Source organism: Burkholderia sp. BE12, assembly GCF_002959955.1.
Taxonomy (GTDB): Bacteria; Pseudomonadota; Gammaproteobacteria; order Burkholderiales; family Burkholderiaceae; genus Burkholderia.
Genome location: NZ_PREY01000013.1, coordinates 1 through 57,671 on the forward strand (window position 1 = coordinate 1; position 57,671 = coordinate 57,671).

The window sequence follows — 57,671 nt, forward strand, 5'->3', positions numbered from 1 at the left end:
CGGCGGGACGGGCCGGCGGCCGCCGACCTGAGCGACCTATATGACCTACGCGACCTAAGCCGATTCGCCTGCCGCCGCCCGCTGCAGCGCGCCGAGATCGAGCTTCTTCATCGTCATCACCTGCGCCATCACGCGCTCGGCGCGGGCCGCGTCGCCCGTCATCAGTTCGGCCATCTGCACGGGCACGACCTGCCACGACACGCCGAAGCGGTCGCGCAGCCAGCCGCATTGCTGCGCGCGCTCGTCGCCGCCTTCGGACAGGCGCGCCCAGTAATGGTCGATCTCGTCCTGGTCGCGGCAATTGACGACGAACGACACGGCCGGCGTCATCTGGAACACGGGGCCGCCGTTCAGCGCGACGAACGCCTGCCCGTCGAGCTCGAACGCGACGGTCATCACCGCGCCCTCGGCGTTGCCGGACGCGTGCGCGCCGGCCTTGCCGTAGCGTGCGACGTGCACGATGCGCGCGTTGTCGAACACCGATACGTAGAAACCGGCCGCCGCCTCGGCGTCGCGGTCGAACCACAGGAACGGCGTGATGCGCTGGATACGCGAGTTCATGGCGCTGTCTCCTCGATGTCGTGCCGGCACCGTTGCCGGTCTTACATCGTAGGCGCTATGCCGGCGCCTGGCAGCGATCCGGTCCGTAGCGCCCGCCCGGCGCCGCGGCACAAAAAAAAGGGGGCGATCGCTCGCCCCCTCGTTCCTGCGTCCGGCCGTGCCGCGTCAGAACGCGACGAACGGCTGCCCGCCGCCGCTCGCGGTCTTGTCCATCCCGAAGTAGATCGTCTTGCCGTAGAAGTGCGGCATGCCGATGTCGAGCCAATTGGACGAGCCGAACGGGCCCGCGATGTCGTTGAACGCGAACGTCGACGAGTTCGAGAACAGCGCATCCGCGTTCGCGACCGGCATCGACACGGCGCCCGACGCGCCGTTCTGGCCGGTCAGCGTGGCCGAATAGGCAGTCGTGGCCGACGGGCAGTAGAACTCCGTATTCCTCGAGCAGACCGTCTGGGCCGAATCGTTGAAGAAATACGCGTTCGAGCCCGTATCGAAGAACGCGGTCACGTTGCGCCCCTGGAACGTCGCGCTGACGTCGCCGGTCGTGGTCGACGTCAGCACCGTCTTGCCGCTCAGGTTCGGCAGGCCGAACGTCAGCGTGCCGGTCGCGCTGCCCTGCCCACTGGACGAGATGTCGGGCATCTGCACGCTCACGCCGTCGTTGTTCGCGAACCGATGCACCGGGTTGGCCACCTGCTGCGCGAGCGGCACGAGCGCGACCGTGCAGCTCGCGTTGTCGCCGTTCGGGCACGCATAGTAGTTGTTGCTCGTCGACGTCGACGTCGCGCAGGTCGTGCCGCAGTCGTACGGCGCCGGCCCGATGCCGAGGATCCCGTTCGCGCCGAGCGCGCCGGTCGAGTTGGCCGACGCGCCGCCGTTCGTGCACGAGCTCGGCACGTTCGTCGTACCGAGGTCGCCGATGATCTGCACGGGCAGCGAGCCCGCCTGCTCGGTGCCGATCGACAGGTCGACGGTGCGCACCGACCCCCACGTGTAGCTCGACACGAACTTGCCGCATTCGGCGACCGGCGCGCCGCCGCTCGTCACCTGCGGCAGGCTGTCGTGCACGCCCGCCACCGCGCTGCCGACGAGCCGCAGCCCGTAGGACGCGGTATCGACGAGCACGTTGTTGACGATCTGGCAGTTCGACGTGCCGGGCACGCAGACCTTCACGCTGATGGTCGGGATGTTGATCACGTTCGCGGCGCCCGCGCCGACCGTGATGACGGCCGTGTTGCCGCTGTTGCCGTCGGACCCGCCCGAGCCGTTGCCGCCCGTGTTGCCGTTGTTGGCCGAACCGCCGCCGCCGCCATCGCCGCCGCCGCATGCGGTCACGAGCACGGCCGTTGCGGCCAGGAGGCCCAGCACGCCGAGCCAGCGCTTGAATGTACGAGGAATGCTCAAGATCGCTCTCCCGCTGTCACTGGATATCGGTGCCGGCCACGCCGGCAGGCAGCGCCGACGGCAGCCATGCCTGGCCGGAGAAGGCGCCCATGTGGCCGCCCGTCCGGATCACGAGGCCGCTCGTCTCGACGGCCACCGGCGCGCGCCAGCCGCGCGCCTGGTGCGCCGCCTGGACGCCGGCCGTGTACTGCGGGAAATAGCTGCCGAGCAGCGACGCGAGATCCGGCATCGTCGGCCCGTGCCACGCGAGGCCGAACACGCTGCCGGCGGCCGACGTGTATTCGTGGATGACGGTGCCCGATCCGAGCGTGATCTCGCGCACGGTATAGGCGGCCGTGCTCGGCTGCACGCCGTCCGCCGAGCGCATCGCGCGCTGCAGCGCGCGCACGGTGGCGGCCTGATCGTCCGCCGGCGGCGACATCGGCGCGCCGCCCAGTTCCGCGTGTGCGTGGACGGCCCACAGCACACCCATTGCAGCCGTCGCATGCGCGACGGTCCCGCCCAAGCGTTTCAGCTTCACGTTCCCCCCCATGGGACTGGCTTCGTTGCCGACGGCGCCGCCATCGGCCCGCGCCGCCTGCCAACTTATGAATCTTACGAATGACGCTACGTTGCTGCTGACGCGTAGTATGCCTGCGGAGTGTGGCGAAGTGTCAATTCGACGCAGGATCACGCCGCGCCGCGCAGGGGCGGCGCGCACGGGAAAACGAGGCGGGGACAGGGAATGCGCGCCTCGGGCGGCCCCGCGGAACGGGGCGCCCGGATGCGCCGCGGCAGGTCAGAAGCCGAGGCTCGCGAGCAGGTCGTCGACCTGCCCCTGGTCCTGAACGACGTCGGATTTGCCTTCCGGCGCGATCTGCGGGCCGTTCAGCAGCGATTCGGGGCTGCCGGTCGCGCTGATCTGCTCGGCCGCGAGCGCGGCCGCGGTGGCCGCGAACTGCTCGCGCCGCTCCGGCGCGATGTTCTCGACGAGCACGGTGAGGAGCTGCTGCTCGATCAGGTAGACCATGTCCATGATCTTCTTGATCACCTGCCCGGTCAGATCCTGGAAATCCTGCGCGAGCATGATCTCGAGCAGTTGCGCGCGGGTCGCCGACGTCGACCCCGGCAGCGTGCGCAGGAACGCGCGCGTATCGTCCATCAGCTCGCGCACTTCCGCGTGCTCGATCGGCGCCGCGTACCACTGCGCCCAGCGCGCGTCGAGCGCCTCGGCCTCGTTCTCGATGCGCTCCTGCATCGGCTTCGCGATCTCGATCGCATTCAGCACGCGCACCGCGGCCTGCTCGGTCATCGTCGCGACGTAGCGCAGCCGGTCGCGCGCATCGGGCACGGCTTCCGCCGCACGCTCGACATGCTTGTCGAGCCCGAGCTCGCGCATCGAATCGCGCAGCGTGCGCGTGACGTGGCCGATGCGCGCGAGAATGCGGTCGCTCGGGAAGTCGGCGCCTTCTGGGTGGCTGTCGGCGCTGAACCCCGCGCCGGCGAGCGCCGCATGGATCGGCTCGTTCACGTCAGCTCCCGGCCTTCGCCATCTTGTCGATGATCTTGTTCAGCTTCTCGTCGAGCGTCGCGGCCGTGAACGGTTTCACGACGTAGCCGCTCGCGCCGGCCTGCGCGGCCGCGATGATGTTCTCCTTCTTCGACTCGGCCGTGACCATCAGCACCGGCAGGTGCGTGAGCGTCGCGTCCGCGCGGATTTCCTTCAGCATCGCGAGGCCGTCGAGGTTCGGCATGTTCCAGTCCGAGATCACGAATTCGAAGCCGCCGCCGCGCAGCCGGGCGAGGCCGGCCGCGCCGTCCTCGGCTTCGTCGACGTTCGTGTAGCCCAGTTCCTTGAGCAGGTTGCGGACGATCCGGCGCATCGTCGGGAAATCGTCCACCACCAGGATTTTCATGCTCTTGTCCATCGTCGTTCCTTTCCAGATTCGTTTCGGTCGGGACGCGTATCGTGGCACGCGCCCCGTGACATTCCCTTCACACGCGCTGCACGCGGTCGCCCATCGTCGCCAGGCGCGCCATCACGCGGCGGCTCATGTCGGCGAGCGGCGCGATCTCGTCCGCGCCGCCGAGCGCGATCGCCTCGCGCGGCATCCCGAACACGATGCAGCTCGCTTCGTCCTGCGCGAACGTGTGAGCGCCCGCGCGTTTCATTTCCAGCAGCCCGGCCGCGCCGTCGCGGCCCATCCCGGTGAGGATCACGCCGATCGCGTTCTTGCCCGCGTGCGTCGCCGCCGAGCGGAACAGCACGTCGACCGACGGACGGTGCCGGTTCACCGGCGGCTCGTCCGACAACTGCGCAATATAGTTCGCGCCGCTTCTCGCGAGCAACAGGTGCGCGTGGCCCGGCGCGATGTACGCATGGCCCGGCAGCACGCGTTCGCCGTGCTCGGCTTCCTTCACCGCGATCCGGCACAGGCCGTTCAGCCGCTGCGCGAACGACTTCGTGAAGCCCGGCGGCATGTGCTGCGCGATCAGCACGGCCGGCGCATCGGGCGGCAGCGGCGTCAGCACTTCGCGGATCGCCTCGGTGCCGCCCGTCGACGCGCCGATGATGATCAGCTTCTCGGTACTGACGAGCGGGTTGTTGATCATCGGCGCGGCCGCGGCGCTGTCCGCCGCGCGCGCGGCGGCCTGCGGCTGCGGCGCCTGGCGCACGCGCGCGCGCGACGCCGCGCGGATCTTGTCGGCGAGCTTTTCCGCGTAGTCGAGCATCCCGTCGCGAATCCCGACGCGCGGCTTCGTGACGAAATCCACCGCGCCGAGTTCGAGCGCGCGCAGCGTGATTTCCGAGCCGCGCTCGGTCAACGACGACACCATCACGACCGGCATCGGCCGCAGGCGCATCAGCTTCTCGAGGAAGTCGAGCCCGTCCATGCGCGGCATTTCGACGTCGAGCGTGAGCACGTCGGGGTTGTGCTGCTTGATGAGATCGCGCGCGACGAGCGGATCGGGCGCGGTCGCGCACACCTCCATGTCGGGCTGGCTGTTGATGATCTCGGTCATCAGGCTGCGGATCAGCGCCGAATCGTCGACGCACAACACTTTGATCTTCTGCACTGCGGTCATGCCTCCTGCTTTCTTGATAGGGTCGCCGCGTACGGGGCGGCCGGGCTCCCGGCATGCGGGTTCGCCGTCCGCGCGCCGCCGGCGGCACCGGCGGCACCGGCCGCGCCGCCGCTGCCGGCCGGCGCGGCGCCGCGCGCACCGAACAGCTCGATGCGCGGGCGCGCCGGCTGCGGCGCCGCAGGCCGCTTCGCGGCGAACAGCTCGACGTGCGCGCGCGTGCGCGCCGCGCGGGCGCGATCGGCCTCGCGCGCGAGCGCGGCTTCGCGCTCGGTCACGCCCGGCACCTGCAGCCGCAGCTTCTTCACCATCGCGCGCCCGCTGTGCGGCATGAACGCGACCTTGCGCGGATGCACGCCCTGCAGGTCTTCCGCGGTGATGCGGATGCGCTCGAGCGCCAGATAGCGGCGCACGAAATCCGCGTTGCGATCGCCGATGTTGATCGTCGTCATCCCGGCCAGCACGGCCGCGCCGCCGAACACCTTCGCCTCGATGCGCTCGCGGCGCCCGCCGGCCTTGATCAGCTCGTTGATCAGCACTTCCATCGCATACGCGCCGTAGCGCATCGATTCCGACGCGGCCGCGCCCGGATCGGCGCCGTCGTCCGGCAGCATGAAGTGGTTCATCCCGCCGATGCCCGCGTACGGATCGTGCAGGCACGCGGCGACGCACGAGCCGAGCACGGTCATCAGCACCATGTCCTCGGACGTCGTGTAGAACTCGTTCGGCAACAGCTTCACGCCGGGGCGCTCAAAGTGGTTGTCGAAGTAGCGATTGGTCGCGATCGGCAGTGCGCTCATCCGCGCTCTCCATGGGCGGGCACGCCGCCCGCGGCCCGCGCGCGCACGGGCGACGGCATCGCGGCCGCCGGCGTGCCGCGCGGCCGTGCACCCTGCGCGGCGTCGCGCGTCAGTTCGTACACCGTCTGCCCGCGCAGCCGGAACGCCGGCGTCACATACGTGAAGTTCTCCGAATGGCCGGCGAACAGCAGGCCGCCCGGCTTCACGAGCGGCTCGAAGCGCGACAGCACCTGCCCCTGCGTCGGCTTGTCGAAATAGATCATCACGTTGCGGCAGAAGATCGCGTCGAACGGCTTCGGGATCCCGTAGTCCGCATCGGTCAGGTTCAGCTGCTCGAAGCGGATCATCGCGCGCAGCTCGGGGCGCACCTTCACGCGGCCGGCCTGCGCGCCCGTGCCCTTCAGGAAGAAGCGCTTCAGCCGCTCCGGCGACAGGTGCTTGACCTGGTCGTACGTGTAGATGCCGGCTTCGGCCTTCGCGAGCACCTGCGTGTCGAGATCGGTCGCGAGGATCGACGCGCTGCGCGCGGCCGTGTCGCCGAGCGCCTCGATCAGCGTGATCGCGATCGAGTACGGCTCCTCGCCGGTCGACGCCGCCGAACACCAGACCGATACCGGCGCCGGCCGCGATTTCACGAACTCCGACAGGATCGGGAAATGGTGCGACTCGCGGAAAAACGCCGTCAGGTTGGTCGTCAGCGCGTTGGTGAACGCTTCCCACTCGAGCGGATCGTCTTCCTGCTCGAGCAGGTCGAGGTAGTCGCGGAACGTGTCGAGGCCGCGCGCCCGCAGCCGTCGCGCGAGACGGCTGTAGGCCATGTCGCGCTTGTGCTCGGACAGCGAGATGCCCGCGCGTTGGTGAATCAGCGCACGGATGCGGGCGAAATCCGCGCCGGTGAACGCGAAGTCGCGCCCCGGCTCGCCCGCGCGAGGCGAGGCATCCGGTGCATCGGGTCGAAACGGCGCGCGCGCGTGCGACATGGTTTAGAAGGTCTCCCAGTCGTCATCGGACGCACCGGCGGCCGCCAGCGCCGGCTTCTCGCCGTTCAGCGCCGGGCGCACGAGCGCGGGCTTCGCGCCCGGCTTGTCCGCCGGTGCGGCCGTCTTCGCGAGACGCGGGCCGTAGCCGCCCGCGGCGGCACCGCCACGGGGAGCCGGTGCATCCTTCGGCGTACGCGCGGCGGCATCGGCCGCACGCTTCGGTTCGGGAGCGGCGCCCGCGGCAGCCGCGCGCGACGCCGGCGCGGCGCGCCGTGCCGCCGGTTGGGCCGCGGCCTGCGGCGCCGGCAGCGCGGCAACCGGCGCAGGGTGACGCGATTCCGACGGCAGCGCCGCCGGTTCGTGCGCGACCGGCCGCGCGGCGCCGCGCGCCGGCGCGAGCGCGATGCCGCCCGTGACGCGCCAGCCCGACACGATCGCCTTCATCTGGCGCGTCTGCTCCTCGAGCGACGCGGCCGCGGCGGCCGCCTGCTCGACGAGCGCCGCGTTCTGCTGCGTGACCGCATCCATCTGGCCGACCGCGCGGTTGACCTGCTCGATGCCGGTCGACTGCTCGTCGGACGCGGCGCTGATCTCGCCCATGATGTCGGTCACGCGGCGCACGGCCTGCACGATCTCGTCCATCGTCGAGCCGGCGCGCGCGACGAGCGCCGAGCCGCTGTCGACCTTCTCGGTCGAATCGCCGATCAACTGCTTGATTTCCTTCGCGGCGCTCGCGCTGCGCTGCGCGAGCGAGCGCACCTCGCCCGCGACCACCGCGAAGCCGCGGCCCTGCTCGCCCGCGCGCGCCGCTTCGACCGCCGCGTTCAGCGCGAGGATGTTGGTCTGGAACGCGATGCCTTCGATCGTGCCGATGATGTCGACGACCTTGCCCGAGCTCGCCGCGATGTCCTGCATCGTCGCCACGACCTGGCCGACCACGTCGCCGCCCTGCGTCGCGATGTCCGATGCGTTCACCGCGAGCTGGCTCGCCTGCCGCGCGTTTTCCGCGTTCTGCCGCACGGTGCCCGTCAGTTGCTCCATGCTCGACGCGGTTTCCTGCAGCGATGCGGCCTGCTCCTCGGTGCGCTGCGACAGGTCGGTGTTGCCGGTCGCGATCTCGCGCGCGCCGACGTCGATCGACTCGGTGCCGCGATGCACGGCCTGCACCATCGTCGTGACGGCGTCCTGCATCCGCTTGATGCCGCCGAACAGGCGGCCGATCTCGTTGGTGCTGAACACGCCCACCGGCTGCGTGAGATCGCCGCCGGCGATGCGCTCGAAGTGCGCGATCGCGTCTTCCAGCGGCTTGATGATCAGCCCGCGCAGCGCGAAGCGGATCGCGATCACGACGACGAACGCGATCGCGATGCCGGCCGCGATCAGCGCGATCATCATCGAGATCCGCGACTGCGTCTCGGCCTGACGTTCTTCCGCGCGCTTTTGCAGCGCCGCAATCACGGCCGCCGCCGTCTGGTCGAACGCGACGAACATCGGGCTGATCTTCGTGTCGGCGATCGCGTGGTACGCCGCCATGTCGCCCGCGCGCGCCGCGGCGAATTCGGGCTCGACGCCTTCCTTCACGATCGTCGTGTACCGTGCGGTGAGCTCGTCGACGAGCGCCTGCTCGATACCGGGCTTCGGCGTCGACTGGAACGCCTGCCAGTTCTGGTTCGACTTCGCATACAGCTCCTGCGCGCGGTCGAGCACCTTCGTCGCCTCGGCCGCATTGCCGGCTTCGGTCAGCGTACGGAAGCGATCGAGCGCCACGCGCGAGCGCAGCAGGTGCGCCGCCGTGTCGTCGAGCGTGTGGATCGCCGGCAAGTCGACGTGCGCGATCTCGTCGAGCGAGCGGCTCGCGTGATCGAGCGCGTAGAGGCCGAGCCCGCCGACCGCGGCGGTCAGGCACACGAGGATGAGTCCGACCGCCGTGAGCGTCGTGCGGATCGACCAGTTATGCAACATTGCAGATTCTCCCGAAATTGCTGCGCGCGCGGCGCGCTTACCCGCCGAGCGTCTCGATCAGCGCCATTTCACGGCTCGACATCAGCTTCTCGATGTCCATCAGGATCAGCATCCGGCCGTCGACCGTGCCGAGGCCCGTCAGGTACTCGGTCGTCAGCGTCGCGCCGAATTCCGGCGCCGGCATGATCTGGTCGGTCTGCAGCGTCAGCACGTCCGACACGCCGTCGACCACCATCCCGACCACGCGGTTCGACACGTTCAGGATGATCACGACGGTCTGGTGGTCGTACTCGACGCGGCCGAGATGGAACTTGATCCGCATGTCGACGATCGGCACGATGATCCCGCGCAGGTTGATCACGCCCTTGATGAACTCGGGCGCGTTCGCGATGCGCGTGACGCTGTCGTAGCCGCGGATTTCCTGCACTTTCAGGATGTCGATCCCGTATTCCTCGTCGCCGAGCGTGAACACGAGGAATTCCTGGCCCGTTGCGTCGCCGTGTTCCGCAGCGCGGCGGCTGGTTGCCGCGTTCGCCGCGGCCGGATTGATCATTTGGACTTCAGCAGACACGTTTGCCCCCAAATCGGTTGATGGCGAGAGTCAGAACATCGCGAGCTCGGCGCCGGCACGGGCGCCGTGCATCGCACGGGTTTCTCGGTTCAGCGCCGCGACGTCGACGATCAGTGCGACGCTGCCGTCGCCGAGGATGGTCGCCGCCGAGATGCCGTGCACCTTGCGGTAGTTGGTTTCGAGGTTCTTCACGACCACCTGCTGCTGGCCGACCAGCTCGTCGATCAGCATCGCGAAGCGGCGCCCCTCGGTTTCCATGATCGTGACGATCCCCTGCGTCGGGTCGGTGCGCGCTTCCTGGACCGAGAACACCTCGTGCAGCGCGACCAGCGGCAGGTATTCGCCGCGCACGCGCACCACGCGCTCGCCGTTGCCGACCGTGTAAATGTCGTCGTTCGACGGCTGCAGCGACTCCATCACGAAGTTCAGCGGCAGGATGAAGATCTCGCTGCCGACCTTGACCGACATCCCGTCGAGGATCGCGAGCGTGAGCGGCAGCACGATCCGCGTGGTCGTGCCGCGGCCCGCCAGCGACGTGATCTCGACGTGGCCGCCCATCGACTGGATGTTGCGCTTCACCACGTCCATCCCGACGCCGCGGCCCGACACGTCGGTCACCGTCTCGGCGGTCGAGAAGCCCGGCGCGAAGATCAGCTGCCACACTTCGTCGTCGCTGATGTTCTCGGAGATCTGCATGCCCTGCTTCGTGGCCTTCGCGAGGATCCGCTCGCGGTTCAGGCCCGCGCCGTCGTCGCTCACCTCGATCACGATGTTGCCGCCGTGATGCGCGGCCGACAGCACGAGCTGGCCGACCGCGTCCTTGCCGGCGGCGACGCGCCGGTCGACGGTTTCGATCCCGTGGTCGAGGCTGTTGCGCACCAGGTGCGTGAGCGGATCGATGATCCGTTCGATCAGGCTCTTGTCGAGCTCGGTCGCCTGGCCGAACGTGACCAGTTCGACCTGCTTGCCGAGCTTGCCGGCGAGGTCGCGCACGAGCCGGGGGAAGCGGCTGAACACGTAGTCCATCGGCATCATGCGGATCGACATCACCGCTTCCTGCAGGTCGCGCGCGTTGCGCTCGAGCTGCGCCATCCCGTTGAACAGGCGGTCGTGCAGCGCCGGATCGAACGCGGTCGCCGTCTCGGCCAGCATCGCCTGCGTGATCACCAGTTCGCCGACGAGGTTGATCAGCTGATCGACCTTCTCGACGCCGACGCGGATCGAGCTGCCTTCGGCGCCGGCCGCGGCCGCCGAGGCTGGGCGTGCGCGCTTGTCGTCGTGATGCGCGGCGACCGGCGCCGCGGGTTCGGCCGGTTGCGGTTGAGCGTGTTGTTGCGGCTGCGCCGCGACCGCGGGCGGCTCGGCCGGCGCCGGTGCCGGAGCAGCCGGTTGCGGTGCGGCAGCCGGCGGTGCGAATACCTCGACACGTGCGGGCTGCGGGGCGGCCGGCGCTTCAGCCGCGTCGGCAGCCACGGCGGGGGCACCCTGCGCGACGGCCGGTGCCGCCTGCGCGGCCGGCGCCGTGCCGCGCCCGACGCGAATCTGGCTTTCGTCGATCACGAAGCAGCACACCGCGACGATATCGTCGGACGGCACGTCCGATTCGACCCACAGCGACAGGTCGGCGCCCGCTTCCTCGCGTCCGACGATCCGGCCGAGGTTGCCGAGTTCTTCGGTGAGCAGCGCCTGATCCTTCGCGTCGACGCCGACCAGCGTGATCTTCAGGTGCGGGCCGCCGGCGTCGGCCGCCGGATGCGCGGCCGCGACGGCCTGCTCGACCACATGGTCGGGTGCGCGGTCGCCGCCGGCGGCGGGCTCGGCGGCCGGCGCCACGGCTGCGGCAACCGGAGCGGCCGGGGCAATCGGCGCCGGCTCGGCTGCGGCAGCAGGCGCGCCCGTACCGCTTTCGGCCTTCAGCCGTTCGAGCTTCGCGCAGATCGTCGCGGCGGCCGCCGCGTCGGGTTCGGCGCTCGCGCGGTAGTCGACGAGCTGGTCGGACAGCACGTCCTTGGTCTCGAGGAACGCGTCGACCATGTCCTTGGTCAGCGTCAGCTCATGGTTGCGTGCGCGGTCGAGCAGCGATTCGAGGATGTGCGTCGTATCGGTCAGCGCGGAAAAGCCGAACGTCGCCGCGCCGCCCTTGATCGAATGCGCGGCGCGGAAGATCGCCGCCAGATCCTCGGGATCGGGCGAATCGACGTCGAGATTCAGCAGCAACTGCTCCATCTGCGCGAGCAGCTCGTCCGCTTCGTCGAAAAAGGTCTGGTAGAACTGAGTGATGTCGAGAGTCATGCCCGGTCACCGGTTGAATTCGTCGCGTTCATGTCAGGAGGCAGCCGGCTCGGACAGCGTGGCGACCAGGTCGACCAGCACGCCCGGGTCGATCGGCTTTTCGATCCAGCCGGTCGCACCCGCGTCGCGTGCGGCGTCCTTGAACGCGTCGCTGCCCTCGGTCGTCAGGATGAGGATCGGCGTGTCCGCGTACGCGGTCAGCTTGCGCAGCGCGGCGATTACCTCGAGCCCGCTCTTGCGCGGCATGTTCTGGTCGGTCAGGACCAGGTCGTACGGCGCCGTCGCCGCCATGTCGAAGCCGGCTTCGCCGTCCGGCGCCACCGTCACGTCGTAGCCGGCCTGCGCCAGCGTGGCCTGCAGCAGCGCACGCATGGTCGCGGAGTCGTCGATGGCGAGAATGGTTCGGATCATGTCTGTCTCGGGAACGTCAGGGTTTCGGCGCCACGGCGACGGCGCTCGCCACGACCGGACGCACCGCCGGCGTCCGGCCGCCGAGCTGCTGCGCGAGCAGCTTCGAACCGGCCGCGTCGGCGGACAGCGTCGTCGTCGTCGCGTCGTCGCGCATCAGCGCTTCTTCGGATTTGCGATTCAGCACGATCACGCTGATCCGGCGGTTTTCCGGATCGAGCGGATCGGCCTTGTTCAGGTTCTGCGTCGACGCGAGGCCCAGCACGCGCAGCACTTTCGCCTCGTCCATGCCGCCGGAGATCAGCTCGCGGCGCGACGCGTTCGCGCGATCGGCCGACAGCTCCCAGTTGCTGTAGCCGCCCTCGCCGCCTGCGTACGGCACGGCGTCGGTGTGGCCCTGGACGATGATCCGGTTCGGCACATCGTTCAGCGTCTTGCCGATCTCGCGCAGGATGTCGCGCATGTACGGCTCGACGTGGTCGCTCGACATCGCGAACATCGGCCGCTTCTGCGTATCGACGATCTCGATGCGCAGCCCCATCAGCGTCGAATCGATGCGGATCTGCTGCTTGAACTGGCGCAGCGTCGGATTGGCCTCGATCGCGGCCATCAGCTTGATCTGCAGGTCGTGCAGGCGCGCCTGCTCGAGCCGCTCGAGCGCGCCCTGCGCCTGCGCTTGCGCATGCTCGTCGACCGGCTTCGCGACGCGCTCGGCGAGCGACGTCGTGCCGTCGGTGCGGCGCAGCGTGCCGGCGTCGACGCTCGACAGGTCGCGGCCGCCGCCGTTGATGATGCTCGAGTCCTGCGAGCTGCGGTCGCCGCTGCCGAGAATCGCGGCCTTCAGCGGCATGTTGAAGTATTCGGCGATCCCCTTCAGCTGCACCGGCGTGACCGAACTCAGCAGCCACATCAGCAGGAAGAACGCCATCATTGCGGTCATGAAGTCCGCGTACGCGAGCTTCCATGCGCCGCCGTGGTGGCCCTTCTTCGCCGGGGCCACCCGCTTGACGACGATCGCGCGATCCTTGCTCTTGCTCATCGGTTGCTCCGCGTCACTTCGCCTTCACGCGGCGCACATGTTCTTCGAGTTCGGAGAACGACGGGCGCTCGGTCGAGAACAGCACCTTGCGGCCGAACTCCACCGCGATCGCCGGCGCATAGCCGTTCAGCGTCGCGAGAATCGTCACCTTGATGCACTGGAACATCTTGGTCGACTCGGCGACGCGCTGCTCCGCGAGGCTCGCGAGCGGCCCGATCAACCCGTACGACAGCAGGATCCCGAGGAACGTGCCGACCAGCGCCTGCGCGATCATCGCGCCGAGCACCGCGGGCGGCTTGTCGGCCGACGCCATCGTGTGCACGACGCCCATCACCGCCGCGACGATGCCGAACGCCGGCATCGCGTCGCCGACGCGCATCAGCGCATGCGCCGGGCCTTCGCCTTCCGTGTGGTGCGTCTCGATCTCCTCGTCCATCAGGCTCTCGATCTCGAACGCGTTCATGTTGCCGCCCACCATCAGGCGCAGGTAGTCGGTCAGGAATTCGACGATGTGGTGATCGGCGAGGATCTTCGGGTATTGCGTGAAGATCGGGCTCTTTTGCGGATCGTCGATGTCGGCCTCGAGCGTCAGCGTGCCTTCCTTGCGTGCCTTCGCGAGCAGCACGTAAAGAAGCGCCATCAGCTCCATGTAGACGTCCTTCGTGTATTTCGAGCCCTTGAAGAGAGTCGGCAGCACGCGCAGCGTGGCCTTGATGGTCTTGCCGCCGTTGCCGAGGATGAACGCACCGACGCCCGCGCCCACGATCATCAGGATCTCGACCGGCTGGATCAAGGCGCCCAGATGCCCGCCTGCCAGCGCATAACCGCCGAAGACGGACAACAGCGTCACGAGTGTTCCCACGATAATCAGCACTGCCTGTCCCTCACGAAAGACCGGCGGGGAGACCGCCGTTAAACAGGTTTACGGCAGTCGGCAGGAAAACTTTCGCGGCCGCCCGGCGGCGGCCCGACGGTGTTTACCAGCAATGCGCGGACGATTCGCGCGGCCCGCGGGCGTCGCCCGTGCGGCGCTCGCGCCCCCTTCCGGCGCGGCGCTCAGGCCGCTGCGGCGGCCAGTTCGGCGCGCGCGGCGGCGGCCTTGCGGGTCTTGCCGGCTCGCGACGGCGGCTGGCAGAGACCGCACACGAAACCTTGATGCGGATCATGCGCATGCGCGACGAAATGGCCGCCGCAGCGCGTGCAGGGCGTCATCTGCAGCATCCCCGAATCGAAGAAGCGCACCAGCGTCCATGCCCGCGTGAGGCTCAGCGCGGCCTCGTCGCCGGACAGGTTCACGTGCTCCTGATAGAGCCGGTACGCCTTCACGATCGACTGGATCGGCTCGCAGCGACCGTGGTCCTGCATGAACCGGTAGATGTTGTAGAACAGCGACGAGTGGATGTTCGGCTGCCACGTCATGAACCAGTCGGTCGAGAACGGCAGCATCCCCTTCGGCGGCGACACGCCCTTCAGTTCCTTGTACAGCTTGATCAGACGGTCCCGCGACAGGCTCGTCTCCGCCTCCAGCAGCTGCAGCCGGGCGCCCAGTTCGATCAGTTCGATGGCGAGGGTGATTTCCTTCACCTCGATCACGACGCTTTTGCTTGCCATGGTGATAACCGTCCGCTTGACGTTACTCGAATGAATGGCCAATACGCTGCCGGCCGGCGGCACGCCGGGACAGACGCAAGGCAGGATGGATCAGCGGACGCCTTCGACCTGCTGCCCGGCCATCAGGATGGCCGAGTGGGCGTGCGCGACGATATCGCTGCGGCCCTTGTCGGCGAGCGACGACAGCAGCGCGTGATCATCGAAGCGGAAGCGGCACAGCATCTGGTTCGACGCGGCCAGCTTCACGGTCTGGGCGAGCGTGAGGTTGGCGAGCACGTCGGCGAGTTCCTGGGAAATGCCCATGCGGAACATGCCCATCGCCTTGTCCTCCCGCAGCAGTCGCTGCGCGAGGAGAAGGTACGACAGGTTGACCTCTTTGATCTCACTGAGCATTTCGCTGGTGGCGCTCATGATTCCCCCGTTAAAAAGCTTTGCTTTGGCCATACGTGTTATGACAACGTTTGCTCGATCAGTGCGCACTCGGCGCTCGGTCGGCTCGTTTATAGTCTTACAGGGCGAATTTTGGCCAAACGGGATTTATGTCGGTATCAGCGAAGTGGCGTATGCCGTGCAGGATTTGTCTGTAAACCGTGTAGGAATTTTTCCGACAAGGCGAATTGAAAGGGACAGTCGGAAAAACGGGTTGCAACGCGAATTCGGCTGCGAGGGGCCGATGGCCGCCGCGCGCGTGGCGCAAGGCTTGCCGGCAGGGATGCCGACAATCGGATCGGTAAAAATTATAGTGGTTTTTCACGATAGCGCAACAATAGTTATGGCTGTCGCGATTTACGATTCCCTGCCCTTTTTCTCGGGGTTTTCGCGTATTTCATCGTGTAACAAGCCTTAAGTGTTTGAAAAAACACTCGAACCCCGCAGGGCGATATCGATAATGGAATCCAATGGGCGGCGGCGCGAGCCGTGCCGGCCCGCCCCGCAGCTTGCCGACCGGCGCCCCGCGCACCCCGCCCAGGGCCCGGCCACGTACCGCGAACCGCGTGCGTCGGCAAGTTCCGCAACCTTGTACGGGATCCGCATCGGCGCCGTCGCCGTCGGATCGACACTGGAGATCACCCATGCGAATTGCCCAGATCGCGCCGCTTTACGAAGCCGTTCCGCCGAAACTCTACGGCGGCACCGAGCGGGTCGTGTCCTACCTCACCGAGGCGCTCGTCGAACTCGGCCACGACGTGACGCTGTTCGCCAGCGGTGACTCGGTCACGTCGGCGCGTCTCGAGGCGGCGTGGCCGCGTGCGCTGCGGCTCGACCCGTCGGTCCGCGATTCGATGGCGCCCCATATGCGGCTCCTCGAGCAGGTCGCCCGGGTCGCGCACGAATTCGACGTGCTGCACTTCCACCTCGACTACCTGCCGTTCCCGCTGATGTCGCGCCTCGACACGCCGTACGTGACGACGCTGCACGGCCGCCTCGACCTGCCGGAACTGCAGCCGGTGTTCGACGCGTTTCCGGATTCGCCGGTCGTGTCGATCTCGAACAACCAGCGCAAGCCGCTGCCGCAGGCCGCGTGGGCCGGCACCGTGTACCACGGGCTGCCCGAGACGCTGCTCACGCCGCAGCCGGACGTGAAGCCCGAATATCTCGCGTTCCTCGGTCGGATCTGTCCCGAAAAGCGTGTCGACACCGCGATCCGGATCGCCGCGCAAAGCGGGCTGCCGCTGAAGATTGCCGCGAAGGTCGACAAGGCCGACGCGGACTACTTCAAGGAAGTGATCGAGCCGCTGCTCGGCGAGGCGCATGTCGAATTCATCGGTGAGATCAACGAAGCGCAAAAGCCGGCGTTCCTGTCCGGCGCGAAGGCGCTGCTGTTCCCGATCGACTGGCCGGAGCCGTTCGGCCTGGTGATGATCGAGGCGATGGCCTGCGGCACGCCGGTCGTCGCGTTCAACCGCGGCTCGGTGCCGGAAGTGATCGAGGACGGCGTGACCGGCTTCATCGTCGAAGACGTGCAGGGCGCGGTCGGTGCGCTGCACCGGATCGACAGCCTGTCGCGCCCCGCGATCCGCGCGCGTTTCGACACGCGTTTCAGCTCGAAGGCAATGGCGCAGCGTTACGTCGAAACTTACGAATCGCTTTGCGCGGCAACCAAGCAACCGGCATTGCGCCGCGTCGCGGGCGCCTGACACGGAAATCCGCACGGAAAATATTCCGGAAAATCCGCGCCGAAATCGGCGCGCAAAACAAAAGAGCCGCATCGTCGATGCGGCTTTTTCTATTCGGCTTTCGGTCACTCGATCAGGAAACGATCGCGGTTTTTACCGACGATCCAATTCGGCGGCTTGCCACGCCCGCTCCAGGTTGCACCCGACTTCGGATCGCGGTATTTCGGCGGCAGCGGCGCCTTCTTCGGCGGACGCCCGCGCCGTGCCCGCTCCGCGAAGCCCAGATCCTGGGCCGTCAGGCCATACTCGGCAATCAATCGCTGGACATCGGCGATCACCGCTGCCACTTCCTGGCGGCGCACGTCGTCCGCCTGGGCTTGCAGATCGGCGATCTGCGCCTTGAGTTTTGCGTATTGAGACATTTTTCGACTCCCCTTTTCGTTGATGCGGCCCCGGCGAATCCGGCCGGGACACCAACATCCGTTACGTCATCCGCACTGCCGCCCTGCCCTTCGAATAAATGCTGCCATCTTTAACCGGATCGCCTATATCGAGAATGCGGACTTATTCTAATAAAAGGCATTCGTCAGCCATTCAAATTTAACAATCGTTTACCCTCCTGGGCCCGATTCATTTCCTATAATCCAGACCAATTCCAGACGACGGAATAAATCCGTTGCGTCGTCCGGGGTCTTCAACCCACTTGAACGAGGTCCTTACATGAATCTTTCTCAGCGTCTCGCTGCAGAGGTATTCGGCACGTTCTGGCTGGTGCTCGGCGGGTGCGGAAGCGCCGTGCTGGCCGCCGCCTTTCCGGGCCTCGGCATCGGCTTTGCCGGCGTCGCACTCGCCTTCGGCCTGACCGTACTGACGATGGCATTCGCAATCGGCCACATTTCGGGTTGCCACCTGAATCCGGCGGTGAGCGTCGGCCTGACGGTCGCCGGCCGCTTCCCGGCACGCGATCTCGCGCCGTACATCGTCGCGCAGGTCGTGGGCGCCACGCTCGGCGCGTTCGTGCTGTACCTGATCGCAACCGGCAAGCCGGGTTTCGACCTGGTCGGCAGCGGCTTTGCGACGAACGGCTTCGGCGATCGCTCGCCCGGCCATTACTCGCTCGGTGCGGCATTCATCTGCGAGGTCGTGATGACGGGCTTCTTCCTGTTCGTCATCCTTGGGGCGACCGACAAGCGCGCGCCGGCCGGCTTCGCGCCGATCGCGATCGGCCTGTGCCTGACGCTGATTCACCTGATCTCGATCCCGGTCACCAACACGTCGGTGAACCCGGCCCGCTCGACCGGCCCCGCGCTGTTCGTGGGCGGCGACGCGATTGGCCAGCTCTGGCTGTTCTGGGCGGCGCCGCTGATCGGCGCGGTACTCGCAGGGATCATCTACCCGCTGGTCGCGGGGCGTGACAACGCCGTCGACGTGCTGCCCGCATCAGCTCGCACCATCGAATAAAACACTACGGGGTCACGCGAGCAGAGCAGCGAGCCTCACGCTGTCGAAGAACATCGAGGCAGGCAATTTCGACGGGCGCCCCTGGCGCCCGTTTTTCATTTCCGCGCGGAAAACGCGCCCGAGGTGGGCGTTCAGGACGCGACGACGTCGTCTTCGAGCGAGAACAGCGTGCGCAGGTGGCGGGCGACGCCCGCGTCGAAGTTGTTGCCGATCCGCGGGATGTGCGGCAGCCGCGCCATCAGGTCGGGGTTCGCGTTATTCATCATGAATGCATGACCGGCGGTTTCGAGCAGGTCGATGTCGTTCATGTTGTCGCCGAATGCGATGCAGTGGCCAGTGTCGACGCCGAGCCGCGCGAGCACCGTGCGCAACGCGCGCCCTTTCGACACGTTCGCGGTCATCACTTCGAGGCAATCGGGCAGCGAGTACGTGACGTACAGCGTATCGCCGAACTGCACGCGCATCTGCTCGGCAACGACCGCCAGATCGGCCGGTTCGCCGATATACAGCACCTTCGCGATGGCCGCGCCGTCGTGCGCGGCCATGTCGATCACGTCGTACCGGAAGCCCGAATCCCGGTGGAATTCGAGCAGGTGCGGCGCTTCGCGGTCGATCAGCCAGCCGTCGTTGGTGAACAGGTTGACGATCACGCGGCCGTGCGCGCCGACGACTTCCGGCTGCACCAGGCTGCGAACGACCGCTGCGTCGATGTCCTGCGCGTGGATCGTCGTGTCGTCCGGCGCATGCACGCGCGCGCCGTTCGACGTGATCAGGTACGGCCGTATGCCGAGGACATCGCGAATGCCGGCGACGTCCGCGTAATGGCGCCCCGTGGCGATCACGAACTGCACGCCGTCGCGGTCGAGCCGGCGAACGGTGTCGATCGTGTACGGGTCGAGCTGGTGGTCGCTGTTCAGCAGCGTACCGTCGAGATCGGTGGCGATGACTTTGTACATGGGGCTGGAAAGTGGCGCTCACGGCACGGAGGAAGCGTCATTTTAACGTCGCGCCCGATCGCGCGCCGGGCGGTTGCCGCCCATGCGCCGCCCGAGATGCTGCTGCGGCGCGGCAATCTATCGCGTGCCCGCCTCACCTTAGTCGCCCTGCGCCGCCCGCAATGCCTGCAGCGCGAGCCGCAGCGCACCATGCGCCGAATCGTCGAGCGGCGCGCGCAGCCGTGCGGCGTGCCGCGCCGGCACGGCCGGCGCGAGCGCGTCCGCCAGGCCGCCGCACAGCGCGACCGGCAGCGCCTGCTGCGGATCGAGCGCGTCGATCATCTTGCCGATCTCGGCGCCGGCTTGCGCGATCAGCGCGCTCGCGACCGGGTGCGCGCGGTGTGCGAACACGATCGGCGCGAGACGCGCGTAGGCCGTCTGGTTCGCGTCGCACGACCACTGGACGAGCGCGTCGCGATTCTGCGCGCCCGTTTCCGCAAGGAGCGCCGTGGCGAACGCGTCGCGCGGCACGCGGCCGTCCAACGCCTGTTGCGCATAGGCGAGCGCGCGCACGCCGAGCCACGCGCCGCTCGCCTCATCCCCGGACGGAAAGCCGAAGCCGCCCGCGATCCGGCACGCGCCCGCCGCATCGAGCGCCGCCGCGATGCTGCCGGTGCCGAGCGCGACGATGAGCCCCGGCGCGCCGCCGTGCGCGCCGACGACGGTCGTGTACGCATCGCTCTCGATCGCGAGCGCGCCGAGCGGCGCCTGCGCGCGGAACGCGGCGAGCCACGCCGCGTTGTTGACGCCGGCGAGCCCGCAGCCGAGCGCGCACTGCGACCATTCGAACGCGAAGCCGGCCTGCGTGAACGCGTCCGCGCAGGCCGCGCCGATCGACGCCCATGCGCGCTCGATACCGAGACCGAGCCCCGACGGACCGCCGCGCCCCTGCGCCAGCTCTCGCCCGTGCCGGTCGGCCAGCACCGCGCGCGTGCCCGTGCCGCCGCCGTCGATGCCGATCGCAAAAAGTAATGCCGTCATGCCTTCATCCCGCTGATTCGAACAGGCGCCAAGCTTAACCGGATCGGCGCCGCGCGCCCATCTGCCGTTCGGCCGGCTATCCCGCCCAAAGAGCTTCCGCTATGCTGGCGCGATCGAATCGACACTGAAAACGAGGCAGACGATGTCGCAGCGGTGCAACTGGGTGAAGACGGAAGCGGACGCTCACTATCACGATACCGAGTGGGGCGTGCCGTCGCACGACGATCGCCACCTGTTCGAAATGCTGATCCTGGAAGGCGCGCAGGCCGGGCTGTCGTGGTCGACGATCCTGAACAAGCGCGCGGGCTATCGCGAAGCGTTCGCCGATTTCGACGTCGACGCCGTCGCGCGCTTCACGCCCAAGCGCATCGAGAAACTGCTGGAGAACCCGGGCATCGTGCGCAACCGCGCGAAGGTCGAATCGGCGGTGACCAACGCGCGCGCGGTGCAGCGCATCCGCGAAGAGCACGGGTCGCTCGCCGCGTTCCTGTGGTCGTTCGTCGGCGATACGCCGGTCCAGAATGCGTGGCAGTCGTACCGCGACGCGCCCGCGTCGACCGAGCAGTCCGACGCGCTCAGCAAGGCGCTGAAGGCGTACGGCTGCAAGTTCGTCGGCTCGACGATCTGCTATGCGCTGATGCAGGCGACCGGCATGGTCAACGATCACGAAGCCGGTTGCCCGTGCCACGCGCAATGCGCGGCGCTGGGCGGCAAGCAGCTGGCACGCCGGCGCAAGGCAGGCTGACAACGCTGGTGCCAAGCCAACTCGGCGCGGGTGCGGGCGCCGCATGGCCGCCGCCCTCGCGTGGCCAGCCGCCTCGTTCGCGCATGCGGACGATTCGCCCGCCCACCGCTCACCGCCCACCGCCGGGCCTCGGCAGTCGGCGGGAACACCCCCGGAATTTTCCCGGCCTGCAAAAGCAAAACGGCGGAGTGGCCTCTTTCGAGGCACACTCCGCCGTTTCGCGGCGAACCGGCAGACGCTCTTAGTGGAGCTTCTTCGGCAGCATCTGGCTGCGCAGACGCTTGTGCAGGCGCTTGACGGCTGCTGCCTTCTTGCGCTTGCGGACTGCGGTCGGCTTTTCGTAAGACTGGCGCTCACGCAGTTCAGCGATCAGGCCATTTTTTTCGATAGCGCGACGAAAGCGGCGAATCGCCACTTCGAACGGCTCGTTTTCTTTCAGAAGAATCGTCGTCATGTCGTTCCTAAATTGCTTAAACGGTCAAAAACGTAGCGGCCAAGCGCCACGCACCGGCCATCCGAGCGTCCCCACAAACAGGCGAAACGAGCGGAAATACGGCCTCGGAGGCCGGAAAAGAGAGGCGGAAAGCACCGCGAGTACGCTTCACAACCGCGTGCAGCGCCGCGTTTGACTGTCAGCAGACATGCCGAAACCGGCAAAGGCGTGACAGAAAATCTCAATTCAGCCCGCCATCATAGCAGGGAATCACAGATAAAACCACCCTTTTGTCGGTCGCGGGCAAACGTTCCGCCCAACCGCGCGATTCTCGCGCCACGGCCGCCACGCCGCCCGCCATGCCCCGTGCGCCTTCCCGGCGAAACCGGTCCTTCGGTCCCGAATTTCCTCAAACATCCCTCTAAAGTTTTCGCCGGGTGCCGCCGTCAACCAGGAAAGGCGGGCAGCGCCAGACGCAAAAAGCGCCACGCCGAAATCAGAACCTGTCTGTATCTCAGGCATTTTCCAAAACGAGGAAGCAAATGCTGAACATCAACACCAACATCCTTTCGCTGACGACGCAGACGAATCTGTCGGGCTCGCAAAGCGCACTGTCGCAAGCAATCAACCGCCTGTCGTCGGGCAAGCGCATCAACACCGCTGCTGACGATGCAGCAGGCCTGGCGATCTCGACGTCGCAAACGGCGGCAATCAATGCGCTGACGCAAGGTGTTGCAAACGCGAACAACGGCATCTCGATGATCCAGACCGCCAACGGCGCGCTGCAATCGACGGTCGACAACCTGCAGCGTATCCGTACGCTGGCGCAACAAGCGGGCGACGGCTCGCTGGATTCGAGCGCTCGCGCGAACCTGCAAGCTGAAGTGACGACGCGTCTCAGCGAAATCGACCGTGTCGCATCGCAAACGACGTTCAACAGCCAGACCATCCTGGGCGGCGCCGGCAGCGTCACGTTCCAGATCGGCGCAGCAGCGAACCAGGTCGTTACCGTCGACTTCGGCACGGCGAACTGGAACAGCACGGGCATGAGCGTGAACAGCCTGAGCGTCGCCACCCAGTCGGGCGCGCAATCGGCGATCACGGCGATCGACGCGGCACTGAAGCAAGTCAACACGTTCCAGGCAACGCTGGGCGCAGCACAGAACACGTTCCAGGCTGCGATCTCGACGACGCAAACCCAGGCAACCAACATGACCGCCGCTCGCTCGCAGATCACCGACGCGGACTTCGCGACGGAAACGGCGAACCTGAGCAAGGCTCAAGTGCTGCAACAAGCTGGTATCTCGGTTCTGGCGCAAGCGAACTCGCTGCCGCAGCAAGTCCTGAAGCTCCTCGGCTAATCGAGCAGCACCCGCGGCGGGCCACGTGCCCGCCCGCCTCCGGGCACGGCGGCGTCGCCATGCGACGCATCGCGACGCCGCCGAAACCGCCCAGACCGGAATTCTCCAGGGAGGCACGCCTCCCTCTTTGCATTGAACCGCGGCGCCCCGCCGCATCGCGCACGTTGATTGCGCGGACGACCGGAGCAACGGCATGGCCACCACCCCCGTCAGCAGCACGGACATCAGCACCATCCTGGCGAATGCAGGTCAATCGATCATCAGCGGCGCGACCAATTCGACGCTCGACGTCAATACGCTCGTCACGACGCTGGTGAACGCGAAGACGGCCGGGCAATTGCAGGCCCTGCAGACCCGACAGACGAACGACAATACGCAGCTGTCCGCGATCGGCCAGCTGAAGGGCGCGCTGTCCGCGCTGCAGACCGCGCTCACCGGCCTCTCGGACGGCACCGCGCTCGGCAGCCTCGCCGCGACGGCGAGCGGCACGGGCATCGCGACGACGATCAAGAGCGGCAGCGGCGCGGTGGCCGGTTCGTATTCGGTCAATGTCACGCAGCTCGCGACCGCCAACAAGCTGTCGTCGGCCGGCGTGACGTCGGCGGACACGATCTCGGCCGGTTCGCTGAGCATCACCTTCGGCAGCAACCCCGCGTTCAACGTCAACGTGGCGGCCGGCGCATCGCTGTCCGACATCGCGTCGTCGATCAACTCCGCGTCCGGCAATGCCGGCGTCACCGCGTCGGTCATCACCGGTTCGGACGGCCAGCATCTCGTGATGCAGTCGAACGTCACCGGTGCAGCCAACACGATCTCGATCACGGGCACCGGCGTCAACTCGAAACTGACGTCGGGGTACACGACGGTCACGTCGGCCGCCGACGCGAAGCTGACGATCGACGGCACGCCGGTGTCGAGCGCGTCGAACAACGTGTCGGGCGCGCTGACGGGTGTCACGCTGGCGCTGTCGCAGGCCGCGGTCGGCACGACGCAAACCATCACGCTGTCGCAGGACACGGCCGCGGCGACGACCGCGATCAACAATTTCGCGACCGCGTATACCAACTTCGTGAATACCGCGAAATCGCTGTCGAGCTACGACTCGACCGCGAAGACCGCCGGCCCGCTGCTCGGCGACGCGATGCTGAACACGATCAGGAGCACACTCGCGACGACGCTCAGCAGCGGCGTCACGACGGGCGGCACGACCTATGCGCTCGGCAGCATCGGCATCAACGTGGACTCGACCGGCGCGATGTCGGTCGACACCGCCGCGCTGACCACCGCGCTCAAGTCGAACAGTTCCGCGGTGACGGCGATCTTCAACCAGACGAACGGCATCGCCCAGGCGCTCAATGCGAACATCAACTCGTACACGCAGACGTCCGGCCTGATCGACCAGCGCACCAACGCGATCAACGCCGATCTGAAGAGTGTGCAGGGTCAGGCGACGCAGCTGCAGAGCTACTCGGACCAGTTGACCAAGCAATACAATGCGCAATTCACCGCGCTGAACACGCTGATGGCGACGATGGCGAACAACACCCGCTACCTGACCCAGCTGTTCGGCGGCCAGAACAGCGCCGGCGCGATGGCCAACAACAAGTAAGCGTTGGCCGCCCCCTTCGGAGCAGAACCATGACGAACGACACCCTGTCCCGCGCCTTCGACCTGACCCGTGCCATGCAGTCGGCGGCCGATGCGCGCGACTGGGTGCGCGTCGCGGCCCTCGCCGACGAACGCTCGCCGCTGCTGATGAACCTGTCCGGCGAGCAGACCCCGGACGTGCTGGACCAGGTGCGGCAGATCATGGCGATCGACGCGTCGATCACGGAGCATGCGCAGACGGACCGTGACCGCCTGGCTGCGGAATTTGCGCAGTCCCGGGAGCGGATCAAGGCCGCGAGCCAGTACCAGAAAGCCGGCATGCTGTGACCGGCCGGGCGTCTCGCCCGCCGCGCATTTCGAATTAAAAGACGCCGCCAGTCGAGCGGTCCGTTGTCGCCGTACCGTCGAGCCGCTTCAATGCGGCTTTTTTTTCGCGTGCAAGCGGGAGCGCGAGCCGGATCGCGCCGGCTACGCCCGCGTCGCCCGCTCGCCGGCCGCGTCGATCATCTCGGGCGGGCGGCCCGACGATGCGCGAGCGCGGCTTCCAGCCGTGGCGCGATCCCGCTCGTCACGCGTCCCGGGGCGCCGTCTCGCCGGCCGCGTAGCGGGTCCACATGCCGTGCAGCGCGTCCTCGAGGTTGCGTGCGAAGCGCGACGCATCGCACAGCGGCGACGCCAGCGCGCGCTCGCGCAGCGTTGCACGCAGCGTCGCCAGCCCGTCGCGGTCGCGCGCGAACGCGACGGCCTTCGCGAGGTACGCGTCCTCGTCTTCCGCGATCCAGTCGCCCATGCCCGCCGCGTGCAGCAGGCTTTCGCAAATGTGCGTGACGAACCGGCCGCCCTTCATCCCGAGCACCGGCACGCCCATCCACAGCGCTTCGGCCGTGGTCGTGCCGCCCGGATACGGGAACGGGCTCAGCGCGATGTCGATGCGGTTATACGCGGCGAAGTACTCCGCACGCGGCGAACCGCCTTCGAGAATCAGCCGATCCGCGCCGATGCCGTGCCGCGCGAAGCGGTCGAGCGTCGCCTGGTTCACGTCGCCGGCGCCGAGCTCATGGGCCTTCAGCAGCAGGCGTGCGTCCGGCAGTGCGTGCAGGATGCGCGACCACAGCGCGACGACCTCGTCGCTGATCTTGATCAGCTTGCCGAAGCAGCCGAACGTGACGCCGCCATGAGCCGCCATCGGCAGCGGGCCGACCGCGACATCGTACGGCGGCGGCGTGAAGCATAGGTAGCTGTCCGGCAGCCGCCACGGCCGCTCGGTGAAGTGATGCGCCTCGTCGGCCGGTAGCGTATACGCATCGCCGATGAAATAGTCGATCGCGCGGCAACCGGTCGTCGCGAAGAAACCGAGCCAGCTCGCCTGCACCGGCGCGGGCTTGTGCCCGAAGATCGGCAGGCCGCTCCAGTTGGTATGGCCTGCCATATCGATCAGGATGTCGATGCCGTCGTCGCGAATCAGTTGCGCGGCCTCCTCGCGGCCCAGGCTGACCACCTTCTTCCAGCTCGCGAAGTTCGGCCTGAGCCGCGCGGTCACGTCGTCCTCGCCGACGAAGGTCACATAGGCATGCGGCTCGATGCGCGACCGGTCTATCCGCGCGAGCACGCTTTCCAGGAAGATGCCGACCGGGTGCTGGCGCAGGTCGCCCGACACGAAGCCGACGCGCAGCGGCCGCCCCTGCGCCTGCGCGACGCGCTGCGCGCGGTCGTGCTCGAACGGATGCGCGTCGCGCTCGAGATGCTCGCCGTAGCGGCGCGCTTCGGCGACCCACTCCTGCGGCTCGAACGCGGGTGAGCTCGACATGTTGAACAGCATCCGCGAGTACGCGCGATGCAGGTCGTGCCGGATCGCCGAGCGGAACGCATCCAGCGCGCCGGCGAGATCCCCTTTCGCCCACAGGATGTCACCGAGCGTCATCTGGACCTTCAGCGGATCGATGCCGAGCGCCCTCGCGATCTCGGTGTGCTTCATCGCCTCGTCGAGCTTCTCGAGCCGAAACAGCGCGGCGGCGAGATTGTGATGCGCGTCGGCGTCGTCCGGGTTCAGGTCGATCGCATGCCGATGGCTCAACTCCGCGGCGGCCAGCAAGTTGAGGTTGTGATACGCGAAGCCGAGGAAGTTGTATGCGTCGGCCAGTTCGGGATCGACCTCGATCGCACGCCGGCACACCTGCACCGCCTGCCCGTATTCGCCCTGCTGGTTGCGCAAATCGCCGAGCCACGCCCATGCCTGTGCATGCGCGGGGTCGATCGCGACCGCCTGCTCGAGCAGTTCGAGCGCCTTGTCGAAATCGCCGATGCGCTGCAGCAACCTTGCCAGCACGCAGTGCGCGTCTGCGTCGCCCGGATCGAGCCCTTCGCGCGCATGGTCGATCGCGCCGTGCAGATCGCCGGCCGCGCGCAGCGTCGCGCTCAGCCCCCGGTGCGCGACACGGAAGCCCGGTTGCAGCGCGATGGCGCGGCGATAGGCATCCGCGGCATCGTCGAATTTATCCTGCGCATGCAGCGCGTTGCCGAGATTGCAGTACGCATCCGCGTACTGCGGCTGGTGCGCGACGGCCTTGGCGTAGCTCGCGGCCGCCGCTTCGTGCTCGCCCAGGTCCTGCAGCGCATTGCCGAGGTTGTTGTACGCCTGCGCATAGCCGGGGCGCAGCTCAATCGCGCGCGCGCAGCTCTGCATCGCGGCCGCCGGCTCGCGTGCGTCGCGCAACGCGTTGCCGAGGTTGTTGTGCGCCTCCGGATAGTCCGGCCGCAGCGCCACCGCGCGCCGATAGTGCGCGATCGCGTCGTCGAGCCGGCCGCTTTCGCGCAGCATGTTGCCCAAGTTGTTGAAGTACGACGCATCCGGCCGCTCGACGAGCGATTGCTCCATCAGCGCGAGCCCCGCGTCGTACTGCTTCAGCTGGCATGCGAGCAGCCCGAGGAAATGCAATGCATCCGGCTGGCCCGGCTGCGCGGTGAGGATCGCGTCGTACAGTGTCTTCGCTTCCGCGAGACGCCCCGCCTGATGATGCGCGAGCGCGGACTGCAGCGTGTCGTGGATATCGTTCATGCTTCCTGCTCCGAGTTCGTATAGCGTTGCCACATGGCGAGGAACGCCGCTTCGAGATGCGCCGCGAACCGGCGCGCGTCGCACAACGGCGACGCGAGCAGCTGCGCACGCAGGCTCGCGCGCAGCGCCGCGAGGCGCTCGCGATCGTGCACCGCCGCGATCGCCTTCGCGACATAGCTGTCCTCGCCGTCAGCGACCCATTCGCCCATGCCCGCCGCGTGCAGCACGCTTTCGCAGATGTGCGTGACAAAGCGTCCGCCCTTCATGCCGAGCACCGGCACACCCATCCACAGCGCTTCGGCCGTGGTCGTGCCGCCCGGATACGGGAACGGGCTCAGCGCGACGTCGATGCGGTTATATGCGCGGAAGTATTCCGCGCGCGGCGAACCGCCCTCGAGGATCAGCCGGTCCGCGTCGATGCCATGCCGCGCGAAGCGCGCGGCGGTCGCGTCGCGCACGCCCTCGCGACCGAGTTCGTGCGCCTTGAGCAGCAGCCGCGCGTTCGGCAGCGCGTGCAGGATGCGCGACCACGCGCGCACGACGTCGTCGCCGATCTTCACGAGCTGGCCGAAGCAACCTAACGTCGGATGGCCGCTCGCCGCCATCGGCAGCGGGCCGACCTCGACGTCGCAGGCCGGCGGCGTGAAGCACAGGAAGCTGTCCGGCAGCCGCCACGGCTTCTCGACGAAGTGATGCGCTTCGGCGTCCGGCAGCGTGTAGCGGTCGCCGATGAAGTAGTCGATCGCGTCGCAGCCGGTCGATGCGAAGAAACCGAGCCAGCTCGCCTGCACCGGCGCGGGTTTCCAGCCGAACACCGGGAGCCCGCTCGACTGCGTATGGCCCGCGAGGTCGACGAGAACGTCGATTTCGTCGTCGTGGATCATCCGCGCGGCCACGTCCGGACCCAGCGCGGCGATCGAGCGCCAGCCGTTCGCGTGCGGCTTCAGTTTCGCGGTGATCGCGTCCTCCTCGTCCGTGGTCACGTACACGCGCAGGTCGATGCGCGTGCGCTCGAGGTGCGCGAGCACGCTTTCCAGGAAGATCCCGACCGGGTGCAGGCGCAGGTCGCCGGACACGAAGCCGACGCGCAGCGGCCGCCCTTGCGCGCGCGCGCGCCGCTCGCGCGGATCGTGCGCATGGCGCGTCGAACGCGCGGCCAGGTGCCGGCCGTAGCGCCGCGCGTCGGCCAGATAGTCGGCGGGGTTCACGCAAGCGGACGCCGCCGCGCTGAACAGCAGCCGGTTCAGCACGGTCGCCGCCACGTCGTCGGCATCGTCGCGCACCAGCGCAAGCGCGTCGCGATACGCGTGAACCGCGGCATCGACGTTGCCCTGCGCGCGCAGGATGTCGCCGAGATTGACGTGCATCAACACGGCCGGCGGGCCGGCCTGCAACGCCTGCCGGCAATACACGAGCGCCTCGTCGAGCCGCTGCAGCTTCAACAGCACGACGGACAGGTTGTGGCACGCGCCGGCGTCCGCCGGATTGAGCGTGACGGCCGTGCGATGGCACGCTTGCGCATCCTCGAGCCGGTTCAGTCCGTGATACGCGTTGCCCGCGTGGTTATGTGCGTCGCCGAGGTTCGGCGCGTGCCGGATCGCGTCCTGCGCATGCGCGAGCGCTTCCGCGCAGCGCAGTTGCTTGTGACGCACGGCGCTCAGGTTCGCATGGGCCATCGCCATCGACGCATCCAGCTCGATCGCGCGGCCGTAATGCGCGGCGGCGCCATCGAGGTCGCCCAGATCCTGCAGCGCATTGCCGAGGTTGTTGTACGCCTGCGCATAGCCGGGGCGCAGCTCAATCGCGCGCGCGCAGCTCTGCATCGCGGCCGCCGGCTCGCGTGCGTCGCGCAACGCGTTGCCGAGGTTGTTGTGCGCCTCCGGATAGTCCGGCCGCAGCGCCACCGCGCGCCGATAGTGCGCGATCGCGTCGTCGAGCCGGCCGCTTTCGCGCAGCATGTTGCCCAGGTTGTTGAAGTACGACGCGTCCGGCCGCTCGACGAGCGATTGCTCCATCAGCGCGAGCCCCGCGTCGTACTGCTTCAGCTGGCACGCAAGCAGCCCGAGGAAATGCAGCGCATCCGGCTGGCCCGGCTGCGCGGTGAGAATCGCGCCGTACAGCGTCTTCGCTTCCGCGAGACGCCCCGCCTGATGATGCGCGAGCGCCGCCTGCAATGCCTGTCCTGTTCCGTCCATCTCGTCTGTCCTGCTCAATAGGGATGCGGTTCGCGTCGGAAGTCGATCGGCCTGCCGCCGTGCCGATCATCACGGCCGGCGCCGCAATCCCATCGCGCGCCATCCCGACGACGGTGTCGCGCACGCGCCGCCGGTCGGCATGACGATCGCGTCGGCCGGCGCGGTGTTCGGCGCGAGGGGCGCCATGTTCCGCTTGCCGCCAACGTGGAAATGCCCACGCACGTCAAGTCGCGAGCGGCCTCACACGGTTGCGGCCGGCGTGGCTTCGACGTGCTGCGCCCACATGCCGTGCAGTGCGTCCTCGAAGTGGCGCGCGAAGCGGGGCGCGTCGCACAGCGGCGACGCGAGCACCAGCGCGCGCAGCGTCGTGCGCCGCGCCGCCAGCTCGGCAGGCTGGCCGACCTGCGCGACGGCCTTCGCGACATACGCGGCGTCGTCGTCCGCGATCCACTCGGGCAGCCGCGCCGAATGCAGCAGGCTCTCGGCGATGTGCGACAGGAAGCGCTCGCCGCGCCGGCACAGCACGGGCACGCCCATCCACAGCGCTTCGGCGGTCGTCGTGCCGCCCGGATACGGGAACGGGCTCAGCATCAGGTCGACACGCCCGTACGCGGCCAGATATTCGGCGCGCGGCGAGCGGCCTTCGAGGATCAGGCGCTGCGCGTCGATGCCGTGCGCAGCGAAGCGCGCGGCAAGCGCCTGCTGCTCGCGCGGATCGTCGAGATGCTCGGCCTTCACGAACAGCTTCGCGCCCGTGACCGATTGCAGCACGCGCGACCAGACCGCGACGACGTGATCGGTGATCTTCGCGAGCTTGCCGAAATAGCCGAAGGTCGGATGGCCGTTCGCGAGCATCGGCAGCGCGCCGACGTCGACAGGCTCGGCCGGCGGCGTGAAGCACAGATAGCTGTCCGGCAGGTGCCACGGCCGCTCGGTGAAATGCGCGGCCTCGGCGGGCGGCAGCACGTGACGGTCGCCGATCACGTAGTCGATCGCGCCCACGCCGGTGCTCGCGAAATAACCGGGCCAGCTCGCCTGCAGCGGCGCCGGCTTCCACGCGAACAACGGCAGGCGGTTGTAGACCGTGTGGCCCGCCGCGTCGAGCAGCACGTCGATGCGGTCCGCGCGGACACGCGCAGCCGCCGCTTCGTCGCTCAGGCCGGCGATGCTGGTCCATGTCGAGAAGGCCGGCTTGATGCGGGCGGTCACGTCGTCCTCGACGTCGCGCGTCGGGTACGCATGCATCTCGATCCGGTTCGCGTCGAGATGCTTCAGCATGCTCTCGATGAAATAGCCGACCGGATGCGACTTCAGGTCGCCCGACACGATGCCGACCTTCAGCGGCCGCCCGCCCCGGGGAGCCAGGTCGACGAGCCAGTCCGTCCACGGCTTCGCGCAGCGCGTGACGAGTTCGTCGTAGCGCGCGGCCTCGGCGAGATAGGCGTCGTGGTCGAACGCTTCGCTGAAGTGGCTCGCGAACAGCAGGTTGCTGCGCGGCTCCGGCAGTTCGGGGCGCAGCGCGACCGCGTGCCGGTAAGCCTCGAGCGCGGCCGGAATCTCGTTCAGGTCGAACAGCGCATTCGCAACGTTGTTGTAGGCCTGGCCGTTGTCCGGCTTCAGCGCAATGGCCTGGCAGAACGCATCGACGGCCGCGCGGACGTCGCCGGCGAGCCGCAGCGCGTTGCCGAGGTTGTTGTACGCATCGACGTAGTCGGGTCGCAGCTCGATTGCGAGACGGAAGCACTCGGCGGCGGCGGCGTAACGGTTGTCCGCCTGCATCACGTTGCCGAGGTTGTAGTAGTACATCGCGTCCGGCCGGATCTCGATCGCCGCCATGATCAGGTCGGATGCCTCCTGATAGCGCCCGTACTGATGGCCGATCAGGCCGAGGAGGTGAAGCGCGTCCGCGTGCCGGGGATCGGTGTCGAGGATCTGCCGGTACAGCGTCTCGGCCTCTTCCAGCCGTTCGGCCTGATGGTGCGCCAGCGCCTGTTCGATCGTGGCGGCGGCGGGGGAGGTGAGCATCATGAGCTATGTCGTCCTGGTAGCCAATACGGGATTCGAATCGCGGCCGGCGCCGCTGCGTCGGCACACGTCTTCGCCCGCGGACGCACGCATCGACGGTCTCCGACGTGTCCGAATTCTCCACGCGCACGCCGCGTTCCAATTTGGCGAGCAGGTGCTGGAATTGGTCGCTATTCCCGCGACTGCAAGCCGCGCCCGCGGGCGCCCCGAATTCGCGCCGGACACGCGCGCATCCATCGAAATGCGGGGTGAAACCACCCGCTAATCCGACATTCGATCCTGGCGGCGCTCGCTAGACTTGATCGTAGAAAGATGTCCGACCTGCGACGCTCGGACGGTTGCGCATTCCGATGCCACCGCGCCGACACGCGCTCGTCCGGTCACACCCTTTGTGCCTGGAGCCCTGTGTATGCACGAATCAGCGATCATCACCAACGCAGATGGCGATCAGCTCGCGGCGCGCCGCGAACTGTTCGACCTGATGCAGACCTACCCCGCGACGCGCGAGGAACTGGAACGGTCGCTCGGCCTGTTCGTGCGCGGCTCGCTCCTCGCACGCATTCTCGCGACCTTCGAGATTTATCAAAAAATCGTGCCGCTGCCGGGCGCGATCCTCGATCTCGGCACGTGGCGCGGGCAGACCGCCGTGCTGTGCGAGAACTTCCGCGCGATTCTCGAGCCGCTGAACTTCCAGCGTCGGATCCACGCATTCGATACGTTCACGGGCTACACGGGCTTCGCCGAGCACGACACGCGCGACCGCAAGCTGTTCTCCGACGGCACGTACTCGCTGTCCGGCGAGTACGCCGACCTGCTGCGCAAGCTGCTGAACCTGCACGAGCGCAGCAACGCGATGGGACACGTGCATGACAAGCACCACGTGTGGGAAGGCGACTGCCGCGACACGCTGGCGGCGTTCGACGAAGCGCATCCCGGCGAGATGGTCGCGCTCGCGTGGTTCGACCTGAACGTGATCGAGCCGACCCGGCACGCGTTCGACGCGGTGATGGAGCGGCTGGTGCCCGGCGGCGTCGTCGCGTTCTGGCAGCTCACCCGCGGCGGCCAGCTGCCCGCGGAAGGCGTCCATTACCTGCGCGACCTGCTCGGCAACCGTCCGCACCAGATCCACAAGGCTGCAGCCTATCCGTCGCTCTGCTACCTGTCATTCCCCGAAGGTGGGGGCACACGCAAATGAAAATCGCAATCCTCGGCAACGGCATTCTCGGCCTGATGACGGCCCGCGCATGGCAGCAGGCCGACGCGGGCGTCGAGCTCGTGATCGTCGGCCACGCGCACCGGCCCGGCTCGGCCACGCGCGCCGCGGCGGCGATGCTCAATTCGTTCACCGAGCTGGAAGGCGATTCGCTCGGCACGCCGATCGACCGCTTCAAGTTCGAGCTGAGCCGCGGCGCGACGGCGGCCTGGCCCGCCGTATTCGCTGAAATCTGCACGCCGGAGCGCGCGGTCGCGCACGGCTTCGGCACCTTCGTGCTGAACAACGCGGCGACCGACGCGCTCGACGACGAGAACTTCGCGGCCATGCAGCGGTTCTGCCGCGAATTCGAGGAGCCCTGCGAGGCGGTCGATCCGTCAGGGATCCCGAACTATCATCCGGACCCGCGCTATCGCGCGCTGAAGGCGGTCTTCCTGAAGCGCGAAGGCTGGGTCAATCCGAAACAGTTTCTCGACGCGCTGACCGCGTCGGTCGCGCAAGCCGGCAACGTGCGCTTCATCGACGCCGAGGTCGAGCGGCTCGACACCGCGGCCGGACGCGTCACCGGGGCGCGCCTGTCCGATGGCAGCGTGCTCGGCGCGGACCGCTTCATCCTCTGCAACGGCGCCAACGTGACGCGCGTGCTGCAGGCGAGCCTGCCCGAGCTGCCGGTGCAGCGGATGTTCTACGGCATCGGCATGTCGATCGAACTGCAGAGCACGGAGAACGTGCACACGCACTGCGTGCGCACGACCAACCGCGGCCTCGCGTGCGGTGTGTATTCGGCGCCGTACGGGCCCGACCGGACCCTCGTCGGCGCCAGCAACTACATCAGCCCGGTGCCGCACGAGCACGGCCACGCCGGCAGCGCGTACACGCTGCTCAAGTCCGCGATGGACCAGATCAACACCCGCTTCTCGCGCGCGAACCTGGTCAATGTCAACGTCGGCTGGCGACCGACGACGTCCGACCTGTATCCGCTGTTCGGCGAAACCAGCGTGCGCGACCTGTGGATTCTCGGTGGCACCAAGCGCGACGGTTTCCACCTGTCGCCGGTGCTGTGCCGCGATCTCGTCGCGGCGATGCGCGGCGAGCCGATCGATCCGCGCTACGCGGAACTCGCGCCCGAACGCCCGCTGATCCGCAACATGACGCGCGAGGCCGCGATCGCGAAGACGGTACGCCATCAGCTCAATGCCGCGTACCAGCACGACTTCGTGCCGGCGCGCAACCGCATGGTCGAACAGCTTCGGAACGCGATGCGCGCGGACCTGGAGGCGCTGCACGACAAGCTGGGCGCAACGGACTGGGGCATTCCGCCCGAGCTCGTCGACATGTACCGGTACGGCCACATTCCGGCATGAGCGGTGCGACCATGAACCGCGACGCGAAGCGGGTAGCGATCGTCCAGTCCAACTACATTCCGTGGAAGGGCTACTTCGACCTGATCGCCGCCAGCGACGAGTTCATCCTCTACGATGACGCGCAGTACACGCGCCGCGACTGGCGCAACCGCAACCAGATCAAGACGCCGCAGGGCGTGCAATGGCTGAGCGTGCCGGTAAAGGTGAAGGGCAAGTATCACCAGTCGATCCGCGAAACCGAGATCGACGGCGCCGACTGGGCGCCGCTGCACTGGAAGGCCCTGCAGCAGAACTACGCGCGCGCGCCGCACTTCGCGCGCTATGCGGACGAGCTCGAAGCGCTCTACACCGGTCGCACCTACGGGATGCTGAGCGAGCTGAATTTCGCGATGCTGACGTGGGTCCTGCGGCAACTGGAGATCGGCACGCGCGTGTCGTCGACGTCGGACTATGCGCTGCACGGCGACCGCACCGAGAAGCTGCTGAACCTGTGCGTGCAGGCGAGCGCGTCCGAGTACCTGTCCGGCCCGGCCGCGCGCAGCTACCTCGACGAGAGCCTGTTCGCCGATGCCGGCGTCGCGGTGCGCTGGTTCGACTATCCGAGCTATCCCGAGTATCCGCAGCAGTGGGGCGACTTCGTCCACGGCGTGACGGTGCTCGACGTGCTGTTCAACTGCGGTCCCGACGCGCGTCGGTACGCGCTGACCTCGAAAGACTGAGGCGATGTCCATGAGCGAATCCCGGCATGCGAGCCTGCTGGAAGAAGTGGCCGCGTACTACAGCGCGCGGCTGGCGGAGCACGGCGCGACCGCGCGCGGCGTCGACTGGAACGGCGAAACGAGCCAGTTCCTGCGCTTCGAACAACTGACGAAGATCCTGCCCGAGTCCGGCGGCCACTCGATGAACGACATCGGCTGCGGCTACGGCGCGCTGGTCGATTTCCTGAAGGCGCGTGCGCTGCCGGACGGCTTCGCGTATGCGGGCTACGACATCTCGTCCGATATGGTCGACGCCGCGCGGCAGCGCTATCGCGAAGACGCGAACGTCGCATTTCATGTCGGCGCGGTGCCGCAGGCCGCGTCGGACTACGGGATCGCATCCGGCATCTTCAACGTCAGGCGCGGTCACGGCGACGACGCATGGCTCGACTACATCCACGCGACGCTCGACACGCTGCACGCGACGAGCCGACTGGGCTTCGCGTTCAACTGCCTGACGTCGTATTCCGATCCGCCGTTCATGCGCCCGGACCTCCTGTACTACGCGGACCCGTGCGCGCTGTTCGATCGCTGCAAGCGCCGCTATTCGCGTCACGTCGCGCTGCTGCACGACTACGGCCTGTACGAGTTCACGATTCTCGTCCGCAAGGACATCTGAGCGGCGCCGCGCGCAAGCCGCGCGGCCGAACGTCCCCCTTACTGCGGAGCCTGACCATGTTCGGCCCACCCAATCTCGACGTCATTCCGTTCGGCCGCCCGTTCGTGGTCGGCAAGGAGCTCTACTACATCGCGAAAGCGGTCGAGCAGGGCGGCCTCGCCGGCGACCAGGCGTTCACGAAGCTCTGCCACCGCTGGCTGGAAGCGCGCATCGGCTGCCAGCGCGCGCTGCTCACGCACTCGTGCACGGCCGCGCTCGAGATGGCCGCGATCCTCGCCGACGTGCAGCCCGGCGACGAAGTGATCATGCCGTCCTACACGTTCGTGTCGACCGCCAACGCGTTCGTGCTGCGCGGCGCGACGCCGGTGTTCGTCGACATCCGCCGCGACACGCTGAACCTTGACGAGACGCAGATCGCCGCCGCGATCACCCAGCGCACGCGCGCGATCGTGCCGGTGCACTACGCGGGCGTCGCATGCGACATGGACGCGATCGGGCAGCTCGCGGCGGACCACGACCTGTGGGTGATCGAGGACGCCGCTCAGGCGCTGCAGTCGTCGTGGAACGGCAAGCCGCTCGGCAGTCTCGGCCACCTCGCGTGCCTCAGCTTCCACGAGACCAAGAACGTGATCTCGGGCGAAGGCGGCGCGCTGCTGGTCAACGACCCGCGCCTCGTCGAGCGCGCGGAGATCATCCGCGAGAAGGGCACCAACCGCAGTCAGTTCTTCCGCGGGCAGGTGGACAAGTACACATGGGTCGACGTCGGTTCGTCGTTCCTGCCGGGCGAGTTGATCGCGGCGTTCCTGTACGCGCAGTTCGAGCACGCGGACGTGATCACCGCGCAGCGGCGCGCGACCGTGCAGCGCTACCAGGACGCACTGCAGCCGCTGCGCGCGGACGGGCTGATCGAGCTGCCCGCGATTTCGCTCGCCGAGCGCGGCAACGGCCACATGTTCTATTTCCTCGCACGCGACCTCGCCGAACGCACCGAGCTGCTGCAGCAGATCCGCGCGGTGGGCGTGAACGCGGTGTTCCACTACGTGCCGCTGCACAGTTCGCCGGCCGGCCAGCGCTATGGGCGCTGCGGGTCCGGCATGGCGGTGACGGACCTCGTCGCCGACCGGCTCGTCCGGCTGCCGCTTTACCACGACATGACCGAAGCCGAACAGGATCGCATCCTCGACGTGGTCTTCGATTTCTACCGCACCCGATAACGATGACGACTCCCAAACCTGGCCTGGCGCACGGCGGTTCGCGCATCTTTACGCGACTCGGCCACCCGTACTACATCCTCGCGCCGAATTTCCGGCAAACCTCCGGCGGGATCCGCGCGATGCACTACCTGTGCCACGTGCTGAATCTGCTCGGCCACGAAGCGTACGTCTGCACGCCGATCGTGCATCCTGACCTGCGCACGCCGCCGCTGACCAACGACATCGTGCAGGCGCACGCCCGCGCGAATCGCAGCCCGATCGTCGTCTACCCTGATGTCGTCACCGGCAATCCGTTCAACGCGCGCTGCGTCGTGCGCTACCTGCTGGCCGAGCCCGGTCGCATCAACGGCGAACCGATCGCCCTGCAGCCGAACGACCTCATCTTCACGTTCGGGCCGTCGCTGGTGCCCGAAGAATGGAAGGCGGACCTGCTGCGCATACCGCTGGTCGACACGCGCATCTTCAACAGCGACGGTGTCGACAACGCCCGCCGCAACGGCACGGCCGTCTTCATCAATCGCCACCTGCGGCGCGGCGGCACGCTGCATCCGGTCACCGCCGAGTCGATCGAAATCTCGACCCGCGTGCCGGAACGTTCGGCGCACGAACTCGCGGCGCTGTTCCGACAGGTCGAGTGCGTGTACATGTACGAATGGTCCACCGCCGTGTTCGAAGCGCTGCTGTGCGGATGCCCGGTCGTGTGCATCATGAATGACGCGTCGCTGTCGGAGCCGACCCGGTGGGTGATGGACGGCAAGGGCATCGCGTGGGGGCTCGACGAACACGAGATCGCGCACGCGAAGGCCACCGTTCACGAAGCGCGCGGCGTCTACCTGAAGGAAGAGGACGCGTTCTGGCAGCAGTTGCAGAACTTCGTCGAGCGGACCCAGGCACACGCGGACAAGCTGGATGCGCAGGCCGTCGCGACGGGCGCCGCCGCCCAGGGGCAGCCGGCGTCCGCGCCGTGCTCGTGCATCGCGGTCGTCACCGCCGGACCGGCCGACCACGCGCGCACCAGCCTGCGCTTCGCGCAGCCGTTCGCGCGGCTGGACCGCGAATGGGCACTGACTTTCCCTGTCACGCCAGCCGGCATCGATCCCGAGGCGCTGCAGCGCGCCGACCTGATCGTGCTGCAGGGCGACACGCCGGGCCTGCTGTCCCCCGCCACGCTGGAACACCTGTTCTCGCTCGGCAAGCCGGTCGTCCTCGAGATCGACGCGCCGCTCGACACGCTGCTCGCCGACATCCCCGGCGCGGCCGACAACGCGCGCCGCAAGGCGGGCATCCGCAGCGCCGTGCAGCGCGCGCATGCGCTCGTCGTGTCGTCGGAAGCGCTGGCGCGGCAGTACCGTCATGTCAACGCATCGGTCCACGTGCTGCCGACCGGCGTCGATCTCAAGCGTCTGCACCGCGCGGCGCCCGGCGTGCGCGACCGCGTGAACCTCGCCGTTTCCGGCGCCGGTCTCGACGGCGTGCGTCTCGAGCAGGTCCGCCAGGCGCTGGCCGAGCTCCGCCGCCGGTTTCCGGGGAAGCTCCGGGTGTCGTTCGTCGGCGCGGCGCTGCCGGCCGGCTGGGACCGCGAACCGGACGTCACGCTGATCGCCGAGCCTGCCCCTTACGACAGCTACGCCGACGCGCTGAAGCGCGCGGACCTCGACATCGCGCTGGTCGCGACGCCGGTCACGTTGCGCGACGATGCGCCGCCGCGCGCATGGCTCGAATGCTCGGCGGCCGGCGCGGCCACGGTGCTCGTCGCCACGCCGACGGAAGGTTGCCCGGTTGTTCACGGCCGCACGGGCTGGCTCGTCGCCGACACCGCCGACGCGTGGGTCGACGCGATCGCGCACCTGATCGAGCATCCGCAAACCCGCGCGCAACTCGCCGCGGCCGCGCAGGATGCGATCCGTGCGCAGCACGACATCGGCCGCAACGCCGCGCGCCACGGCGTGCTGTACACGCGGCTGCTCGCGGAGAACCGGACGCTGGCGCCTGTCGCCGCGACTGCGGACGCCGCACCGCGCCGCAAGCGCCTGATCGTGTATTCGATCGATCCGGACGCGTGCGCGTCATCGCGAATTCGCCTCACGCTGCCGTTCGGTCTGCTGAACGACGAATGGGAACTCGTCCCGGGCATCCGGGACGGCCAGATCGACAGCAGCGTGCTGGCCACGGCCGACGCCATCCTGCTGCACCGGCTGACGCCCGGCATCCTGACGGGCAACGACCTGTATACGATCTTCAAGCATGAAAAGCCGGTGATCTACGAGACCGACGACCTGCTGACCGACCTGCCGGCCGCGCACCCGCTCGCCGCGCAAGGCGGGATGGCCCGCGCGGGGATCGAGCTCGTGCTGCGCAACGCGGACGCCGTGATCGTATCCACGCCGTTCATCGCCAGCCGCTACCGGCTGTCGCACCCGCGCGTTCACGTGCTGCCCGACAGCGTGGACTTCGACCGGTTCTACCGCCCCGTGACGGCGCGCGGCGACGACTGCGTGACGATCGGCATCGCCGGCGCGTCGCTGCGCGCCGACAACTTCGCGCTCGTCGACGCGGCGCTGCAGGCGGTCTGCGCGCGCCATCCCGGCAAGGTCAAGGTGAGTTTCGTCGGCGCGGACGTCCCGCCAGGCTGGGCCGGCCACCCGGACGCCGGGTGCGAGCCCGAGCTTCACGACTACGACGCGCACGCACGACGCCTGCCGGAACGGTGCTGGGACATCGCGCTGCTGCCGCTCGCCGACCACGACTACAACGCCGGCACGAGCACGATCCAGTGGCAGGAATACGCGGCGGCCGGCATCGCCTCGATCGTCAGCGACCGGCCAGCCTATCGCCTCGCGCTGCACGACGGCTGCGACGGCCTGCTGGTCCCGGACGAGCCGCAGGCGTGGGTCGACGCGCTCGACCGGCTGATCGCGAACCCGGCGCTGCGCCGCGGGCTCGCGCGCACGGCGCAGGCGAAGGTCCGCAAGCATCACGCGCTACAGCAGGCGCTGCCGCGCTATCGCCATGTGTATCAGCAGTGCATCGACAAAGGCGCTGCCGGCAACGCGCCCGGCCGGCCGGATGCGCCGATCCCCGGCGCGCTGATCCTGGACGCCGAGGGCGACCTCGACAAGGTCCGGCTGAGCCTGCAGGAAATCGCAAGGCGGCCGGAACAGGATCTGCTGGCGGTCGTGCTGACCACGTCGCAGGCGACGCTGCCCGAATGGACCGACAAGGTGCGCTACCTGCACGCGCCCGTGCACGAGTACACGGCCACCGTCGAGCAGCTCTGCGCCCTGCCGGCGTTCGACTGGACGCTGATCGTCGAGGCGGGCGACGGGCGTGCTGCGCAGGCACGAACGCCCGCCGATGCCGCAATCGCGTAGTTCGGCGCGCGCCGTGCCGCTTGCCTGACGCAGGCGGCCCGGCGCGCTATCCCGGCAGCGCGCCCTATGCTCAGTTGCTCGAACAGCCGCCGCAACTGCTTGAGCTGCATGAGCTCGATGAACTGCACGAACTCGAACTGCCGCCGGCGTCGGAGCCGGAGTCGGACGGACCGCTCGACCCGCCGGTGTTCACGGCGACGGGCGGCGGCGCCATCAGCACGCTCGAATGCGCGGCCCACACGGTGCCGGCGAGCGCGCCGGCGCCGAACAGCGCGGCCGTCCACAAGAGGCCGTCCGGCATCGCGCGGTCGCCCCGGCGTTCGTCGCGGTGCGCGGCGAGCGCCGCCTCGCCGCCGCGCGTCATGCCGCCGCGCCCGAAGCCGGGCAGGCGGCCGACCATGAAGTGGTACGCGACCATGAACGCCGTCATGAAAATCATCAGCAGCAGCACGGGCCGGCCGCGGGTCAGGCCGACCGCGAGCTTCGCCGTGCCCGCGCCGAACACGAGCAGCAGGATCGCGCGCGCGGCCATCCGCGTCGCCCGCATCTCGCCCGGCGCCCAGAGCCAGCCTTTGCGCTGCAACGCTGCGGCGCAGTCGGCTTCGCGCCACGCGAGACGCTGACCGAACGCGTGGCAGCTCGTCTCGCCACCAGGTTGCCTCTTCAGCCATTCCCAGTCGGCGCCATAAGCGCCTGCATGTCGCGGATCGTCGATCCGCACCCGCGCGCCGTGGACCTTGCTCATCCGCAGTTCGATCGCACCGGCATGCGCGAGCGACAGCATCGCGACCTGCGCCATCCGCGCGCCGCCGCCCGCGAGATACGCCGCTTCCTCCGCGCTCAGGTCGGGCGACGATTCGGGGGCACGCGTTCCCCACGCACGGTGGCGGTATTCGATCCACTGCAGGCCGGCGATCAGCAGCAGCGCGGCGATGCAGAGCGGCACGTAGAACAACCCGAGAAAGTCCGGCCCAGAGAAGTCCAGCACATTGAAATCGCTCGCGCTCGCGCAGGTCGCCGCGACGCTGATCGCCGCCGTTGGCCACGCGAACCTCGCGAAGCGCCGCCAGCGTCGCGTGCGCGCGGCGGGCGCGCTCGAAGGGCCGTCGCGCAGTTCTGCGCGCTGCTGCACCGGGGCGTCGGCGGGCACGGCCGGCTCGGCCGCGGGGCGCGGCCATATCGCTTCGGGCGGTTCGCAGCCCAACAGCCGGCGGTAGCTGTCGAGCGTCTGCCGATAGTGCCACGCGTACTGCGCGGCCTCGTCGGGCGCGCCCGCGCCCGGCACGTGATGCAGCGGCGCGCGCAGCACGTCGGCACAGAACACGTCCCAGTATTCGCGCGTGTATTGCAGGTGCAGGTGCCACGCGGCATCGACCGCGACCGACGGCGTGACCGGATGGCCGGCTACCTGCGCGAGAAACGCGAAGCGCTTGTATTCGTCGATCACGGCCAGCGCGTGCGCATGCGACCAGCCTTCGGCTTCGGCAACGCGGCGGCTGTATGGCAGCGGCGCGTGCAGATCGTCGGGAGAATAGGTGTTCAGACGCGCGAGCAGCGCCTGCTGCGCATCGGTCAGCGCGCAGCCAGCGACTTCGGTCGAGGTGGACGGAATGGCAGCCATCGGAGTCGGCGCGATGCGCGGACGGCCGCCGCGATCGACGCTTTGAGTTGTCGTTGCGGGCGATTCTCGCACAATGGAAAGGTGGGGGAATACCGGGGGAAATGACGGCGCGATACCGTGCGGTGATGTTACGCCTGGACGACTTCAGGAAAACGGATCGGGAAAATCGACGCCTGGAATCAGGCTATTTGGCGCGCCCGGCTGGGATCGAACCAGCAACCCCTGCCTTCGGAGGGCAGTACTCTATCCATTGAGCTACGGGCGCGTGAGACAGTGAAGCGACCCCATATACAGGCCGCCCACGATTGGCAAGACGGCAAGGATACCCGGTTTCCCATGACGCGTCCACCTTGCCCGCCGAATCGCCGCCGGGCGAGCCTGCGTGCGGGTAAACACGCGCCATCGCACCGCTCGCCGTGATGTAAACGTTCCGTCTATAATCGTCCGTGCTTCATTGGACTGCCATTTTGCCGTTGCACCGCGCTCACAATTCCTATTCATGGAGACGAGGCAAGCATGAGCGAAGCACCCCACGAATCTCCCGTCAAAACCCCCGGGCAGCTGATTGCCGTCATCATCGCGTCGTTCGCGATTCCGATTGTCCTGATCGTCCTGTTCGCCAATTACGCGAACCATGCGTTCCGTTCCGGCGCCGGCACGGACGCGCTATCCGACGAGCAGGTCGCCGCGCGTATCGCCCCGCTCGCGAAGGTCGACGTGAAGGACGCCAACGCGCCCCACACGTACAAGACCGGCGAGGAAGTCTACAAGGCCGTCTGCGTGACCTGCCACGGCACCGGCGCCGCCGGCGCGCCGAAGTTCGGCAACAAGGACGACTGGGCGCCGCGCATCTCGCAAGGCTTCGACACGCTGCTGAAGACGGCCCTCGCGGGCAAGGGCGCGATGCCGGCGCGCGGCGGCACGAGCCCCGACGACGTCAGCGACTATGAAATCGCCCGCGCGATCGTCTACATGGCGAACAACGACGGCGCGAATTTCCCCGAACCGGCCGCGCCGGCCGCCAACGCGGCGCAGCCCGTCAGCGGCGCACCCGCGTCGGGGGCCGACGCGTCGAACGCGCAGGCCGCCGCCGCCATGGCTGCGATCGCCGCGATCCCGAAGGCCGGCGAAAAGCCCGCGGCCGCCCCGGCCGGCGCCGATGCGGCAACGGCCGGCAAGGCGCTGTACACGTCGACCTGCCAGGCCTGCCACGCGGCCGGCGTGCTCGGCGCGCCGAAGTTCGGCAGCAAGGAAGACTGGGCGCCGCGCCTGAAGGATTCGATGGATACGGTCTACAACTACGCGCTGCACGGCAAGGGCGCGATGCCGCCGAAGGGCGGGTCGAGCGCGTCGGATGCCGACGTGAAGGCGGCCGTCGACTACATGGTCAACGCGGCGAAGTAACGCGCCCACCCGGCCATCCGTAAAAAACCCCCGCGACGCACGCGCATCGCGGGGGTTTCGTTTTCGTGTTGCCGGTTCGTCGCGCCGTCGTGCTCGCGGCGGCGCCGCCGCGTCACTTTTGCAGCAACGCCTTCAGGCTCGCGAGCCGGTCCTTCGGCGACATCGGCGCCTCTTCCGGCGTCGGCGGCGGCGCGTCGTCGAGCCCCATCTCCGGAATGAACCGCGACGGTTCGCACACGACCGTCTCCCGCGCCCGCTTGCGCTTCTTGCACCAGTTCAGGTGCAGGCTGCGCTGCGCGCGGGTGATCGCGACATACATCAGCCGTCGCTCCTCCTCGATCCGCTCGTTGTCGATCGGGCCGTCGTCCTCGCTGCCGCCGCGGTGCGGCATGATGCCTTCCTCGACGCCGACCAGGAACACGTGCGGATACTCGAGCCCCTTCGACGCATGGACGGTCGACAGCCGCACGGCGTCCGGATCCTCGTCCTTGCCCTCGAGCATCGACATCAGCGCGACGGTCTGAATCAGGCCGAGCAGGTTCTTGCCCGTATCGGCGAGCCCGTCCGCGTTGTGGAAGCCTTCGGCCTCGCCGTCGACGGCCTCTTTCTCGGGCTTCGTGCCCTTGCGCTTCAGCCATTCGAGGAATTCGAGCACGTTCTGCCACTTCGACTGCGCCTGCCGCTCGTCGAACGCGTCGTACAGGTACGCCTCGTAGTGGATCGCCTCCATCATGTCGTCGAGCACGACGGTCGCGGGTTCCTTGTCCGCGCGCTCGGTCAGGCGCTGGATGAAGTCGCAGAACATTCGCAGCGGCTCGACCTGGCGCGCCGACAGCCGCGCCTCGATCCCGCCCATGTATACGGCCTCGAACAGCGACACCTTCGCCTGCCCCGCGAACGAGCCGAGCGCCTCGAGCGTCGTGTTGCCGATGCCGCGGCGCGGCGTCGTGACCGCGCGGATGAACGCGGGATCGTCGTCGGCGTTCGCGATCAGCCGCAGGTACGCGCACAGATCCTTGATCTCGGCCTTGTCGAAGAACGACTGGCCGCCCGACAGCACGTACGGAATCCGCTCGCGCCGCAGCACCTGCTCGAAAATCCGCGCCTGGAAGTTGCCGCGGTACAGGATCGCGTAGTCGCGGAACTGCGCGCGCCGCTCGAACTTGTGCGCGGACAGCCGGAACACGACCGATTCGGCCTCGTGTTCCTCGTCGTTGCACGGCGTGACGGTGATCGAATCGCCCATCCCGTGCTCGGACCACAGCTTCTTCTCGAACAGCTTCGGGTTGTTCGCGATCACGTTGTTGGCGGCGGTCAGGATCCGCACCGTCGACCGGTAGTTCTGCTCGAGCTTGATCACGTGCAGCTTCGGGAAATCCTTGCCGAGCTGCGCGAGGTTCTCCAGCGTCGCGCCGCGCCAGCCGTAGATCGCCTGGTCGTCGTCGCCGACCGCCGTAAACGCGGCGCGCGGGCCCGCGAGCTGCTTCAGCAGCTCGTACTGGCACGCATTGGTGTCCTGGTACTCGTCGATCAGCAGGTAGCGCAGCTTGTTCTGCCAGCGGTCGCGTACCTGCTCGTTCTTCGCGAACAGCTCGGCGGGCAGGCGGATCAGGTCGTCGAAGTCGACCGCCTGGTACGCGTGCAGCGTCGCCACGTAGTTGCGGTAGACCAGCGCCGCCTGGTGTTCATCCTCGTTGGCCGCGATCGCCATCGCCTCGTCGGGCATGATCAGGCCGTTCTTCCACAGCGAGATGATGCTCTGGACCTTGCGGATCAGCCCCTTGTCGGTCGTGCCGAGCTGCTCCTGGATCATCCCGAAGCAGTCGTCCGAATCCATGATCGAGAACTGCGGCTTCAGGCCGACGTGCTCGGCCTCCTGCCGCAGGATCTGCACGCCGAGCGAATGGAACGTGCAGACGGTGAGCTGGTTGACGGGCACCTTGCGGCCTTCCTTGCCGGGCGTGGTGAGCGTCTTGCCTTCCAGCAGCTTCGACACGCGCTCGCGCATTTCGGCGGCGGCCTTGTTCGTGAACGTGACGGCGGCGATATGGCGCGGCTCGAAGCCTTTTGCTTCGATCAGATGCGCGATCTTCTGCGTGATCACGCGGGTCTTGCCGCTGCCCGCGCCGGCGAGCACGAGGCAGGGACCGTCGAGGTAGCGCACCGCTTCATTCTGAGCGGGATTGAGGCCTGCGGACATGATGGCGGATGGTGTTGCGGTTGACGGCGGAACGCCGGGAGGATGCCGTGCGCGGCAAGCTGGCGAAGCAGACGGACACGCGGGCAGGACGCGCATGTTAACACGTCGGCGGCGTGTATTTCGGGCACGCCGCCGGACCGGGGCGCGCAGGCTTGCCGGGCGGGCGCCCCCTGTCCGTTCGCCGTAGTCGTGCCTGTCCGTTCGGCCAATCCGGCCCCTTCCGCGCTGCGATCGGACACAATACGTACTCCCCGGCGCCACTGAACCGTCACCGGATCGATCTCATGGGATACCCGCTCGCCACCGCCGCCCTCGGCCCGCCGCTGTTCGTGCAGGGCGCTACGTGCGCCGCGTCATGCCGCGGCTGCCGTCCCCCGCAAAATGCCGGCATTCCTTGCGCAAACGCCGCATCGCTTCGTGCGTTTCGCCCGACGCGTCTGTGCAAGCGGCGGCGCCATGCCAAAATAGCCGGTCGTCTTCGTGCCGTTTCGGCGCGCCATCCTTTAGTTTCCTTCGCAGCCAGGAATTGCCATGTCGTCATTGCTCAGGATTGGTTTGATGGGTTTCGGTTTCGCCGGCGCGACCTTCCACGCGCCCGTGATCGCCACGAGCGGCCGCACTGAAGTCGCCGCGATCGCGACGAGTCAGTCCGATCGCGCGCACGCCGCATATCCGGGTGCGCGCATCGTCGCCGACCTCGACACGCTGCTCGGCCTCGACGATATCGAATGCGTGGTAATCGCCACGCCGAACGACACGCATTTCACGCTCGCGCGCCAGGTGCTCGAAGCCGGCCGCCACGTGGTCGTCGACAAGCCCGTCACGCTCACCGCCGACGAGGCGCTCGCGCTCGCGCGGCTCGCGAACGCGCGCAGCCGGCTGTTCGCGCCGTTCCACAACCGCCGCTGGGACGGCGATTTCCTCACCGTGCGCCGGATCGTCGAATCGGGCGAGCTCGGCCGCCTCACCTGCTTCGCGTCGCACTTCGACCGCTTCCGGCCGACGCCGCGCACGCGCTGGCGCGAGGAGCCGGCCCGCGGCGGCGGCCTGCTGCTCGACCTCGGTCCGCACCTGATCGATCAGGCGCTCGCGCTGTTCGGCACGCCGGAAACTGTGAGCGCCACCGTCAAGACGCGCCGCGACAACGGCACGGCGCCCGATTTCGTGCACCTGCTGCTCGGCTATCCGGACAAGGACGTCGCGCTGCATGCGAGCGCGCTGTCGGCGATCGAGCCCGCGCGCTTCACGTTGCACGGCACGCGCGGCAGCTACCAGAAATTCGGGCTCGACACGCAGGAAGACCAGCTCAAGGCCGGCCTCACCGCGGACGACGTCGAATTCGGCGGCGGCAATCCGCCCGGCCTGCTGCGCGTGCTCGACGGCGACGTCGAGGTCGAACGTCCGGTGCCGACGCTCGACGGCCAGTACGCGGAGTTCTACCGCGCGCTCGCCGCGTCGATCCGCGACGGCGCGCCGTTCCCCATCACCGCGCAGGACGCGGTCGACGTGATGACGATCATCGAGCTCGCCGCGCAGAGCGAGCACGACGGCCGCCGAGTGCCGTTCGTGCGCCGCATCGTCTAATGGTTGCCGCCGGCCGGGTCGGCGCCGCGCCGGCCGCCAACCCGCGCCACGTGCGGCGGCGGCGCAGCGTCTGCCGGCCGCCGCCCCGCCGGCACGGCCGCCAACATTCCGTTACAAATGGTGCGGGAACGAAAGTCAGCGCTCATCCGGTCTGACGCGTTTCTCAAAAAGTCGATCCGACACCCATCCGTCAGGAGAATTCGATGCAACGGTTGATTCGCGCAGCGGCATGCTGCGTCCTGGTTTCCTCGCTCGCGGCCTGTATCGTGCAGCCGCAGCGGCCGGCCCGGCAGGCGCCGCCGCCCCGGCCGAATCCGCAGGTCGTGGCGAATGACCGCATGCAGGAGGTCCAGGGCCGGATCGACAACCTGCACCGCCGGATCGACGCGCGCGTGAACGGTGGCTACTATCCGCCGCCGTATGGTGCGCAGCTGCACCACCGCCTCGACGTGATCCGCCAGGAAGCGAACGACATGTCGGCCCAGCACAACGGCGGCCTGTCCGGCGACGAGCAGCGGGTGCTGAACCAGGAACTCGACACGGCCGCACGCGCGATCGGCGAGTAACGCGCCTGCGCCTGCCGGAGCGGATGAAGCGGCGGCGCCGGTTGCCGCCGCTTGTCGCGAAGCGACATTCTTTTGCCCAAATTGACAATGCCCACCCGCTCGCGTACAGTCGCCCGCACGCGTCGGGAGAGCGTGTGACCGGGTGTTCCGACACCGGTTGCGCCGCCGAAGGGGCACACCCGCAAACTCTCAGGCAAAAGGACCGACCGCGTCGGGGATCGCGTCCGCGCAGTGCGCGGGCAATACTCTCCCCGCACTCTGGAGAGCGGCAGTAGCCCGCAGCGCATCGGCTGCGCGGGCAAGCTGCCCACCGAAGGGGCGCGCGTTCGCCGGGCTTCGCCCGCAGCGCAATCTCTCAGGTATCGAGGACAGAGGGGCATGTACCGGATCGCTCGAGGCCATCGGCCGCGGCGGTCGGCACATGGCCGTTCTGATCCGCGCGCAAGCGCTTGCCTGAGGCCTCGATGACTGCACTGAATCACACCCCGCTCAACGCCGCGCACCGCGCGCTCAATGCCCGCATGGTCGACTTCGGCGGCTGGGACATGCCCGTCAACTACGGCTCGCAGATCGAAGAACACGCCGCCGTGCGCACCGACGCCGGCATGTTCGACGTGTCGCACATGTGCGTGGTCGATTTCACCGGCACCCGCGTGCGCGCGTTCTTCGAACATGCGATCGCGAACCACGTCGGCAAGCTCAAGACGCCCGGCAAGGCGCTCTACTCGTGCCTGCTCAACCCGCAGGGCGGCGTCATCGACGATCTGATCGTCTATTACTTCACCGAAGAATTCTTCCGCGTGGTCGTCAACGCCGGTACCGCCGAGAAAGACATCGCGTGGTTCAACCAGCTGAACGAGCAAGGCGGCTACGGCCTGACCATTGCACCGCGCCGCGATTTCGCGATCGTCGCCGTCCAGGGTCCGAACGCCCGCGAAAAGGTCTGGGCGACGGTGCCGTCCGCACGCGCCGCCACCAGCGAGCTCAAGCCGTTCAACGCCGCGCAGGTCGCCGCCACGCCGTTCGGCGATCTCACGGTCGCGCGCACCGGCTATACCGGCGAAGACGGCTTCGAAGTGATCGTCCCGGCCGTGCACGTCGAGGCGCTGTGGAATGCCCTGCGGCAAAACGGCGTGCGTCCGTGCGGGCTCGGCGCGCGCGACACGCTGCGCCTCGAAGCCGGCATGAACCTGTACGGCCAGGACATGGACGACACCGTCTCCCCGCTCGACGCGGGCCTCGCATGGACGGTCGACCTCACCGCGCCGCGCGACTTCGTCGGCCGCGCCGCACTGGAAGCCAACGGCACACGCGCCGCGTTCGTCGGCCTAATCCTGCAGAAGGAAAACGGCAAGGCGGGCGGCGTGCTTCGCGCACACCAGAAAGTCGTCACGCCGCACGGTGAAGGCGAGATCACGAGCGGCACGTTCTCGCCGTCGATGCAGGAATCGATCGCGTTCGCGCGCGTGCCGGCGGCCGTCCAGATCGGCGACACCGTTCAGGTGCAAATTCGCGACAAGAATCTTCCCGCGCGCGTGGTAAAACTGCCGTTCGTGCGCAACGGCAAGGTCCTCGCTGCGTAACGGCCGGGGGGCCTCCTCCCGGGAAGCCGGGAGATGGCGCCCGGCGCAAACCACATCCGGCACGCCCCGGCGGCGCGCCAGCAGAACGAATCACACCCTTTTATCCAGGAGCATCCGATGAGCAACGTCCCGGCCGATCTGAAATACACCGAAGAACATGAGTGGATCCGCACCGAGTCAGACGGCACGCTGACGGTCGGCATCACCGATCACGCGCAGAGCACGCTCGGCGACATCGTCTTCCTCGAACTGCCCGAAGTCGGCAAGTCGGTGAACGCGGGCGACGCGGTTGGCGTCGTCGAATCGGTGAAGGCGGCATCCGACATCTACTCGCCGGTGTCCGGCGAGATCGTCGCCGTCAACGAAGCAGCCGCCGATGCACCGGAAGGCGTGAACAGCGACGCGTACGGCGTGTGGCTCTTCAAGATCAAGCTCGCGTCCGGCGCATCGACCGACAAGCTGATCGACGCTGCCGCCTACACCAAGCTGATCGACTAACTTCCTTACCGAACCGCGCGGGGCAGCTACCCCGCGCGGGACCAGAGTCACGCCATGAAGCTCGAACACCCGGACCGCCTGATGAACCGCACGCCCCTCTCGCTCGCCGCGCTCGAAACGCACGACGCGTTCGCCGAACGCCACATCGGCCCCGACGCCGCCAGCCAGCAGGCCATGCTCGACACGCTCGGCTTCGCGTCGCGCGCCGCCCTGATCGACGCCGTGATCCCGGCCTCGATCCGCCGCGCCGAAACGCTGCCGCTCGGCCCGTTCGCGCAGCCGAAGAGCGAGGCCGAAGCCCTCGCCGCGCTGCGTGCGCTCGCGGACAAGAACCAGGTGTTCCGCTCGTATATCGGCCAGGGCTACCACGACACGCACACGCCGGCCGTGATCCTGCGCAACGTGCTCGAAAACCCGGCGTGGTACACGGCCTACACGCCGTACCAGCCCGAAATTTCCCAGGGCCGCCTCGAGGCGCTCCTGAACTTCCAGCAGATGGTGGCCGACCTCACGGGCCTCGCGATCTCGAATGCATCGCTGCTCGACGAAGCCACCGCCGCGGCCGAAGCGATGACGCTGCTGCAGCGCACCGGCAAGCCCGCGTCGAACGTGTTCTACGTGGCCGACGACGTGCTGCCGCAGACGCTCGAAGTGATCCGCACGCGCGCGCTGCCGGTCGGCATCGAGGTCAAGACGGGCCCGGCCGCCGATGCCGCGCAGGCAAACGCGTTCGGCGTGCTGCTGCAGTACCCGGGCGTGAACGGCGACGTGCGCGACTACCGCGCGCTCACCGAAGCGATCCACGCGGCCGGCGGCCACGTGGTCGTCGCGGCCGACCTGCTCGCGCTCACCGTGCTGACGCCGCCCGGCGAATGGGGCGCGGACGTCGCGATCGGCAACACGCAGCGCTTCGGCGTGCCGATGGGCTTCGGCGGCCCGCACGCCGCGTATCTCGCGGTGCGTGACGAATTCAAGCGCCAGATGCCGGGCCGCCTCGTCGGCGTAACGGTCGACGCGCAGGGCAAGCCCGCGCTGCGCCTCGCGCTGCAGACGCGCGAACAGCACATCCGCCGCGAGAAGGCGACGTCGAACGTGTGTACCGCACAGGCGCTCCTCGCGATCATGGCCAGCATGTACGCGGTCTACCACGGCCCGCACGGCCTGAAGACGATCGCGCTGCGCGTGAACCGCATCGCGGCGCTGTTGGCCGCCGGCGTGAAACAGCTCGGCTTCGCGACCGTCAACGACACGTTCTTCGACACGCTGACGATCGACACCGGCGCGCGCACCGCGCAGGTCCACGAATTCGCGAAGGGCAAGCGCATCAACCTGCGCCGCGTGAGCGACACGCAGGTCGGCGTATCGGTCGACGAAACGACGACGCGCGACGACCTCGCCGATCTTCTCGACGTGTTCGCGCAGGCCGCGGGCGGCACCGCGCCGGCCGTCGATGCGCTGGACGCGGGCCTTGCCGGCGTCGCCGCACTGCCGGCCGGCCTCGAGCGCACGAGCGCGTACCTGACGCACCACGTGTTCAACCGCCACCATTCCGAAACCGAAATGCTGCGCTACCTGCGCAGCCTGTCGGACAAGGATCTCGCGCTCGACCGCTCGATGATTCCGCTCGGCTCGTGCACGATGAAGCTGAACGCGACGTCGGAAATGCTGCCCGTCACGTGGCCCGAGTTCGGCGGCATCCACCCGTTCGCGCCGGCCGAGCAGACCGTCGGCTACCGCGAGATGATCGACCAGCTCGAACAGATGCTCGTCGCGGCCACCGGCTACGCGGCCGTGTCGCTGCAACCGAACGCGGGCTCGCAGGGCGAGTACGCGGGCCTCCTGATCATCCACGCGTACCACGCGTCGCGCGGCGAAGCCCATCGCGACGTGTGCCTGATCCCGGCATCCGCGCACGGCACGAACCCGGCGTCCGCGCACATGGCCGGCATGAAGGTCGTGGTCGTCGCGTGCGACGCGCAGGGCAACGTCGACATCGCCGATCTGAAGGCGAAGGCCGAGCAGCACTCGAAGAACCTTGCGGCGATCATGATCACGTATCCGTCGACGCACGGCGTGTTCGAGCAGAACGTCCGCGAGATCTGCGAGATCGTCCATGCGCACGGCGGCCAGGTGTACGTCGACGGCGCGAACATGAACGCGATGGTCGGCCTGACCGCGCCGGGACAGTTCGGCGGCGACGTGTCTCACCTGAACCTGCACAAGACCTTCTGCATCCCGCACGGCGGCGGCGGCCCGGGCGTCGGCCCGGTCGCGGTCGGCGCGCACCTCGCGAAGTTCCTGCCGAACCAGCGCTCGACCGGCTACGCACGCGCGGAAGACGGCATCGGCGCGGTGTCGGCCGCGCCGTACGGCTCGGCGTCGATCCTGCCGATCTCGTGGATGTACATCGCGATGATGGGCGCGAAGAACCTGACCGCCGCCACCGAAACCGCGATCCTCAACGCGAACTACATCGCGAAGCGCCTCGCGCCGCACTACCCGGTGCTGTATTCGGGCCCGGGCGGGCTGGTCGCGCACGAGTGCATTCTCGACCTGCGTCCGATCAAGGAATCGAGCGGCATCAGCGTCGACGACGTCGCGAAGCGCCTGATGGACTACGGCTTCCACGCGCCGACGATGAGCTTCCCGGTGCCGGGCACGCTGATGGTCGAGCCGACCGAGTCGGAATCGCAGGAAGAACTCGACCGCTTCATCGCCGCGATGATCGCGATCCGCGAGGAAATCCGCGCGGTCGAGGAAGGCCGCGCCGATCGCGAGGACAACCCGCTGCGTCACGCGCCGCACACCGCCGCCGTCGTCACCGCGAACGAATGGCCGCACGCGTACTCGCGCGAGCAGGCCGCGTACCCGGTCGCCTCGCTCGGCACGAACAAGTACTGGCCGCCGGTCGGCCGCGCGGACAACGCGTACGGCGACCGCAACCTGTTCTGCTCGTGCGTGCCGATGTCGGACTACGCATAACGCGCGTCAGGCCCGGAGCCGACCGATGGTGATCGCACCGCACGCAACGCCATGTTGCGTGCGGTTTTTGCTTTCGCCGCTCGAACCGGTGCGCGTTCGTCCGCCAATCCGGCTAACATCACACGCGATCCAGCCAATGAAGGAGTTCCGCATGGTGCGTCCGATGTTTCCGGGCCATGGTGCAACAGAGCGGCCGCGCACGCGCGCCGGCCGCTACGTGCCGATGCTCGTCGCGTCGCTGTCGCTGGCCGCCGCCGGCCTCGGCGTGTCCGGCCGTGCGCACGCAGCGATGAATTTCTGCGCGGCGCCGGCGCTGCAGGCGAGCGAGACGACGCAGGCCGAGCCGGGCGTGCAGGCGCTGATCCGCAGCGTCGACGCGCGCATCGGCGAGCAGCCGAAGGCGATGCCGCGCGTGCATACCGAGGGCACGCTGCCGCACGAAGGCATCTACGACCAGAGCGCCGCCGCGCTCAAGGACATGGACCTGATGCGCGACGCGGCGCTCGCGTGGCGCGTGACGAACGCGCCGCGCTACCTGCAACTCGTCGACCGCTTCCTGTCCGCGTGGGTCTCGACCTATCAGCCGAGCTTCAACCCGATCGACGAGACGCGCTTCGAGAGCCTGATCGTCGCGTACGACATGACCGCGAGCGCGCTGCCGGTGAAAACGCGCAACGCGACGGCCGCGTTCATCGCGAAGCTCGGCGCCGGCTATGTCGCGCAGGTCGACGCGCAGAAGCGTCCGCTCGCCGGCACCTGGCGCAACAACTGGCAGAGCCACCGGATCAAGCTGATCGCGCTGTCCGCGTTCACGCTCGGCGACCGCAAGATGATGAACGCCGCGCAGCGGCTGTTCGTCGAGCATCTCGCCGACAACATCGGCCCGGACGGCAAGACCTGGGATTTCGAGGAACGCGATGCGCTGCATTACGCGGTCTACGATTTGCAGCCGCTGGTGACGGCCGCGCTCGCCGCGCGCCGCTTCAACCGCAACTGGCTGCGCGAGCGCGGCGCGAACGGCGCGACGCTCGCGGCCGCGCTCGACTGGCTCGTGCCGTATGCGCTCGGCGAGAAAACGCACGAGGAATTCGTGAATTCGCCGGTGCCATTCGACGCGAAGCGCCGCGAGGCCGGCCTGCCGGGTTACACGGGGCAGTGGGACCCGAAAAACGCCACCGAACTCTTTCATCTGGCCGCGCGGCTCGACGGGCGCTACGCCCGCGTCGCGCAGCAGCTTTCCCCAACGCCGCCCGCATGGCTCGCCGCGTGCCTGCCATTGCAGGCGCGCTAGCCTCATTCTTATCGCAAGGCAGGTATCGAAATGGCAGTCAGCGTATTTGACCTCTTCAAGATCGGCATCGGTCCGTCCAGTTCGCACACGGTCGGACCGATGCGCGCGGCGCTGATGTTCGTCCAGGGCCTCGAGCGCGACGGGATGCTCGACGCGACGGCCCACGTGAAGGTCGAGCTGTACGGCTCGCTCGGCGCCACCGGCAAGGGCCACGGCACCGACCGCGGCGTGATGCTCGGCCTGCTCGGCGACGCGCCCGACACCGTGAATCCCGACACGATCGATGCGCGGCTCGAAGACGTCCGCAAGTCGAAGCAGCTCGCGCTGCTCGGCACGCATCCGGTGCCGTTCGTGCTGAAGGAGAACATCGCGTTCTACCGCCAGGCGCTGCCCGAACATCCGAACGGGATGAAGCTGCGCGCGTCCGACGCGAACGGCGCGGTGCTGGTCGAGCGCACTTACCTGTCGGTCGGCGGCGGCTTCGTCGTGACGGCCGGCGCGCCGAACACCAAGGTACTGAGCGCGGCCGAGCAGATGACGCACCCGTTTCGCACCGGCGCGGAGCTGCTCGCGCTGACCGCATCGACCGGCAAGTCGATCGCGCAGCTGATGTGGGAAAACGAGCGCGCATGGCACACCGAGGAGGAAACGCGCGACGGGCTGCTGAAGATCTGGGCCGTGATGCAGTCGTGCGTGTCGCGCGGCTGCGGGATCGGCAATCCCGATGCCGACGGCAACCTGCCCGGCCCGTTCCAGGTCAAGCGCCGCGCGCCGCAGCTGTACCGCACGCTGACGGGCAGCCCGGAGCGCGCGCTGCAGGATCCGCTGTCGATGATCGACTGGATCAACCTGTACGCGATCGCGGTCAATGAGGAAAACGCGGCCGGCGGCCGCGTCGTCACCGCGCCGACCAACGGCGCGGCCGGCATCATCCCGGCCGTGCTGCATTACTACACGCGCTTCACGCCCGGCGCGAACGAACAGGGTGTGATCGACTTCCTGCTGACGGCCGCCGCGATCGGCATTCTCTACAAGCTCAACGCGTCGATCTCGGGCGCGGAAGTCGGTTGCCAGGGCGAGGTCGGCGTCGCCTGCTCGATGGCGGCCGGCGCGCTCGCAGCCGTGCTCGGCGGCACGCCGCAGCAGGTCGAGAACGCGGCCGAGATCGGGATGGAACACAACCTCGGCCTGACCTGCGACCCGGTGGGCGGGATGGTGCAGATTCCGTGCATCGAGCGCAACGCGATGGCGTCGGTGAAGGCCGTCAACGCGGCGCGCATGGCGCTGCGCGGCGACGGCTCGCACTACGTGTCGCTCGACTCGGTGATCAAGACGATGCGCGAGACGGGCGCCGACATGAAGACGAAGTACAAGGAAACGTCGCGCGGCGGGCTCGCGGTGAATATCGTCGAGTGCTGATGCCGGCCCCGGCGGCGGCGCGGGGTGGATCGACACCCTGCCTTGCCGCCGGGCATGGCGCCCGATGCTAGTCGTTCAGCCAGTTCTCCAGTCGCAACCTCGGATAGCTGACGAAATCCCGCTCGTTGTTGGTGACGAGGACGACATCGAGCGACACCGCATGCGCGGCGATCAGTTTGTCGAGGTGATCCTTCTTCCGCTCGCGGGTGGCCTCGCGGACCGGACCGTACGCTTGCGCGGCCGCGGCGTCGAAAGGCGCGACGGGAATATCCTCGATCAACGCGGCGAGATTGCGGCGCTCACGGGCCGGGCTCGCACATGCGGTCACGCCGTACTCGAGCTCCGCATACGTGATCGCCGACATGACGACGTCGCCTGTGTAGCATTGCGCAAATCGTTTCGCGACCTGCTCCGGCTGATGCTTCATCAGATAAATGCACATGTTGGTGTCGAGCATGAAGCGCGGCATCACAAGCCCTCGCGTTCGGCCTGCTCGTGGTCGCCGCGCCCTTCGGCCATGAAGTCCGGCCCGAATTTCGCGAATTTCTCCAGTACGCGGGTCAAAGGCCGCCGCATCGGCCGAATGCGGATTTCGTCACCGACGCGCTCGATTTCCAGTTCGATATCGCTGCGTTCATAGGCCAGGTCGGCAGGAATTCGCACGGCCTGCGAGTTGCCGTTCCGGAATACCCTCGTAGTATGCATGTCGATCTCCGCTCGGATGTACAGTGTATGTACATTATACGATGCGGGCTTCGATGTAAATCCATGTGTGTACATAACAGGTCTTCCATTGGCTGCCGAACCGGCAGTGAATATCGCGCATCACGGCCATTGCCGTCGCGCATGCCGCCGTCAATGCCTCCGCGCGATCGGGCCGGGTGGCCCGGCGGGCCGCCGTCTCGACACAAGCATCCGGGTCGTCGTCCGTAGCGCTTACTTTTCACCGTCGTGTCGGCGTGCACAAGCTGGCCGTTCGGCCAGCCGAAGCCGAAACGCACTCGCCGAACCGCCCGGTGTTCCGACACTTTTCGGCGGCCGGCGCACCGGCGCCCGGCCAACCGGCGTAAGCTGTACGTCCCGCTACCCAGGGAGACGGCAGCCCATGTCGCATTCCAAGGATCTCGAGCCGCGCGCCACCACCGGTGCGCGACTGCTCGTCGATGCGTTGCTCGCCAATCACGTCGAACGCGCGTTCTGCGTGCCGGGCGAGAGCTTCCTCGCCGTACTCGATGCGCTGGCGGACGACACCGCCCGCATCCAGACGGTCGTCTGCCGCCACGAGGCGGCCGCCGCGAACATGGCCGAAGCGGTCGGCAAGCTGACCGGCCGTCCCGGCATCGCATTCGTCACGCGCGGGCCGGGCGCGACGCATGCGTCGATCGGCGTTCACACCGCGTTTCAGGATTCGACGCCGATGATCCTGTTCGTCGGTCAGTGCGCACGCGAGCACCTCGACCGCGAAGCCTTCCAGGAAATCGACTACCGCCGGATGTTCGGCCAGATGGCGAAATGGGTCGCGCAGATCGACGACCCGCGCCGCATCCCCGAATACCTGAGCCATGCGTTCCACGTCGCGACGTCCGGCCGGCCCGGCCCGGTCGTGCTCGCCTTGCCGGAGGACGTGCTGTCCGACGCGTGCGCACCGCAGCCCGTCGTGCCGGCCGCGAAACGCGTCGCAGCGGCGCCGTCGGCCGCGCAGATCGACGAGCTGCGCGAACGGCTCGCGCGCGCGCAACGGCCGTTCGCGATCGTCGGCGGCAGCGGCTGGACGCCGGACGCCTGCGCGAACCTGCGCACCTTCGTCGAACGCTGGCAATTGCCGGTCGCGTGCGCGTTCCGCTTCCAGGACACGATCGACAACGCGCACCCGAACTACGCGGGCGACGTCGGGCTCGGGATCAATCCCGCGCTCGCGAAACGCATCCGCGACGCCGACCTGCTGCTCGTGATCGGGCCGCGCCTCGGCGAAGCGACGACCGCCGGCTACACGCTGCTCGACATCCCGAAGACGCGCCAGACGCTGATCCACGTGCATCAGGGCGCGGACGAACTCGGCCGCGTGTACGCCGCCGATCTGCCGATCGTGTCGGGCATGCCCGAGATCGCCGCGCCGCTGGCCGCGCTCGAGCCGCCCGAGCGGCCCGCGTGGGCCGGCGCGGCCGCCGACGCGCACCGCGCGTACCGCGAATGGCATGCGCCGCTGCCGATGCCCGGCGACGTGCAACTCGGCGACGTGATGGTGCAGTTGCGCGAGCGCCTGCCGCACGACGCGATCCTGACCAACGGCGCGGGCAACTATGCGATCTGGCTGCAT

Annotated in this window: 49 protein-coding genes, 1 tRNA gene and 2 riboswitches (1 of these 52 running past the window's edge); of the genes, 22 read left to right on the forward strand and 28 right to left on the reverse strand. The window is 68.1% G+C overall.

Annotated features, from left to right (window positions below; all coding sequences use genetic code 11):
- Positions 1–54: 54 nt before the first annotated feature.
- The 16 genes from C4B30_RS16305 to flhD all read right to left on the reverse strand — a co-directional run bounded on the left by C4B30_RS16305 (position 55) and on the right by flhD (position 15,102).
- The gene (locus tag C4B30_RS16305; protein WP_027783240.1) at positions 55–561 is read right to left on the reverse strand and encodes a VOC family protein; all 507 of its coding nucleotides are present in this window, start codon (positions 559–561) and stop codon (positions 55–57) included.
- A 165-nt stretch (positions 562–726) separates the two neighbouring features.
- Positions 727–1,965 carry a DUF3443 family protein gene (locus C4B30_RS16310; protein ID WP_027783239.1) on the reverse strand — a complete coding sequence of 413 codons (1,239 nt, stop codon included), beginning with the start codon at positions 1,963–1,965 and terminating at the stop codon, positions 727–729.
- Positions 1,966–1,981: 16 nt separating this feature from the next.
- On the reverse strand, positions 1,982–2,485 hold the full coding sequence (locus tag C4B30_RS16315) for a DUF2844 domain-containing protein (RefSeq protein WP_027783238.1): 504 nt from the start codon (positions 2,483–2,485) through the stop codon (positions 1,982–1,984).
- 258 nt (positions 2,486–2,743) lie between these two features.
- Complete coding sequence (cheZ, locus tag C4B30_RS16320) at positions 2,744–3,475, reverse strand: protein phosphatase CheZ (protein WP_027783237.1); 732 nt, start codon at positions 3,473–3,475, stop codon at positions 2,744–2,746.
- A gap of 1 nt (position 3,476) precedes the next feature.
- Positions 3,477–3,872 (reverse strand): chemotaxis response regulator CheY, encoded by a 396-nt coding sequence (gene cheY / locus C4B30_RS16325; RefSeq protein ID WP_027783236.1) that lies wholly within the window; start codon positions 3,870–3,872, stop codon positions 3,477–3,479.
- 67 nt (positions 3,873–3,939) lie between these two features.
- Positions 3,940–5,031 (reverse strand): protein-glutamate methylesterase/protein-glutamine glutaminase, encoded by a 1,092-nt coding sequence (locus C4B30_RS16330; RefSeq protein WP_027783235.1) that lies wholly within the window; start codon positions 5,029–5,031, stop codon positions 3,940–3,942.
- A complete protein-coding gene (cheD, locus tag C4B30_RS16335) occupies positions 5,028–5,828 on the reverse strand; it encodes a chemoreceptor glutamine deamidase CheD (RefSeq protein WP_027783234.1) in 801 nt (266 codons plus the stop codon). The genes C4B30_RS16330 and cheD overlap by 4 nt, the downstream gene beginning before the upstream one ends.
- A complete protein-coding gene (locus C4B30_RS16340; RefSeq protein ID WP_027783233.1) occupies positions 5,825–6,808 on the reverse strand; it encodes a CheR family methyltransferase in 984 nt (327 codons plus the stop codon). The genes cheD and C4B30_RS16340 overlap by 4 nt, the downstream gene beginning before the upstream one ends.
- Positions 6,809–6,811: 3 nt before the next feature.
- Entirely contained in the window at positions 6,812–8,770 is a 1,959-nt protein-coding gene (locus C4B30_RS16345) for a methyl-accepting chemotaxis protein (RefSeq protein WP_027783232.1), read from the reverse strand.
- A 37-nt stretch (positions 8,771–8,807) separates the two neighbouring features.
- Entirely contained in the window at positions 8,808–9,323 is a 516-nt protein-coding gene (gene cheW, locus C4B30_RS16350; protein WP_027783231.1) for a chemotaxis protein CheW, read from the reverse strand.
- A 48-nt stretch (positions 9,324–9,371) separates the two neighbouring features.
- Positions 9,372–11,633 (reverse strand): chemotaxis protein CheA, encoded by a 2,262-nt coding sequence (gene cheA / locus C4B30_RS16355; protein ID WP_027783230.1) that lies wholly within the window; start codon positions 11,631–11,633, stop codon positions 9,372–9,374.
- Positions 11,634–11,666: 33 nt separating this feature from the next.
- Positions 11,667–12,044, reverse strand: coding sequence for a response regulator (locus C4B30_RS16360; protein WP_027783229.1), 378 nt, complete (start codon positions 12,042–12,044; stop codon positions 11,667–11,669).
- 16 nt (positions 12,045–12,060) lie between these two features.
- The gene (gene motB / locus C4B30_RS16365; protein ID WP_027783228.1) at positions 12,061–13,080 is read right to left on the reverse strand and encodes a flagellar motor protein MotB; all 1,020 of its coding nucleotides are present in this window, start codon (positions 13,078–13,080) and stop codon (positions 12,061–12,063) included.
- A 13-nt stretch (positions 13,081–13,093) separates the two neighbouring features.
- Positions 13,094–13,954: a flagellar motor stator protein MotA gene (gene motA / locus C4B30_RS16370; protein ID WP_027783227.1), complete on the reverse strand. Its 861-nt coding sequence runs from the start codon at positions 13,952–13,954 to the stop codon at positions 13,094–13,096.
- A gap of 182 nt (positions 13,955–14,136) precedes the next feature.
- Complete coding sequence (gene flhC, locus C4B30_RS16375; RefSeq protein WP_011350591.1) at positions 14,137–14,691, reverse strand: flagellar transcriptional regulator FlhC; 555 nt, start codon at positions 14,689–14,691, stop codon at positions 14,137–14,139.
- A gap of 90 nt (positions 14,692–14,781) precedes the next feature.
- Positions 14,782–15,102 carry a flagellar transcriptional regulator FlhD gene (gene flhD / locus C4B30_RS16380; RefSeq protein WP_027783226.1) on the reverse strand — a complete coding sequence of 107 codons (321 nt, stop codon included), beginning with the start codon at positions 15,100–15,102 and terminating at the stop codon, positions 14,782–14,784.
- Positions 15,103–15,764: 662 nt separating this feature from the next.
- Here flhD and C4B30_RS16390 point away from each other — a divergent pair.
- Positions 15,765–16,829, forward strand: a complete 1,065-nt coding sequence (locus C4B30_RS16390; RefSeq protein ID WP_027783225.1) for a glycosyltransferase family 4 protein — start codon at positions 15,765–15,767, stop codon at positions 16,827–16,829.
- 104 nt (positions 16,830–16,933) lie between these two features.
- On the opposite strand, the gene C4B30_RS16395 is transcribed toward C4B30_RS16390, so the two are convergent.
- A complete protein-coding gene (locus tag C4B30_RS16395; protein WP_027783224.1) occupies positions 16,934–17,230 on the reverse strand; it encodes an H-NS histone family protein in 297 nt (98 codons plus the stop codon).
- 298 nt (positions 17,231–17,528) lie between these two features.
- Between C4B30_RS16395 and aqpZ the strand changes: the two genes are divergently transcribed.
- A complete protein-coding gene (gene aqpZ / locus C4B30_RS16400) occupies positions 17,529–18,269 on the forward strand; it encodes an aquaporin Z (protein ID WP_027783223.1) in 741 nt (246 codons plus the stop codon).
- A gap of 131 nt (positions 18,270–18,400) precedes the next feature.
- On the opposite strand, the gene C4B30_RS16405 is transcribed toward aqpZ, so the two are convergent.
- On the reverse strand, positions 18,401–19,225 hold the full coding sequence (locus C4B30_RS16405) for a Cof-type HAD-IIB family hydrolase (protein ID WP_027783222.1): 825 nt from the start codon (positions 19,223–19,225) through the stop codon (positions 18,401–18,403).
- Between the two features lie 138 nt (positions 19,226–19,363).
- Positions 19,364–20,245, reverse strand: coding sequence for a BadF/BadG/BcrA/BcrD ATPase family protein (locus tag C4B30_RS16410; protein WP_027783221.1), 882 nt, complete (start codon positions 20,243–20,245; stop codon positions 19,364–19,366).
- A 142-nt stretch (positions 20,246–20,387) separates the two neighbouring features.
- Between C4B30_RS16410 and C4B30_RS16415 the strand changes: the two genes are divergently transcribed.
- A complete protein-coding gene (locus tag C4B30_RS16415) occupies positions 20,388–20,990 on the forward strand; it encodes a DNA-3-methyladenine glycosylase I (protein ID WP_027783220.1) in 603 nt (200 codons plus the stop codon).
- A 241-nt stretch (positions 20,991–21,231) separates the two neighbouring features.
- On the opposite strand, the gene rpsU is transcribed toward C4B30_RS16415, so the two are convergent.
- Positions 21,232–21,444, reverse strand: a complete 213-nt coding sequence (gene rpsU, locus C4B30_RS16420) for a 30S ribosomal protein S21 (protein ID WP_006401410.1) — start codon at positions 21,442–21,444, stop codon at positions 21,232–21,234.
- 521 nt (positions 21,445–21,965) lie between these two features.
- On the opposite strand from rpsU, the gene C4B30_RS16425 reads away from it, so the two are divergent.
- The 3 genes from C4B30_RS16425 to C4B30_RS16435 all read left to right on the forward strand — a co-directional run bounded on the left by C4B30_RS16425 (position 21,966) and on the right by C4B30_RS16435 (position 24,719).
- A complete protein-coding gene (locus C4B30_RS16425) occupies positions 21,966–22,784 on the forward strand; it encodes a flagellin domain-containing protein (RefSeq protein WP_027783219.1) in 819 nt (272 codons plus the stop codon).
- A gap of 193 nt (positions 22,785–22,977) precedes the next feature.
- Positions 22,978–24,393 carry a flagellar filament capping protein FliD gene (gene fliD / locus C4B30_RS16430; protein WP_027783218.1) on the forward strand — a complete coding sequence of 472 codons (1,416 nt, stop codon included), beginning with the start codon at positions 22,978–22,980 and terminating at the stop codon, positions 24,391–24,393.
- Positions 24,394–24,422: 29 nt separating this feature from the next.
- Positions 24,423–24,719, forward strand: a complete 297-nt coding sequence (locus C4B30_RS16435; protein WP_027783217.1) for a flagellar protein FliT — start codon at positions 24,423–24,425, stop codon at positions 24,717–24,719.
- A gap of 241 nt (positions 24,720–24,960) precedes the next feature.
- Here the strand turns inward: C4B30_RS16435 and C4B30_RS16440 are convergent, their stop codons facing one another.
- The 3 genes from C4B30_RS16440 to C4B30_RS16450 form a co-directional block, all read right to left on the reverse strand.
- Positions 24,961–27,447, reverse strand: a complete 2,487-nt coding sequence (locus C4B30_RS16440; RefSeq protein WP_027783216.1) for a tetratricopeptide repeat protein — start codon at positions 27,445–27,447, stop codon at positions 24,961–24,963.
- Positions 27,444–29,642, reverse strand: coding sequence for an O-linked N-acetylglucosamine transferase family protein (locus C4B30_RS16445; protein WP_027783215.1), 2,199 nt, complete (start codon positions 29,640–29,642; stop codon positions 27,444–27,446). The genes C4B30_RS16440 and C4B30_RS16445 overlap by 4 nt, the downstream gene beginning before the upstream one ends.
- Positions 29,643–29,882: 240 nt before the next feature.
- Positions 29,883–31,670, reverse strand: a complete 1,788-nt coding sequence (locus tag C4B30_RS16450) for an O-linked N-acetylglucosamine transferase, SPINDLY family protein (RefSeq protein ID WP_027783214.1) — start codon at positions 31,668–31,670, stop codon at positions 29,883–29,885.
- Here C4B30_RS16450 and C4B30_RS16455 point away from each other — a divergent pair.
- From C4B30_RS16455 to C4B30_RS16485, 7 genes are all read left to right on the forward strand, one after another.
- Positions 31,669–31,932 (forward strand): hypothetical protein, encoded by a 264-nt coding sequence (locus C4B30_RS16455; RefSeq protein ID WP_027783213.1) that lies wholly within the window; start codon positions 31,669–31,671, stop codon positions 31,930–31,932. The genes C4B30_RS16450 and C4B30_RS16455 overlap by 2 nt on opposite strands.
- A 144-nt stretch (positions 31,933–32,076) precedes the next feature.
- Positions 32,077–32,862, forward strand: coding sequence for a class I SAM-dependent methyltransferase (locus C4B30_RS16460; RefSeq protein WP_014722216.1), 786 nt, complete (start codon positions 32,077–32,079; stop codon positions 32,860–32,862).
- A complete protein-coding gene (locus C4B30_RS16465; RefSeq protein WP_027783212.1) occupies positions 32,859–34,244 on the forward strand; it encodes an NAD(P)/FAD-dependent oxidoreductase in 1,386 nt (461 codons plus the stop codon). The genes C4B30_RS16460 and C4B30_RS16465 overlap by 4 nt, the downstream gene beginning before the upstream one ends.
- Complete coding sequence (locus tag C4B30_RS16470) at positions 34,241–34,963, forward strand: WbqC family protein (protein ID WP_027783211.1); 723 nt, start codon at positions 34,241–34,243, stop codon at positions 34,961–34,963. The genes C4B30_RS16465 and C4B30_RS16470 overlap by 4 nt, the downstream gene beginning before the upstream one ends.
- A gap of 10 nt (positions 34,964–34,973) precedes the next feature.
- Positions 34,974–35,621, forward strand: a complete 648-nt coding sequence (locus C4B30_RS16475; RefSeq protein ID WP_027783210.1) for a methyltransferase domain-containing protein — start codon at positions 34,974–34,976, stop codon at positions 35,619–35,621.
- A gap of 56 nt (positions 35,622–35,677) precedes the next feature.
- Positions 35,678–36,835, forward strand: coding sequence for a dTDP-4-amino-4,6-dideoxygalactose transaminase (gene rffA / locus C4B30_RS16480; protein WP_027783209.1), 1,158 nt, complete (start codon positions 35,678–35,680; stop codon positions 36,833–36,835).
- Positions 36,836–36,837: 2 nt separating this feature from the next.
- Entirely contained in the window at positions 36,838–40,206 is a 3,369-nt protein-coding gene (locus C4B30_RS16485; RefSeq protein ID WP_027783208.1) for a glycosyltransferase family protein, read from the forward strand.
- Positions 40,207–40,276: 70 nt separating this feature from the next.
- On the opposite strand, the gene C4B30_RS16490 is transcribed toward C4B30_RS16485, so the two are convergent.
- Positions 40,277–41,827: a TIGR04222 domain-containing membrane protein gene (locus C4B30_RS16490; protein ID WP_027783207.1), complete on the reverse strand. Its 1,551-nt coding sequence runs from the start codon at positions 41,825–41,827 to the stop codon at positions 40,277–40,279.
- 189 nt (positions 41,828–42,016) lie between these two features.
- A tRNA-Arg gene (locus C4B30_RS16495) sits at positions 42,017–42,092 on the reverse strand.
- 251 nt (positions 42,093–42,343) lie between these two features.
- Between C4B30_RS16495 and C4B30_RS16500 the strand changes: the two genes are divergently transcribed.
- Positions 42,344–43,231: a c-type cytochrome gene (locus C4B30_RS16500; protein WP_027783206.1), complete on the forward strand. Its 888-nt coding sequence runs from the start codon at positions 42,344–42,346 to the stop codon at positions 43,229–43,231.
- Positions 43,232–43,343: 112 nt separating this feature from the next.
- Here the strand turns inward: C4B30_RS16500 and C4B30_RS16505 are convergent, their stop codons facing one another.
- Positions 43,344–45,431 (reverse strand): UvrD-helicase domain-containing protein, encoded by a 2,088-nt coding sequence (locus C4B30_RS16505; RefSeq protein WP_027783205.1) that lies wholly within the window; start codon positions 45,429–45,431, stop codon positions 43,344–43,346.
- Positions 45,432–45,962: 531 nt separating this feature from the next.
- Between C4B30_RS16505 and C4B30_RS16510 the strand changes: the two genes are divergently transcribed.
- The 7 genes from C4B30_RS16510 to C4B30_RS16540 all read left to right on the forward strand — a co-directional run bounded on the left by C4B30_RS16510 (position 45,963) and on the right by C4B30_RS16540 (position 55,354).
- Entirely contained in the window at positions 45,963–47,015 is a 1,053-nt protein-coding gene (locus C4B30_RS16510; RefSeq protein WP_027783204.1) for an oxidoreductase, read from the forward strand.
- A 203-nt stretch (positions 47,016–47,218) separates the two neighbouring features.
- Positions 47,219–47,581, forward strand: a complete 363-nt coding sequence (locus C4B30_RS16515) for a hypothetical protein (RefSeq protein ID WP_006485676.1) — start codon at positions 47,219–47,221, stop codon at positions 47,579–47,581.
- A gap of 113 nt (positions 47,582–47,694) precedes the next feature.
- Positions 47,695–47,796: riboswitch (glycine riboswitch) on the forward strand.
- A gap of 33 nt (positions 47,797–47,829) precedes the next feature.
- Positions 47,830–47,963: riboswitch (glycine riboswitch) on the forward strand.
- An 82-nt stretch (positions 47,964–48,045) separates the two neighbouring features.
- Positions 48,046–49,164, forward strand: a complete 1,119-nt coding sequence (gcvT, locus tag C4B30_RS16520) for a glycine cleavage system aminomethyltransferase GcvT (protein ID WP_027783203.1) — start codon at positions 48,046–48,048, stop codon at positions 49,162–49,164.
- 117 nt (positions 49,165–49,281) lie between these two features.
- The gene (gcvH, locus tag C4B30_RS16525) at positions 49,282–49,662 is read left to right on the forward strand and encodes a glycine cleavage system protein GcvH (protein ID WP_027783202.1); all 381 of its coding nucleotides are present in this window, start codon (positions 49,282–49,284) and stop codon (positions 49,660–49,662) included.
- 54 nt (positions 49,663–49,716) lie between these two features.
- Complete coding sequence (gene gcvP, locus C4B30_RS16530) at positions 49,717–52,644, forward strand: aminomethyl-transferring glycine dehydrogenase (RefSeq protein WP_027783201.1); 2,928 nt, start codon at positions 49,717–49,719, stop codon at positions 52,642–52,644.
- 151 nt (positions 52,645–52,795) lie between these two features.
- A complete protein-coding gene (locus tag C4B30_RS16535) occupies positions 52,796–53,935 on the forward strand; it encodes an alginate lyase family protein (protein WP_027783200.1) in 1,140 nt (379 codons plus the stop codon).
- Between the two features lie 30 nt (positions 53,936–53,965).
- The gene (locus C4B30_RS16540; protein ID WP_027783199.1) at positions 53,966–55,354 is read left to right on the forward strand and encodes an L-serine ammonia-lyase; all 1,389 of its coding nucleotides are present in this window, start codon (positions 53,966–53,968) and stop codon (positions 55,352–55,354) included.
- Positions 55,355–55,421: 67 nt separating this feature from the next.
- Here C4B30_RS16540 and C4B30_RS16545 read toward each other — a convergent pair whose 3' ends face one another.
- Both C4B30_RS16545 and vapB read right to left on the reverse strand, forming a co-directional pair.
- Positions 55,422–55,823 (reverse strand): type II toxin-antitoxin system VapC family toxin, encoded by a 402-nt coding sequence (locus tag C4B30_RS16545; RefSeq protein WP_027783198.1) that lies wholly within the window; start codon positions 55,821–55,823, stop codon positions 55,422–55,424.
- Entirely contained in the window at positions 55,823–56,059 is a 237-nt protein-coding gene (gene vapB / locus C4B30_RS16550; RefSeq protein WP_027783197.1) for a type II toxin-antitoxin system VapB family antitoxin, read from the reverse strand. Before vapB ends, C4B30_RS16545 begins: the two co-directional genes overlap by 1 nt.
- A gap of 400 nt (positions 56,060–56,459) precedes the next feature.
- Here vapB and C4B30_RS16555 point away from each other — a divergent pair, with 400 nt between their 5' ends.
- On the forward strand, positions 56,460–57,671 hold the 5' portion of the coding sequence (locus C4B30_RS16555) for a thiamine pyrophosphate-binding protein (protein WP_027783196.1). The gene runs 492 nt beyond the window's last position; only the first 1,212 of its 1,704 coding nucleotides appear in the window; the start codon lies at positions 56,460–56,462; the stop codon falls past the right edge of the window.

Coding starts and splice junctions, on each gene's coding strand:
- C4B30_RS16425 (WP_027783219.1), top strand. CDS start 21,966: ATGCTGAACATCAACACCAACATCCTTTCGCTGACGACGCAGACGAAT.
- rpsU (WP_006401410.1), bottom strand. CDS start 21,444: ATGACGACGATTCTTCTGAAAGAAAACGAGCCGTTCGAAGTGGCGATT.
- C4B30_RS16475 (WP_027783210.1), top strand. CDS start 34,974: ATGAGCGAATCCCGGCATGCGAGCCTGCTGGAAGAAGTGGCCGCGTAC.
- cheD (WP_027783234.1), bottom strand. CDS start 5,828: ATGAGCGCACTGCCGATCGCGACCAATCGCTACTTCGACAACCACTTT.
- C4B30_RS16535 (WP_027783200.1), top strand. CDS start 52,796: ATGGTGCGTCCGATGTTTCCGGGCCATGGTGCAACAGAGCGGCCGCGC.
- C4B30_RS16415 (WP_027783220.1), top strand. CDS start 20,388: ATGTCGCAGCGGTGCAACTGGGTGAAGACGGAAGCGGACGCTCACTAT.
- gcvT (WP_027783203.1), top strand. CDS start 48,046: ATGACTGCACTGAATCACACCCCGCTCAACGCCGCGCACCGCGCGCTC.
- cheY (WP_027783236.1), bottom strand. CDS start 3,872: ATGGACAAGAGCATGAAAATCCTGGTGGTGGACGATTTCCCGACGATG.
- C4B30_RS16330 (WP_027783235.1), bottom strand. CDS start 5,031: ATGACCGCAGTGCAGAAGATCAAAGTGTTGTGCGTCGACGATTCGGCG.
- motB (WP_027783228.1), bottom strand. CDS start 13,080: ATGAGCAAGAGCAAGGATCGCGCGATCGTCGTCAAGCGGGTGGCCCCG.
- C4B30_RS16515 (WP_006485676.1), top strand. CDS start 47,219: ATGCAACGGTTGATTCGCGCAGCGGCATGCTGCGTCCTGGTTTCCTCG.
- C4B30_RS16435 (WP_027783217.1), top strand. CDS start 24,423: ATGACGAACGACACCCTGTCCCGCGCCTTCGACCTGACCCGTGCCATG.
- fliD (WP_027783218.1), top strand. CDS start 22,978: ATGGCCACCACCCCCGTCAGCAGCACGGACATCAGCACCATCCTGGCG.
- C4B30_RS16390 (WP_027783225.1), top strand. CDS start 15,765: ATGCGAATTGCCCAGATCGCGCCGCTTTACGAAGCCGTTCCGCCGAAA.
- C4B30_RS16345 (WP_027783232.1), bottom strand. CDS start 8,770: ATGTTGCATAACTGGTCGATCCGCACGACGCTCACGGCGGTCGGACTC.
- C4B30_RS16485 (WP_027783208.1), top strand. CDS start 36,838: ATGACGACTCCCAAACCTGGCCTGGCGCACGGCGGTTCGCGCATCTTT.
- cheA (WP_027783230.1), bottom strand. CDS start 11,633: ATGACTCTCGACATCACTCAGTTCTACCAGACCTTTTTCGACGAAGCG.
- C4B30_RS16500 (WP_027783206.1), top strand. CDS start 42,344: ATGAGCGAAGCACCCCACGAATCTCCCGTCAAAACCCCCGGGCAGCTG.
- rffA (WP_027783209.1), top strand. CDS start 35,678: ATGTTCGGCCCACCCAATCTCGACGTCATTCCGTTCGGCCGCCCGTTC.
- C4B30_RS16470 (WP_027783211.1), top strand. CDS start 34,241: ATGAGCGGTGCGACCATGAACCGCGACGCGAAGCGGGTAGCGATCGTC.
- C4B30_RS16540 (WP_027783199.1), top strand. CDS start 53,966: ATGGCAGTCAGCGTATTTGACCTCTTCAAGATCGGCATCGGTCCGTCC.
- flhD (WP_027783226.1), bottom strand. CDS start 15,102: ATGAGCGCCACCAGCGAAATGCTCAGTGAGATCAAAGAGGTCAACCTG.
- aqpZ (WP_027783223.1), top strand. CDS start 17,529: ATGAATCTTTCTCAGCGTCTCGCTGCAGAGGTATTCGGCACGTTCTGG.
- C4B30_RS16305 (WP_027783240.1), bottom strand. CDS start 561: ATGAACTCGCGTATCCAGCGCATCACGCCGTTCCTGTGGTTCGACCGC.
- C4B30_RS16545 (WP_027783198.1), bottom strand. CDS start 55,823: ATGCCGCGCTTCATGCTCGACACCAACATGTGCATTTATCTGATGAAG.
- C4B30_RS16440 (WP_027783216.1), bottom strand. CDS start 27,447: ATGAACGATATCCACGACACGCTGCAGTCCGCGCTCGCGCATCATCAG.
- C4B30_RS16465 (WP_027783212.1), top strand. CDS start 32,859: ATGAAAATCGCAATCCTCGGCAACGGCATTCTCGGCCTGATGACGGCC.
- C4B30_RS16405 (WP_027783222.1), bottom strand. CDS start 19,225: ATGTACAAAGTCATCGCCACCGATCTCGACGGTACGCTGCTGAACAGC.
- gcvH (WP_027783202.1), top strand. CDS start 49,282: ATGAGCAACGTCCCGGCCGATCTGAAATACACCGAAGAACATGAGTGG.
- C4B30_RS16460 (WP_014722216.1), top strand. CDS start 32,077: ATGCACGAATCAGCGATCATCACCAACGCAGATGGCGATCAGCTCGCG.
- C4B30_RS16455 (WP_027783213.1), top strand. CDS start 31,669: ATGAGCTATGTCGTCCTGGTAGCCAATACGGGATTCGAATCGCGGCCG.
- C4B30_RS16360 (WP_027783229.1), bottom strand. CDS start 12,044: ATGATCCGAACCATTCTCGCCATCGACGACTCCGCGACCATGCGTGCG.
- C4B30_RS16505 (WP_027783205.1), bottom strand. CDS start 45,431: ATGTCCGCAGGCCTCAATCCCGCTCAGAATGAAGCGGTGCGCTACCTC.
- C4B30_RS16490 (WP_027783207.1), bottom strand. CDS start 41,827: ATGGCTGCCATTCCGTCCACCTCGACCGAAGTCGCTGGCTGCGCGCTG.
- C4B30_RS16340 (WP_027783233.1), bottom strand. CDS start 6,808: ATGTCGCACGCGCGCGCGCCGTTTCGACCCGATGCACCGGATGCCTCG.
- vapB (WP_027783197.1), bottom strand. CDS start 56,059: ATGCATACTACGAGGGTATTCCGGAACGGCAACTCGCAGGCCGTGCGA.
- C4B30_RS16395 (WP_027783224.1), bottom strand. CDS start 17,230: ATGTCTCAATACGCAAAACTCAAGGCGCAGATCGCCGATCTGCAAGCC.
- C4B30_RS16445 (WP_027783215.1), bottom strand. CDS start 29,642: ATGGACGGAACAGGACAGGCATTGCAGGCGGCGCTCGCGCATCATCAG.
- flhC (WP_011350591.1), bottom strand. CDS start 14,691: ATGGCAAGCAAAAGCGTCGTGATCGAGGTGAAGGAAATCACCCTCGCC.
- C4B30_RS16450 (WP_027783214.1), bottom strand. CDS start 31,670: ATGATGCTCACCTCCCCCGCCGCCGCCACGATCGAACAGGCGCTGGCG.
- gcvP (WP_027783201.1), top strand. CDS start 49,717: ATGAAGCTCGAACACCCGGACCGCCTGATGAACCGCACGCCCCTCTCG.
- C4B30_RS16510 (WP_027783204.1), top strand. CDS start 45,963: ATGTCGTCATTGCTCAGGATTGGTTTGATGGGTTTCGGTTTCGCCGGC.
- cheW (WP_027783231.1), bottom strand. CDS start 9,323: ATGATCAATCCGGCCGCGGCGAACGCGGCAACCAGCCGCCGCGCTGCG.
- C4B30_RS16410 (WP_027783221.1), bottom strand. CDS start 20,245: ATGACGGCATTACTTTTTGCGATCGGCATCGACGGCGGCGGCACGGGC.